This is a genomic window from Streptomyces sp. NPDC051183, from assembly GCF_040682455.1.
In the GTDB taxonomy this organism is placed as follows: domain Bacteria; phylum Actinomycetota; class Actinomycetes; order Streptomycetales; family Streptomycetaceae; genus Streptomyces.
This window is the reverse complement of record NZ_JBFBBA010000040.1, coordinates 1-57,498: the sequence shown is the minus strand read 5'-3', so window position 1 is coordinate 57,498 and position 57,498 is coordinate 1. Positions and strand designations below refer to the sequence as shown.

At 72.8% G+C, this 57,498-nt stretch carries 47 protein-coding genes and 2 pseudogenes (1 of these 49 only partly in view); 26 read left to right on the top strand and 23 right to left on the bottom strand.

From position 1 onward, the window contains the following. Nucleotides 1–208, bottom strand: the beginning of a protein-coding gene (locus tag AB0M99_RS29525) for a trypsin-like peptidase domain-containing protein (protein WP_365925740.1). 731 nt of this gene lie to the left of the window's left edge; 208 of the gene's 939 nt are visible here — the first part of the coding sequence; it begins with the start codon at nt 206–208; its stop codon lies off the left edge, out of view. A 262-nt stretch (nt 209–470) separates the two neighbouring features. Here AB0M99_RS29525 and AB0M99_RS29520 point away from each other — a divergent pair, with 262 nt between their 5' ends. Beyond that, nucleotides 471–1,490, top strand: coding sequence for a phosphatidylinositol-specific phospholipase C domain-containing protein (locus AB0M99_RS29520; RefSeq protein WP_365925738.1), 1,020 nt, complete (start codon nt 471–473; stop codon nt 1,488–1,490). A gap of 56 nt (nt 1,491–1,546) precedes the next feature. After that, on the top strand, nt 1,547–2,608 hold the full coding sequence (gene tsaD, locus AB0M99_RS29515; protein WP_365925736.1) for a tRNA (adenosine(37)-N6)-threonylcarbamoyltransferase complex transferase subunit TsaD: 1,062 nt from the start codon (nt 1,547–1,549) through the stop codon (nt 2,606–2,608). 38 nt (nt 2,609–2,646) lie between these two features. Here tsaD and AB0M99_RS29510 read toward each other — a convergent pair whose 3' ends face one another. Continuing rightward, nucleotides 2,647–4,968, bottom strand: coding sequence for an immune inhibitor A domain-containing protein (locus AB0M99_RS29510; RefSeq protein WP_365925734.1), 2,322 nt, complete (start codon nt 4,966–4,968; stop codon nt 2,647–2,649). Between the two features lie 264 nt (nt 4,969–5,232). Here AB0M99_RS29510 and AB0M99_RS29505 point away from each other — a divergent pair, with 264 nt between their 5' ends. From AB0M99_RS29505 to AB0M99_RS29475, 7 genes are read left to right on the top strand one after another with little or no spacing between them, the layout of a single operon-like run. After that, a complete protein-coding gene (locus AB0M99_RS29505) occupies nt 5,233–6,774 on the top strand; it encodes an aromatic amino acid ammonia-lyase (protein WP_365925732.1) in 1,542 nt (513 codons plus the stop codon). Beyond that, the gene (locus AB0M99_RS29500) at nt 6,771–7,070 is read left to right on the top strand and encodes a hypothetical protein (RefSeq protein WP_365925730.1); all 300 of its coding nucleotides are present in this window, start codon (nt 6,771–6,773) and stop codon (nt 7,068–7,070) included. The genes AB0M99_RS29505 and AB0M99_RS29500 overlap by 4 nt, the downstream gene beginning before the upstream one ends. Further along, nucleotides 7,067–8,278 (top strand): AMP-binding protein, encoded by a 1,212-nt coding sequence (locus AB0M99_RS29495; protein ID WP_365925728.1) that lies wholly within the window; start codon nt 7,067–7,069, stop codon nt 8,276–8,278. Before AB0M99_RS29500 ends, AB0M99_RS29495 begins: the two co-directional genes overlap by 4 nt. Beyond that, entirely contained in the window at nt 8,275–10,629 is a 2,355-nt protein-coding gene (locus tag AB0M99_RS29490) for a beta-ketoacyl synthase N-terminal-like domain-containing protein (RefSeq protein WP_365925726.1), read from the top strand. Before AB0M99_RS29495 ends, AB0M99_RS29490 begins: the two co-directional genes overlap by 4 nt. Beyond that, the gene (locus AB0M99_RS29485) at nt 10,626–11,891 is read left to right on the top strand and encodes a cytochrome P450 (protein ID WP_365925724.1); all 1,266 of its coding nucleotides are present in this window, start codon (nt 10,626–10,628) and stop codon (nt 11,889–11,891) included. Before AB0M99_RS29490 ends, AB0M99_RS29485 begins: the two co-directional genes overlap by 4 nt. Beyond that, on the top strand, nt 11,888–12,808 hold the full coding sequence (locus AB0M99_RS29480; RefSeq protein ID WP_365925722.1) for a hypothetical protein: 921 nt from the start codon (nt 11,888–11,890) through the stop codon (nt 12,806–12,808). Before AB0M99_RS29485 ends, AB0M99_RS29480 begins: the two co-directional genes overlap by 4 nt. After that, nucleotides 12,805–13,479: an O-methyltransferase gene (locus AB0M99_RS29475; RefSeq protein WP_365925720.1), complete on the top strand. Its 675-nt coding sequence runs from the start codon at nt 12,805–12,807 to the stop codon at nt 13,477–13,479. Before AB0M99_RS29480 ends, AB0M99_RS29475 begins: the two co-directional genes overlap by 4 nt. A 74-nt stretch (nt 13,480–13,553) precedes the next feature. On the opposite strand, the pseudogene AB0M99_RS29470 reads toward AB0M99_RS29475, so the two are convergent. Continuing rightward, a pseudogene (locus AB0M99_RS29470) lies at nt 13,554–14,487 on the bottom strand (transposase). A 29-nt stretch (nt 14,488–14,516) separates the two neighbouring features. Between AB0M99_RS29470 and tnpA the strand changes: the two are divergent. From tnpA to AB0M99_RS29440, 6 genes are all read left to right on the top strand, one after another. Beyond that, on the top strand, nt 14,517–14,876 hold the full coding sequence (tnpA, locus tag AB0M99_RS29465; RefSeq protein ID WP_365925774.1) for an IS200/IS605 family transposase: 360 nt from the start codon (nt 14,517–14,519) through the stop codon (nt 14,874–14,876). Nucleotides 14,877–15,065: 189 nt separating this feature from the next. Beyond that, entirely contained in the window at nt 15,066–16,331 is a 1,266-nt protein-coding gene (locus AB0M99_RS29460) for a hypothetical protein (protein ID WP_365925718.1), read from the top strand. Then, complete coding sequence (locus tag AB0M99_RS29455; RefSeq protein ID WP_365925715.1) at nt 16,328–18,385, top strand: hypothetical protein; 2,058 nt, start codon at nt 16,328–16,330, stop codon at nt 18,383–18,385. Before AB0M99_RS29460 ends, AB0M99_RS29455 begins: the two co-directional genes overlap by 4 nt. Before the next feature lie 84 nt (nt 18,386–18,469). Beyond that, nucleotides 18,470–19,642, top strand: coding sequence for a MoxR family ATPase (locus tag AB0M99_RS29450; protein ID WP_365925713.1), 1,173 nt, complete (start codon nt 18,470–18,472; stop codon nt 19,640–19,642). Next, complete coding sequence (locus AB0M99_RS29445) at nt 19,639–23,355, top strand: pentapeptide repeat-containing protein (protein ID WP_365925711.1); 3,717 nt, start codon at nt 19,639–19,641, stop codon at nt 23,353–23,355. Before AB0M99_RS29450 ends, AB0M99_RS29445 begins: the two co-directional genes overlap by 4 nt. Before the next feature lie 33 nt (nt 23,356–23,388). Further along, on the top strand, nt 23,389–24,126 hold the full coding sequence (locus AB0M99_RS29440) for a tyrosine-protein phosphatase (RefSeq protein ID WP_365925709.1): 738 nt from the start codon (nt 23,389–23,391) through the stop codon (nt 24,124–24,126). 21 nt (nt 24,127–24,147) lie between these two features. Here the strand turns inward: AB0M99_RS29440 and AB0M99_RS29435 are convergent, their stop codons facing one another. Then, a complete protein-coding gene (locus tag AB0M99_RS29435; protein WP_365925708.1) occupies nt 24,148–24,933 on the bottom strand; it encodes a serine/threonine protein kinase in 786 nt (261 codons plus the stop codon). Between the two features lie 13 nt (nt 24,934–24,946). Continuing rightward, nucleotides 24,947–26,155, bottom strand: coding sequence for a DUF4185 domain-containing protein (locus tag AB0M99_RS29430; RefSeq protein WP_365925706.1), 1,209 nt, complete (start codon nt 26,153–26,155; stop codon nt 24,947–24,949). Nucleotides 26,156–26,366: 211 nt separating this feature from the next. On the opposite strand from AB0M99_RS29430, the gene AB0M99_RS29425 reads away from it, so the two are divergent. After that, the gene (locus tag AB0M99_RS29425; RefSeq protein WP_365925704.1) at nt 26,367–27,548 is read left to right on the top strand and encodes a Shedu anti-phage system protein SduA domain-containing protein; all 1,182 of its coding nucleotides are present in this window, start codon (nt 26,367–26,369) and stop codon (nt 27,546–27,548) included. A 142-nt stretch (nt 27,549–27,690) separates the two neighbouring features. Here the strand turns inward: AB0M99_RS29425 and AB0M99_RS29420 are convergent, their stop codons facing one another. After that, nucleotides 27,691–27,975: a hypothetical protein gene (locus tag AB0M99_RS29420; RefSeq protein WP_365925702.1), complete on the bottom strand. Its 285-nt coding sequence runs from the start codon at nt 27,973–27,975 to the stop codon at nt 27,691–27,693. A 220-nt stretch (nt 27,976–28,195) separates the two neighbouring features. On the opposite strand from AB0M99_RS29420, the gene AB0M99_RS29415 reads away from it, so the two are divergent. The 4 genes from AB0M99_RS29415 to AB0M99_RS29400 are packed head-to-tail and all read left to right on the top strand — an operon-like array spanning nt 28,196 to nt 30,746. Continuing rightward, complete coding sequence (locus AB0M99_RS29415) at nt 28,196–28,423, top strand: hypothetical protein (RefSeq protein ID WP_365925700.1); 228 nt, start codon at nt 28,196–28,198, stop codon at nt 28,421–28,423. Nucleotides 28,424–28,463: 40 nt separating this feature from the next. Beyond that, nucleotides 28,464–29,474 (top strand): hypothetical protein, encoded by a 1,011-nt coding sequence (locus AB0M99_RS29410; protein WP_365925698.1) that lies wholly within the window; start codon nt 28,464–28,466, stop codon nt 29,472–29,474. A 55-nt stretch (nt 29,475–29,529) separates the two neighbouring features. Then, the gene (locus AB0M99_RS29405; RefSeq protein WP_365925696.1) at nt 29,530–29,787 is read left to right on the top strand and encodes a hypothetical protein; all 258 of its coding nucleotides are present in this window, start codon (nt 29,530–29,532) and stop codon (nt 29,785–29,787) included. A 38-nt stretch (nt 29,788–29,825) separates the two neighbouring features. Then, nucleotides 29,826–30,746: a S8 family serine peptidase gene (locus AB0M99_RS29400; RefSeq protein ID WP_365925694.1), complete on the top strand. Its 921-nt coding sequence runs from the start codon at nt 29,826–29,828 to the stop codon at nt 30,744–30,746. On the opposite strand, the gene AB0M99_RS29395 is transcribed toward AB0M99_RS29400, so the two are convergent. Further along, entirely contained in the window at nt 30,734–31,657 is a 924-nt protein-coding gene (locus AB0M99_RS29395; RefSeq protein ID WP_365925692.1) for a hypothetical protein, read from the bottom strand. The genes AB0M99_RS29400 and AB0M99_RS29395 overlap by 13 nt on opposite strands. After that, nucleotides 31,654–32,760, bottom strand: a complete 1,107-nt coding sequence (locus AB0M99_RS29390; RefSeq protein ID WP_365925690.1) for a macro domain-containing protein — start codon at nt 32,758–32,760, stop codon at nt 31,654–31,656. Before AB0M99_RS29390 ends, AB0M99_RS29395 begins: the two co-directional genes overlap by 4 nt. 618 nt (nt 32,761–33,378) lie before the next feature. Here AB0M99_RS29390 and AB0M99_RS29385 point away from each other — a divergent pair. Further along, complete coding sequence (locus tag AB0M99_RS29385) at nt 33,379–34,002, top strand: hypothetical protein (RefSeq protein WP_365925688.1); 624 nt, start codon at nt 33,379–33,381, stop codon at nt 34,000–34,002. 87 nt (nt 34,003–34,089) lie between these two features. Here the strand turns inward: AB0M99_RS29385 and AB0M99_RS29380 are convergent, their stop codons facing one another. The 3 genes from AB0M99_RS29380 to AB0M99_RS29370 all read right to left on the bottom strand — a co-directional run bounded on the left by AB0M99_RS29380 (nt 34,090) and on the right by AB0M99_RS29370 (nt 37,424). Further along, on the bottom strand, nt 34,090–34,755 hold the full coding sequence (locus AB0M99_RS29380; protein ID WP_365925686.1) for a response regulator transcription factor: 666 nt from the start codon (nt 34,753–34,755) through the stop codon (nt 34,090–34,092). After that, nucleotides 34,749–36,710, bottom strand: a complete 1,962-nt coding sequence (locus tag AB0M99_RS29375; protein ID WP_365925684.1) for a histidine kinase — start codon at nt 36,708–36,710, stop codon at nt 34,749–34,751. The genes AB0M99_RS29380 and AB0M99_RS29375 overlap by 7 nt, the downstream gene beginning before the upstream one ends. Before the next feature lie 108 nt (nt 36,711–36,818). Next, nucleotides 36,819–37,424 (bottom strand): hypothetical protein, encoded by a 606-nt coding sequence (locus AB0M99_RS29370; protein WP_365925683.1) that lies wholly within the window; start codon nt 37,422–37,424, stop codon nt 36,819–36,821. A 264-nt stretch (nt 37,425–37,688) separates the two neighbouring features. On the opposite strand from AB0M99_RS29370, the gene AB0M99_RS29365 reads away from it, so the two are divergent. Further along, nucleotides 37,689–38,138, top strand: coding sequence for a hypothetical protein (locus tag AB0M99_RS29365; RefSeq protein ID WP_365925681.1), 450 nt, complete (start codon nt 37,689–37,691; stop codon nt 38,136–38,138). Nucleotides 38,139–38,270: 132 nt separating this feature from the next. Here AB0M99_RS29365 and AB0M99_RS29360 read toward each other — a convergent pair whose 3' ends face one another. The 7 genes and pseudogenes from AB0M99_RS29360 to AB0M99_RS29330 form a co-directional block, all read right to left on the bottom strand. Next, a complete protein-coding gene (locus AB0M99_RS29360) occupies nt 38,271–39,152 on the bottom strand; it encodes a GNAT family N-acetyltransferase (protein ID WP_365925679.1) in 882 nt (293 codons plus the stop codon). Nucleotides 39,153–39,383: 231 nt separating this feature from the next. Beyond that, nucleotides 39,384–40,628, bottom strand: coding sequence for an SWIM zinc finger family protein (locus AB0M99_RS29355; RefSeq protein ID WP_365925677.1), 1,245 nt, complete (start codon nt 40,626–40,628; stop codon nt 39,384–39,386). Next, nucleotides 40,625–43,298, bottom strand: a pseudogene (locus AB0M99_RS29350) (DEAD/DEAH box helicase). Before AB0M99_RS29350 ends, AB0M99_RS29355 begins: the two are co-directional and overlap by 4 nt. Nucleotides 43,299–43,465: 167 nt before the next feature. Beyond that, entirely contained in the window at nt 43,466–45,697 is a 2,232-nt protein-coding gene (locus tag AB0M99_RS29345) for a plasmid pRiA4b ORF-3 family protein (RefSeq protein ID WP_365925675.1), read from the bottom strand. 271 nt (nt 45,698–45,968) lie between these two features. Beyond that, entirely contained in the window at nt 45,969–46,637 is a 669-nt protein-coding gene (locus AB0M99_RS29340; RefSeq protein WP_365925673.1) for a nucleotidyl transferase AbiEii/AbiGii toxin family protein, read from the bottom strand. Nucleotides 46,638–46,642: 5 nt separating this feature from the next. Beyond that, complete coding sequence (locus tag AB0M99_RS29335) at nt 46,643–47,035, bottom strand: hypothetical protein (RefSeq protein WP_365925671.1); 393 nt, start codon at nt 47,033–47,035, stop codon at nt 46,643–46,645. A gap of 402 nt (nt 47,036–47,437) precedes the next feature. Continuing rightward, nucleotides 47,438–48,601, bottom strand: coding sequence for a magnesium and cobalt transport protein CorA (locus AB0M99_RS29330; protein WP_365925669.1), 1,164 nt, complete (start codon nt 48,599–48,601; stop codon nt 47,438–47,440). A gap of 146 nt (nt 48,602–48,747) precedes the next feature. Between AB0M99_RS29330 and AB0M99_RS29325 the strand changes: the two genes are divergently transcribed. Next, nucleotides 48,748–49,884, top strand: coding sequence for a winged helix DNA-binding domain-containing protein (locus AB0M99_RS29325; RefSeq protein ID WP_365925667.1), 1,137 nt, complete (start codon nt 48,748–48,750; stop codon nt 49,882–49,884). A 63-nt stretch (nt 49,885–49,947) separates the two neighbouring features. Next, nucleotides 49,948–51,489, top strand: a complete 1,542-nt coding sequence (locus AB0M99_RS29320) for an AMP-binding protein (RefSeq protein WP_365925665.1) — start codon at nt 49,948–49,950, stop codon at nt 51,487–51,489. A gap of 95 nt (nt 51,490–51,584) precedes the next feature. On the opposite strand, the gene AB0M99_RS29315 is transcribed toward AB0M99_RS29320, so the two are convergent. From AB0M99_RS29315 to AB0M99_RS29295, 5 genes are all read right to left on the bottom strand, one after another. Then, a complete protein-coding gene (locus AB0M99_RS29315; protein WP_365925663.1) occupies nt 51,585–52,775 on the bottom strand; it encodes a 2-oxo acid dehydrogenase subunit E2 in 1,191 nt (396 codons plus the stop codon). Next, the gene (locus AB0M99_RS29310; protein ID WP_365925661.1) at nt 52,772–53,785 is read right to left on the bottom strand and encodes a transketolase C-terminal domain-containing protein; all 1,014 of its coding nucleotides are present in this window, start codon (nt 53,783–53,785) and stop codon (nt 52,772–52,774) included. Before AB0M99_RS29310 ends, AB0M99_RS29315 begins: the two co-directional genes overlap by 4 nt. Then, a complete protein-coding gene (locus tag AB0M99_RS29305) occupies nt 53,782–54,720 on the bottom strand; it encodes a thiamine pyrophosphate-dependent dehydrogenase E1 component subunit alpha (RefSeq protein WP_365925659.1) in 939 nt (312 codons plus the stop codon). Before AB0M99_RS29305 ends, AB0M99_RS29310 begins: the two co-directional genes overlap by 4 nt. After that, nucleotides 54,717–54,944, bottom strand: a complete 228-nt coding sequence (locus AB0M99_RS29300) for an acyl carrier protein (protein WP_365925657.1) — start codon at nt 54,942–54,944, stop codon at nt 54,717–54,719. Before AB0M99_RS29300 ends, AB0M99_RS29305 begins: the two co-directional genes overlap by 4 nt. 223 nt (nt 54,945–55,167) lie before the next feature. Further along, nucleotides 55,168–55,809 (bottom strand): ScbR family autoregulator-binding transcription factor, encoded by a 642-nt coding sequence (locus tag AB0M99_RS29295; protein ID WP_365925655.1) that lies wholly within the window; start codon nt 55,807–55,809, stop codon nt 55,168–55,170. A 162-nt stretch (nt 55,810–55,971) separates the two neighbouring features. Here AB0M99_RS29295 and AB0M99_RS29290 point away from each other — a divergent pair, with 162 nt between their 5' ends. Together AB0M99_RS29290 and AB0M99_RS29285 are read left to right on the top strand one after the other, a co-directional pair. After that, the gene (locus tag AB0M99_RS29290) at nt 55,972–57,129 is read left to right on the top strand and encodes a ScbA/BarX family gamma-butyrolactone biosynthesis protein (RefSeq protein WP_365925653.1); all 1,158 of its coding nucleotides are present in this window, start codon (nt 55,972–55,974) and stop codon (nt 57,127–57,129) included. After that, the gene (locus tag AB0M99_RS29285; RefSeq protein WP_365925651.1) at nt 57,093–57,413 is read left to right on the top strand and encodes a LysR family transcriptional regulator; all 321 of its coding nucleotides are present in this window, start codon (nt 57,093–57,095) and stop codon (nt 57,411–57,413) included. The genes AB0M99_RS29290 and AB0M99_RS29285 overlap by 37 nt, the downstream gene beginning before the upstream one ends. The last annotated feature ends 85 nt before the right edge of the window (nt 57,414–57,498 follow it).

Below are 57,498 nucleotides of genomic sequence, written 5' to 3'. Positions count from 1 at the left end.
GAGCCAGTCCGTCCAGGACGGCGGAAGCCGTGCCGTCGGCGGTGCCGGGGTCCTGCCGGTAGCTGCCCGTCGCGGGATCGCCGTCGTCGAGGAAGGCGGCGATGCTGCGCAGCTCCCACAGGTAGCCGGCGCCGCCGAGGAGCAGGACGCAGCAGATGCCGGCGAACAGGGAGGCCCGCACGGCCCGCCCGCGGGGCTTGGTGGACATGCGGCACTCCCGTTCCGACGACTGGTACTGGACGACTGGTACTGGTCCGGAGACGGATCCGACTCCGTGTTCGATCTTCCCGGATCGACGCGGTCGGTGCCGACATGGATTCCGGAAGCGGAACGTGTTCGTCCTCACAGTCGCGGGACCGCCATCCGCCGTCCTTCCGCGTGTCACCCAACTGGCTTACTCTCCTGGCGACTTGAGCCCGACCGGGGCAACGGGATCGACGGGAGCCGAAAGTATGAGATTGCGGAACCGGATGACGAGCGCGGTAACGGCGGGGCTGGCGATGGTGGCCCTCGCGCTGGGCGCCGCCCCGGCCGGGGCGGCGGACGGGCTCTCCTACGCGGGATCCACCGGCGTCGGCGTGCACAACGCCTACGAGAAGGCCAAGTACCCCTACTTCGCGGACGCGCTGGACTCCGGCGCGGCCATGCTCGAACTCGACGTGTGGACCAACTTCTTCGGCAGCTCCTGGCGGGTCTCCCACAACAACCCGTTCGGCAACGACAACAACTGCGAGAACGCCACCACCCCCGCCCAGCTGCGCACCAAGTCCCGCAACCAGAACCTCGCCGGATGCCTCTCCGACATCCGCAGCTGGCACGACGCCCACCCCGGCCACCGCCCGGTCGTCCTCAAGCTGGAGCTCAAGGACGGCTTCGCGGCCAACCTCGGGCGCGGCCCCGCCGACCTCGACGCACTGCTCGGCTCCAAGCTCGGCGACGCCCTCTACCGGCCCGGGCAACTGGCCGCCGGGCACCCCGACCTGGACACCGCCGCGCGCGCCGGCGCCTGGCCCGGCCGCGCCGACATGGCGGGGAAGTTCCTCGTGGAGCTGATCCCCGGCACCGTCGAGGAGGGCAACAGCGCCGACAAGCTGTGGACCGACCGGGAGTACGCCGAGCACCTGCGCTCCCTCGCCGGCTCGGGCCGCCTCGGCCAGGCCGCCGCCTTCCCGGCCGTGCACCGGGCCGAGGCGGGGGATCCGCGCGGGCGCTACGCCGACGCCTCGATCCGGCCCTGGTTCGTGGTCTTCGACGGGGACGCGAGTGCGTACGCGGGGGGCTCCATCGACACCGCCTGGTACGACCGCAACCACTACCTGCTGATCGCCACCGACGTCCACAACGTCGCCCCGGCCATCGACGGCACCCGGCCGACCGAGGCCCAGGCGCGCGAGCGCGTGGCCCTGATGGCGGGACGCCACGCGTCCATCGCCTCGGCCGACTGGTACCCCCTGCCGTCGGTCCTGGCCACCGTCCTGCCCCGCGGCTAGTACCCTTATTGCGCATAGGTCGCAATAAGGGTGAGGGTGCTGTGGTGGGATCTCCGGTGGTGCTCGGAATCGAGTCGTCCTGCGACGAGACCGGCGCGGGCATCGTGCGGGACGGCAAGCTCCTCGCGCACGTCGTCGCGTCGAGCATGGACGAACACGCCCGCTTCGGCGGGGTCGTCCCGGAGATCGCGGCCCGCGCACACCTGCACGCCTTCAACCCGGTCGTCCGTCAGGCCCTCGACCAGGCCGGGCTGCGGATGGACCAGCTCGACGCGGTTGCCGTCACCACCGGCCCCGGGCTCTCCGGCGCACTCCAGGTCGGACTGGCCGGGGCCAAGACCCTCGCCTACTCGCTGGACATCCCCCTCTACGGGGTCCACCACCTGGCCGGGCACGTCGCCGCCGACACCCTGGAGCACGGGCCGCTGCCCGAGCCCTGCATGGTGCTGATCGTCTCCGGCGGGCACACCTCCCTGCTGCTCGTGCGCGACCTGGTGCGCGAGCCGATCCTGCACCTCGGCGACACCCTGGACGACGCGGCCGGCGAGTGCTTCGACAAGGTGGCCCGCGTCCTCGGCCTGCCCTACCCCGGCGGCCCGGCCATCGACCGCGCCGCCCGGGACGGGAACCCCAAGGCCGTCACCTTCCCCCGGCCGCTGACCGGCGGGCCGCGCACGCAGGACCCGTACGCCTACTCCTTCTCCTTCTCCGGGCTCAAGACGGCCGCCGCCCGCTGGGCCGAGAGCTACCGGCTGCGCGGCGAGGAGCCGCCGGTCGCCGACGGCGCGGCCTCCCTCCAGGAGGCGGTGGCGGACGTGCTCACCCGCAAGGCGGTCGCCGCCTGCAAGGAGTACGAGGTCAGGACCCTGGTGGTGGTCGGCGGGGTCGCGGCCAACTCGCGCGTTCGGGAGCTGGCGGAACGGCGCTGCGCCTCGGCCGGGATCGAGCTGCGGGTGCCGCCCATGACCCTGTGCACCGACAACGGCGCGATGATCGCGGCCATCGGCGACCTGCTCGTGCGGGCCGGCGTGGAGCCGGCCCCGCACGCCCTGACCATCGACCCGTCCGCGCCGCTGGAGTTCGCCTCGCTCAACCCGGCGGCGCGGACGACACCCTGACCGCCACGTGACCGCAGCGGGCCGGGACGGTCACAGCATCAGGGGGACGGGCTCACCTGCACCGTGGTCAGGGCGCCGCCCGCGGCCTCCTTCAGAACCGTGATCCGGGTCCCCGTGTCCGGGACCTTGACCCCGACCTGCGGCAGCTCCGCGTTCCAGTACGAGCCGTGGCGGTCGTCGAAGACGGAGACCCCGGGCCGCGCCGGCACCACCTGCGGGACGCCGGCCTTGTGCAGGACGATCCGGTCGCTCCTGCGCAGCGAGAACGTGGCGTCGAAGGTCTGGGCGCGGGCGTTGAGCAGCGACCCGTCCGCGAACCTCAGCGGCTCGGGCCGGGCGTCGACCGGCAGCAGCATCCCGCCGCCCGGGTGCGCCTTGGTGGTGTTGTCGCTGTACGCCGTGTTCCAGAGCCAGATCAGCACGCCCTGCTGGTACGGGTAGAACTCCACCTTGTCCCCGGTGAAGCCGAAGTTGTACGGGCCGGTCCTGAGCTGCGTCCCGTAGCCGGTGTAGCGCCGGTTCTCCACGAAGTACGCCTGCGGGTGCTGCTCGCTGCCCGTACGGCCTTCCGTGCGCGACCACTTGACGGCCGTCCAGCCGTTCGCGCCCTGCTCCGCTCCGTCGCGCAGCAGCTCCCGGTCGCCCGCCGTGATCCGGATGTCGTCGAAGGTGACGCCCTTGCCGTGGGTGTTGCTGTCCGAGGTGACGCGCAGCCGCAGCTGGACGCCCGTACCGGCGAACCGGTCGAGCGGGACCGACAGTTGCGCCCAGCCGGCCGAGGTTCCGGTGACGCCCTTGGGGGCGACGGGCGTGCCGTTCACGGTGCCCGGCAGCGCCGTCCAGACGGTCCCGCCGTCGGTGGAGGCCTCCACCGTCAGGTAGTCGAAGTCCTGCTCGATGTCGTACCAGACCCGCGCGTCGAGCCGGGCCGCCCCGCCGCCCGGCGCCACCGCCGTGAGGTCCACCGTACGGCCGATGGTGTTGTCCATGAAATCGCCCGTGCCGCTCCACCACTGGGAGGAGCCCTCGTACGGGTCGGTCAGCTCGGTCCTTGTCACCGTGGGCGGCAGGTGTACCAACAGGGCCTGCGGATCCTCCGTGTTGTACGCGGACACCCCGAGCGTGGCGCGCGTCCTGCGGCCCGCGTCGGCCTCCGTGTACTCCAGCCAGCCCAGCTGCAGTTTGCTCCACGGGTCGAGGTCCCCCGGGAACTCGCCCGTCGTGCCCGGCCCCTTGGCCAGGTAGGAGCCGGAGGACATCAGGGACCAGTAGTTGACGCTGTTGTCCCCGTCCGAGCTGTACATGTCGGGCAGGCCCAGGTCGTGCCCGAACTCGTGGGCGAACAGGCCGGCACCGCTGTTCTCCCCGCCGGTCAGGTAGTCGCCCGCCCAGATGCCGGTGTCGCCCACCGGGGTGCCGCCCGCCTTGTTCCCCTCGGGGCCCGCGCTGCCGGCCTGGTTCCAGTAGGCGAACCAGCGGTGTGCCCAGACGGCGTCCTTGCCCTGCGTGCCGCCGCCCCAGGTCTGGTCCTTGCCCGCGTGGACGACCACCAGGTGGTCGAGATAGCCGTCGGGCTCGTCGAAGTTGCCGTCGTGGTCGGCGTCGTAGCGGTCCCACCCGTCGTACTCGGCGAGCTGCGCCCTGATCTGCTCGGGCGTACGGCCCTTCGCGCGCTCGGACTTGTACCAGGCGTCCGTGGCGTCCCGGATCATGTCCCAGTTGGTGCGGCACTGGCCGGGCTCGGAGCAGTTGTCCGTGCCGTAACGGGCCTCGTTCCAGGGGAGCTTGACCCAGTCGGTGACGGTGCCGTCCATGTCGTAGCGGCCGGACGACTGGAGCCGGTAGTAGGCCCGCAGCGATGCCGAACCCGGCTCGGTGGAGAAGAACTGCCGCTGGTAGTAGGACCGGTCGAAGTCCTTGCGCCACAGGGTGTGGTTGTCGTCCTTGGCGGGCTTGCCGATGGTGTTGTGCAGCGGCCCGGGCGTGCCGCCGAATCGGGGCTTGCCCTCGAACTCGGTGGTGGTGTCCACCTGGTCGCCGAACTCGGCGAGGATGACGAAGACCTTGTCCTTGCGTTCCTGGGCCAGTTCGACGTACCGCTTGCCGACCTTGGTCTGGCGCGGGAGCGTGCCGTCGGCCTCGGCCCGCAGGCCTTCGGGGCCGCCGGCCGCGACGGATTCGAGGGCCTGGCGGCGCAGGGCCTGGCGCTGGAGTTCCAGGGGTGCGGGCGGCGGGGCGGCCGCGTGCTCGGCCTGCTGCTGCCCGCCGGGGGGCGGGGTCGGGGGAGTGGTGGCGGCGAGCGCGGGGGCGGCGAGGAGGGCGAGGGATATCGCCGCGCCCACCGCAGCGAGTCTGCGCAAGGTGGCTGGCCTTTCCGGGAGTTCGGGTCGAAGCGTCGGTAATATTTCACATGTGACAGGTCATGGGTAGGGGCCCGGGTCGGACATCCCGCCCCGCCCGCGCGGACGCGCGTCACACCATCGCCACGGCGCCGTTTCCCCCCGGCCGCACCGTCGTTGATTCAGCCGGGTGATCCCGGACGCGGGCGACGGCAGTCCGCCCAGGCCAGGGGCCCCGCGGTGTGGGCCCCACACGCCGCTGCCTTCCGACCGCAGGGATGAGCGATGCTCCTCGACTCCGCCCGCCGGCCCGCGATCCCGCTCGCCGGCCGGCTCACCCCCGGCACGCTCGAACGGGCCGCCCGGCCCGTCGAGTTCGAGCTCGACGGCGAGGTCCGCCGACGTATCGCCGAATGCCGCGACTACACCGCCCGGACCATGGGCGACGGCCGCGAGGTGTACGGCGCCACCACCGGCTTCGGACCGCTCGTCGCCTTCCCCGGCCGCGCGGACCACGCCGGCCAGTGCGACAACGCGATCAACCACCTGCTGGCCGGACAGGGCCAGGACCTCCCGCCCGCCGTCGTCCGCGCCGCCCTCACCGTCCGCCTGTGGTCCCTGTGCCGGGGCCGCTCCGGGGTCTCGCCCCTGGTCGTGGACGCGCTCCGCGCCGCCCTGCGCACCTCCTTCGCGCCCGCCGTCCCCACCTACGGCTCGGTCGGCGCGAGCGGCGACCTCATCCCGCTCGCCCACGCCGCCCGCGCGCTGCGCGGCCACGGCCACGCCTACCTCGGCGGCGAACGCCTCCCGGCCGCCGAGGCGCTGCGCCGGGCCGGGCTCACCCCGCTGGAGCTCGACGGCCGCGACGCGCTCGCCCTGGTCAACGGCACCTCGGTGACCGCCGCCGCGGCCGCTCTGGCCACCGCCCGGCTGCACCGCTCGTACCGCACCGCCCTCACGCTGAGCGCCTGCCTCGCCGACCTGCTCGGCGCGGCCCCCGCCTTCCTCGCCCCGCAACTGCTGCGCGCCTTCGGCCACCCCGACGCGGTACGGGCGGCCGCGGACCTGCGCGAGCTCATGGCGGGCACCGTCCCGGCCCCCGGCAGGCCGCTGCAGGAGCCGTACAGCATCCGCTGCACCCCGCAACTGCTCGGCGCGGCCGCCGCCTCGCTCGGCCACGCCGGCCGGGTCATCGGCGACGACCTCGCGGGGATCAGCGACAACCCGCTGTTCTTCGCCGAGGACGACCTCGTCGCGCACGGCGGCAACTTCTTCGGGCAGCCCGTGGCCTTCGCCGCCGACCTGCTGTCCATGACCGCGACGCAGCTCGGCAACCTCGCCGAACGCCAGCTCGACCTCCTCGTCGACCCGCACCGCAACGGCGGACTCCCGCCCATGCTGGCCGCCGAACCGGGCCGCCAGCACGGGGTGCAGGGCGTACAGCTCGCCGCGACCGCCACCGTCGCCGCGATGCGCCGCGAGGCCGTCCCCGCGTCCGTGCAGAGCCTGCCGACCAACGGCCACAACCAGGACGTGGTCCCCTTCGGCACCCAGGCCGCCCTGACGGCGCTGGCCCAGGCGGAGCGGCTGCGCTGGCTGCACGGATCGCTGGCCGTCGCCCTGCGGCAGGCCGCTTTCCTCTCCGTACGGGGATCCGGGCGCGGGCCGAGCGCCCCGCGCTGCGCGGCCGTGCTGGAGCGGCTCGCCGCCGTGATCGCGCCCGTCGACCCGGACCGGGCGCTGGACGAGGAGGTCCGCCGGGCCGCCGACGTACTGGACGGCCTCGGCGACGAGTCCGCCGACGAGTTCGAGGAGCAGCAGCCATGACCGAAGCCGAAGCCGAAGCCGAAGCCGTCACCGAAGCCGTCGACCTGGCGCCGCGGGTGCGCCGCGTGCTGGAAGGGGCCCTGGGGCAGTCCCTCGCCGACTGGGCGGGAGGAGCCCCGCTCGCGGAGTTCCCCGCCGCGGCGTACGACAGCCTGATGCAGCTGGAGGCCGTGACCCGGCTGGAGAAGGAGTTCGGGCTGGAAGTCGGGGCGCTGGACACCGCCGACGTCACCACCCTGGACGCGGCGACGGCCCGCCTGGCCGAGCTGCTGGGCACGGGCGCGAGCGCGCAGTGAGCGGGGCGGGGCGGAGCGCGCAGGCGTACGAGACGCTCGCGTTCGACGCGCTGTGGGAGCGGCCGGGCATCGGCTCCCCGGTGGACGGGACCTCGGCGGACGGGACCCCGGTGGACGGGACCCCGGTGGACGGGACCCCGGCGCCGTCGGCCGGTGCGGCCGGGGCAGCCGGTGCGGCGGGCGCGGTCGGGCCGTTGCCGTGGCACCTGCCCTGGGACCGGCTCGGCCCCGCCGAGGCCGCCGCCGTGCGGGACGGGCTCGTCGCACGGGACTACGTCTTCCACACCTCCGGCTCCACCGGCGCCCCCGTGCGCCGGACCCTCACCGGGGCCCGGCTGCGGGCCGACAGCGAGCAACTCGCCCGCCTGATCGGCCCGTACGAGCCCGGGGCCATCGTGAGCTTCGCCCCGTCCCGGCACGCCTACGGAGCCTCGGCGACCATGCTGCTGCCCGCGGTCACCGGTCTGCCGGTGTGGTTCTGGCCCTCCTTCGACAGTCCGCCGCCGCCGACCGGCGCCCGCCGCATCGCGGTCGTCGCCATCCCGTGGACCTTCCGGATCCTGGCCCGCCACCCGCGCTGGCTCGCCTCCTTCGACCACGTCACCTTCCTGCACAGCTCGGCCGAACTCCCCCCGGAGGCATGGGCGTTGCAGGACGGTGCGCGCACCGCGATGGTCGAGGTGCTCGGTTCCACCGAGACCAGCGCCGTCGCCCACCGGGCCGGCTGGGATCCGGCCGGGCCGTGGACGCTGCTCGACGACGTCACCTTCGCGGGGGCGCGGGGCCGGGCGGAGGAGGTCCCGCTCACCGTGTCCGGGCCGCGGCTGTCCGCCCTCCCCGACGGCAGCCACCCCGCGAGCCACGAGATGGACGACCTGGTCCGGCTGCTGGACGAGCGGCGCTTCCTGCGCCTCGGCCGCCGCGCCCACCTGGTCAAGGTCAACGGGGTCCGGCACGACCTCAACGGCATCGCGGCCCGGCTGCGCGCGGCTCTGCCCGGCGCCGACGTGGCGTGCGTACGCGCGGCCGACCCGCTGCGCGGGGAGACGTACGACGTGCTCGTCGCCGGAGGCGGCCCGCTCACGGAGGGCGGCGTACGGGCCACCGCGCGCGGCCTGGGCGCCGCGCCCCGGCAGATCCGGTTCGTCGACCGGATCCCGCGCGGGCCGCTCGGCAAGCCGCTGGCCGGGTCGGGGGTGACGGCGTGAGCGCGGTGGCCGTGACCGGCATGCACCTGGCCTGCTCCCTCGGGGACACCCCCGAGGCCGTCTGGGCCGCCGTCGCGGCGGGGGCGCCCGGCCTCACCTCCCGCGGACCCCGCCACACCTGCGGCCTGCTGCCCGAACCGGCCCGCCGGGGCGGCCCCGATGCGACGGTCGGGCTGGCCGTCCACCACGCCACGGCCGCCTGGGCCTCGGCCGGCCCGCACCGGACGGGGCCCGCGGGCGAGCGGGTCGCCGTCGTGGTCGGCACCACCGACTGGGGGGCGCCCGACTTCGGGCACCACCTCGCCGCGCACCGCGACCGGGCCCTGGCCAGGCCGCACACCGCCGCCGACGCCATCGCCGAGGCGCTCGGCGCGACCGGGCCGCGGGAGGTGTTCGTCAACGGCTGCGTCGCCTCGGCCTGCGCGCTCGCGCACGGGGCCGAGCTGATCCGGACCGGCCGGGCCGACGCGGTGCTGGCGGGCGGGGTCAACCTGCTGGACGATTCCGTGCTCGCCGCCTTCGACAGCTGGCGGGCCCTGGACCGCGGGCCCTGCTCCCCGTACGGACGCAGCGCCGGGACCAGCCTCGGCGAAGGCGTGGCCTTCCTCGTACTGGAGCCCGCCGGACGTGCCGGGGCCGAACCGTTCGGGTACCTGCTGGGGCACGCCCTCACCGGCGACGCCCACCACATCACCGCCCCGCACCCGCAGGGCGAGGGCCTGCGCCGGGCGGTGACACTCGCCCTCGCCGACGCCGGGCTGGACCCGGCCCGGATCGACTACGTCAACGGGCACGGCACCGGCACCCGCGCCAACGACTGCGCCGAACTGCTGGCCCTGGAAGCGGTGTTCGAGGACCGCCGTCCCCCGGTCAGCAGCACCAAGTCGCAGACCGGCCACGCGCTGGGCGCCTCCGGAGCCCTGGAAGCGGCGATCACCCTCCTCGCACTCCGGCACGGCGCGCTTCCGCCGACGCTGAACGCCACGGCGCCGCAGGGCGGTTGGGACATCGTCCACGGCGCCACCCGCCCCGCCCCCGGCCTGCGGTACGCGGTGAGCACCTCGGCGGGCTTCGGCGGCCAGAACGCCGCCCTCGTCCTCGCGGCGGCCCACGCTCCCGCGGTTCCCCGGCCCGCGGCCACGGCCCCCGTGAGCGACGGCCCGGAGGCGGGCGTGGCGGGCGTGGCGGGCGTGGTCGTCACCGGGGCCGGAGTGGTGCATCCGGCGGGGTACGGGCGCGGCGGGTTCCTCGCGCACCTGCGCAGTGGAGCGGCCGTGCCGGCCGGAGCGGAGCTGGACGAGGGCGAGTTGGCGGCGGCCATCGATCCCGCCGACCGGCCGCGGCTCGACCCCTTCGGGCGGATCGTGCTCGCCGCCGCCCGGCAGGCCGAGACCGACGCGCGGTTCGCGCACCGCCCGGACCCCGATCGCACCGGGCTGGTCATCGCCACCGCCTCCGGCCCGGTCACCACGCACACCGCCATGGCCGAGCTGCACGCGCAGGGGCAGCCCCCGAGCCCCCTGCTCGCCCCCAACTCGGTGGCCGGCGTGCCCGCCGGGTACGCCGCCCTCGCGCTCGGCGCCCGCGGCCCGGGCGCCGTCCTCTCGGCCGGGGATGCCTCCGGGCTCCTCGCCCTCGGCCAGGCCGCCGACCTGATCCACGCCGGCCGCGCCGACACGGTGTACGTCATCGCCGCCGACGAGGCGGCCCCCGCCCTGCACGCCGCCTTCGCCGACCACGGGCTGCTCTCCAAGGACGCCGGCCGCCCCTACGACGTGGACGCCGACGGGGGAGTCCTCACCCCCGCCGGTGTCGCCCTGGTGCTGGAGTCCGCCGAACACGCCGCCCGCCGGGGCGCCCGCGTGCTGGGCCGGGTCCTCGGGCACTGCGGCGGCGGAGCCCCCGTGGGGCCCGGCGCCGTGGAGGCCTCCGGCGCGGCCCTGGCGCGCGTCCTCGCCGGCGCCGCCCGCCGCTCCGGGCTCGCTCCCGGCCGGCCGTGCCGGCTGTACGGCACCGCCTGGGGCCACCCCGCGGGCGACGCGGCCGAGGCCCGCGCGCTGGCCGGCTTCCCGGGACCCCCGGCCAACATCAGCGGCGCCACCGGGTACACCCAGGCGGCCGGCGCGCTGCTCGCCGTACTCGCGGCCCTGGAGGCGTGCGCGGACCCGGCCGTCGGGCACCGGCCGCTGACCGGGACCCGCCACCCGCTCCCCGAGTTCTCCCGTACCGACTCGACGACCCCTACCGAAGCCCCCGTGTCCGCGCTCGTCGTCGCCGGCAGCCGGGGCGGCACCTGCGCGGCCGTCGCCGTACGCGCCGCCACCGACCGAAAGGCACCGGCCCGCCCATGACCGCGTCACCCCCGGCCACGCCCCTCCTGGCCCCGCCGCCGGCCTTCTTCACCCCGGAGTTCTTCCACGATCCGCACCCCCGCTTCGACGCCCTGCGCGCCCGGGGCCCGGCCACCGCGGTGACCGGCTTCAGCGGGCACCGGATCTGGGTGGTCCCCGGCTACGAGGACGTCCGCACCGCCCTCACCCACCCCGGCGTCCGCAAGGACGAATGGCGGCGCCCGGAGCTGCGCGAGCGCCACCAGATCGACCCCGAGCGGCGCCGGGACGTGAACGTCCGGATCCGCAACAACATGATCAACTCCGATGGGCCCGAGCACCAACGGCTGCGGCAAGCAACCCAGCAGGCCCTCAGCCCCGCGCGCACCGAACTCCTGCGGCCGCGCCTCGCCGAACTCACCGACCGCCGGCTCGACGCGCTGTGCGCCGCCGGCCCCGGCCCGCTCGACCTGCGCGCGGACTTCACCTACCCCTGCGCCATCGACGCCATCGCCCACGTCCTCGGCCTCGGACAGGAGGAACGGACGGACTTCCGCACCTGGTTCGACATCCTGATGATCCAGGGCAGCTCCCAGTCGGTACGGGACGTCTCCGCGACCATCGCGGACTACGCCGAAGCCGTCGTGGACCGCCGGATCGCCCAACAGGACGCCCGCAGCCCGGCCCCGTCGGACTCCGAGGGCCTGATCTTCACGCTCGTGGCCGGACGCGCCGGACCGTGTCCCCTCAACAGGCACGAACTGGCCTCCACCGTCTTCTTGTTGCTCATCGCCGGAATGGAGAGCGCCAACGCCCTCGCCAACGGGATGCTCGCGCTGCTCAGCCACCCCGAACAGCTCGCCGCGCTGCGCGCCGACCGCTCCCTGCTGCCCGGCGCCATCGAGGAGACCCTGCGCTACGACGGCTCCTTCCGGGCGGTGGGCCCCCGCTACACCGACCGGCCCGTGCGGCTCGGCGAAACCACCGTCCCCGAGGGCGAGTTCCTGCTCCTCGCGCTCCAGGCCGCCCACCGCGACCCGCGCCGCTACCCCGACCCGCACCGCTTCGACATCACCCGCACCGACCACCAGCACCTCGGCATGGGCCACGGCGCCCACCGCTGCGTCGGCTCGAAGGTCGGCCACGCCCAGCTGGAGATCGGGTACGGCAAGCTCCTGGACCGGTTCCCCGACATGCGCCTCGCCGTACCGGCCGAGGACATCCGGCACCGCCCCAGCATGACCATGAACTGGCTCGAATCCCTGCCGGTCACGCTGTGGTGACGCCGTCCACCGAGGCCGTCCGCGCCGCCCTGCCGCACTCCCGCTGCGCGGGGGGCGGGACCGTGCCGCTGATCCTGCCCCTGCCGGGGGAGCCCCCGGCCCCCTGCGGCCGCACCTCGTGCCAGGAGCGGCTGGACGCCGAGCTCGACGCCCTGCGCGCGATCCTCTCGGGCAGCCCGCCCGACGCCTGCCTGCCCCCCGCCGACGAGGCCGACCGGGTCCGCCACCGCTGGCTCACCGGACACCACGCCGCCTTCTGCGTATGGCAGTTGCTCCCCCCGGGGCTGCACGCGCTGGCCGCCGCACCGGAGCGGGCGACGACCCGGCTGCTCGCCTGGACCACGGCCCTGTACGACGTCTACTCCGTGCTGTTCCTGTACTCCGGCAGCTGCACCCCCGAGCAGTACGCCACCCTGGTCCGCCCCGGGATGGCCGCCGCCCACCCCGCCTTCAGCGGCGAATGGGCCCGCGACCACGCCCCCGTCTCCGCCGCCCTGCGCGCCGTCCGCGACCGCCACCCGGCCCCGCTGCTCACCCTGCTGGGCGGCGCGGTCCGCGACAACCAGCGGGTGCACATGGCGGTGGCCCGCCGCCTGGTGCCCGAGGGCGCCTCCCTCCTCCAGCAGGCCGGCCGCAGCGCCGGACACGGTCCGACCGAAGCCGAACAGGCCCTGTACGACGCGCACTTCCAGGTGGAACGGGGGCCCGTGTGCCGTCCGGCCCACCGGGCGCAACTGGTCCGCCTGCTGGCCGACTGCGTCGCCGACATCGGCGCGCACGGCCTGGGTACCCTCCCGGACGGCTGCCCCGAGCGCTTCGGACGCGAAGCGCTCGCCCGCCTGGTGGCGGTGGCGGTCTGCGAGGAACCGCCCCAGATCTCCCGGATTCCCGAGCCCCCGAAGGGACGCAACACATGAGCAGGTCCGCGGACGAGGTCAAGACAGTGCCCCTCACCCCCGAGGTGTACTCCTACCTGGTCGCCCAGGCGGAGCCGCCGAGCGAGGTGCAGGCGGAGCTGATCCGGCGCACCCGCGCGCTGGGCGGCCCCGCCGAGATGCAGATCCCGCACGAACAGGGCGTACTCCTCACCCTGCTGGCCCGGCTCACCGGCGCCCGCCGGATCGTGGAGATCGGCACCTTCACCGGCTACTCCACCCTCGCGCTCGCCGAGGGACTGGCCCCCGGCGGCCAGGTCCTCACCTGCGACGTCTCCGAGGAGTGGACCTCCATCGCCCAGGAGGCCTGGAAGGCCGCGGGGGTCGCCGACCGGATCGACCTGCGGATCGCCCCCGCCCTGGAGACCGTCACCGCGCTCCCGGCCGAGCCGGTGGTCGACCTGGTCTTCCTGGACGCCGACAAGACCGGGTACCGGGCCTACTGGGACCAGCTCGTACCGCGCGTGCGGCCCGGCGGGCTGCTCCTCGCCGACAACGTCCTGTACGGGGGCGAGGCGGTGCGCACGGACGCCACCGGGAACGGCCTGGCCATCCGGGAGTTCAACGCGCACGTCCGGGCCGACGACCGCGTCGAGTCCGTCATGCTCCCGATCGCCGACGGCCTCACCATCGCCCGCAGGATGTCAACTTGACCCGGCTCTAAAGGACCGGGCTTGGAGGTAGCGCCCAGCTGGCTGCTGGGTTGGCTCCTCCGTTCAGACACCCCTTACGGGGTGGCAGGGGCGCGTGACTCACGCCCCGCGGTCCACACGGTCTCGCCCTTGCGGCCGATGTTGTGGGACGCGTTGTCGTCCGCGTGCATGAGGGCCCCGCAGGACCGGCACGCGAACGTCGCTTGATCGACGCGGCTCTTCCAGTCGGTGTGGCCGCACTGGGAGCATTGCTGGCTGGTGTACGCCGGATCGACGTACACCAGCGGCACCCCCGCCCGCTTCGCCTTGTACGCGATGTACCGGCCGAGCTGGTGGAAGCCCCACGAGTGCGGAGAGGTCCGCTGGTCCTTGCGGTGCCGTACCCGGTCGCGGATGCCCGTGAGATCTTCCAGGGCGATACCGGAGCCGGTGCGTTCAGCGGTGGTGACGATGGTCTTGGAGATGATGTGGTTGACGTCGGCGGTGTGCCGGGCTTCCTTGCGGGAGCGCTTCTTGAGCAGGCGCTTCGCGGACTTGGTGCCCTTGGCCTGCAACTTCTTCCGCAGTTCCAGGTGCCGCTTGCGGTGCCTCGTCCGGCGAGCACGCGAAGCGCACGTTCTTGAGTCGACCGGCCGTGGTCCAGATCGAAACGGTCTGCTGATCGTACTGCCAGGAGAGGCACCGGTCGTCGTACGGCTGCTCGGCATCGGGCCGGAACGCGATCGGTTTCGACTCGGCCTTGGTCCGGCGTTTCGAGCCCGGCTTGCCGAGATTCCCGGCCTTGATGTTGGCCTTGAGCGTCGTGTACGCGTCGCGGGTCTTCTTGATGACGTGCTGCGCGGCCTGCGCCCCGAGCCCCCGGGTCTTCAGCTCGGCATACGTGTGCTCGCGAAGTTCGTACTCACGCGGGACACCGTGCTCGAACGCCACCCCCGACACCCAGCACGCGGCCTCGTTGGCCGTGCGCAGGGTGGAGCGGAGCGCGGCGGCCTGGTCGGCCTCCGGCATCAGCTTCACCTGCGTCACGATCTTCACATCTGGATCGTACTACCCCGAAGTACCGGCGTGGCCCGTTCACGGACGAGATCCTGCGGCGCTGCGAAGAGATCATGCGGGCCGTCTGCGCCGACTTCGAGACCGAGCTGGTCGAGTTCAACGGCGAGGCCGACCACGTCCATCTGCTCGTGCACTACCCGCCGAAGGTCGCCCTGTCCCGGCTCGTCGGCTCCCTCAAGGGCGTCTCCGCCCGCAGGCTCCGCCAGGAGTTCCCCACCCACATCCGCAAGTACCTGTGGGGCGAACACTTCTGGTCGCCGTCCTACTTCGCCGCCTCCGCAGGCGGCGCCCCGCTGGCCGTCATCAAGGAGTACATCGAGAACCAGAAGCGGCCCGACTGACCGTCACCGACAGATGCGAAGAGAACCCCGGCGCTGCGCGCCTCCGGATCAAGGATGCGATTCCTCCCGGGCGTAAACGCCGGGGGTTCCTCGCAAGATCATGCTGAACTCGCCGATACCCGCCCCCCATTCACCGTCCGGCGCTATCGTGCCGAGCGGGGGAAAAGAGTACGAGGGGGCGGGGCCGCCATGCGTTTTCTGTTCGTTCACGGTACGGGGGTGCGGCGCGAGCGGCACGAAACGCTGTTCGCGCTGGTCAAGGCGGGCCTGACCGCCCGCTTCCCCGGCGCGGCCGTGGACTCCTGCTTCTGGGGCGACCGGTTCGGGGCCACCCTGAGCGCCGGCGGCCGCTCCGTACCCGGCATGGGCGCCCCCGAGCATCCGGGTGCGCCCGATCCGGCGGACGCCGAGACCGCCGAATGGGCGCTGCTGCTCACCGACCCGCTGTGCGAGGTACGGGTGCTGGCCGAGGCGGGCTGGGACGACGGGCCGGCCGACGGCGACGGCTTCGGGATGCCCGGTGTCCGGCCGCCCGGCATCCAGGTCCTCCAACTGCTGGACCGGCTCGCGGAGTTACCGGGCGGCGCGGGGGATCCGGGTACGCCCGAGGGCGGCGAGCTGGCCGCGCTGCTGCACGGCACCGGCCTCGCCGCCGGATTCCCCGCCGCCCTGGAGGCCACCGCCGCCTCGGCCGAGGCGGCCCGGGCCGGGGAGCGCGCCACCGGGCAGCCGCAGGCCCGGGAACTGGCCACCGCCCTCGCCCGCGCCGTGACCGCGGCCGCGCTCGCCTCCGCGGGGGCCGAGGCCGACTGCACCGGCGTGGAGCGCGACCGGCTCGTCGAACTGCTCACCACCCGCCTCGGCGGTGACGCCCGGGTGCCCGGCGCCCGCGCCGCTGCGGTGCTGGGCCGGCTCGCCATGCGGGTCACCACCCAGCCGCTCCTCAACGCCTGGCGGCCCTCCCTCACCGCCGACGCCACCCCCGCGCTCGGCGACATCCTGCGCTACCAGGCGCGGGGCGCGGAGCTCCGGGAGTTCCTGCACGAGCGGATCACCGCCGAGCCGGGGCCGACCGTACTCATCGGCCACAGCCTCGGCGGCATCGCCCTCGTGGACCTGCTCGCCCTCGCCGCCGCCCGCGGCGAGCCCGTCCCCGGAGTCGGGCTCCTCGTCACCGTCGGCTCGCAGGCCCCCTTCCTCTATGAGCTCGGCGCCCTCACCGGGATCTCGCCGGGCACCAAACTCCCGTACGCCTTCCCGCACTGGCTCAACGTCTACGACCGCCACGACCTGCTCTCGTACCTCGCGAGCCCGGTCTTCCCGGGCGACCCCCGCGTCAGCGACCACCGGATCGCGAGCCGGCAGCCGTTTCCCGCCTGCCACAGCGCCTACTGGAAACAGGCAGCCCTCTACGAGCGGATCGAACAGGCGGTGGCCGAGGCGGAGATCGGGTGAGCCCGGCCGACTTCCTGCCCCCGAACCTGGGGCCCGGGCGCACCTTCGCGCTCGTCGCCGGGGTCGAGAGCTATGACATCAGCCACGGCTGGAACCTGCGCGGCCCGGCGCGCGACGCCCTGCGCTTCGCCCAGTGGCTGACCGGGCCCGGCGAGGTGCCGCCTGACCACGTCCGGCTGCTGCTGTCCCCGCTCGGCGACCCCGACGCACTCGACTGGGCGGCCTCGCCGGGCCTGGCCGCGCTGAAGGACACGTACCGTCCGGCGACCGAGGCGAACGTGAAGTCGGTGCTCCTCGACGAACTTCCCAAGTGCGACGGCGACTTGCTGTGGATCTTCTGGGCCGGCCACGGCTACCTGGGCCGGAGCCGGGAGCTCATGCTGCCCTGCGCCGACGCGCTGCCCGGCCAGATCCGCCACCTCAACCTCGACTCAGCGCTGCGCTGGTGGCGCACCGACCTGGTCACCCATCGCCGGTTCCCGCTCCAGGCCGCCCTGGTGGACGCCTGCCGCGTCGACGCGCCCCACGCCACCCGGTTGAACTTCGGCAGCACCGACTACGGGGGCGGGGCCACCGTCCCGGGGCGCCGGCAGTTCCGCCTCTACGCCTCCCGTGAGGGCGAGGCCGCGCAGAACGACTCCGAGCGGGCCGCGGGCCGGTTCACCGAGGCGCTGCTCGGCGAACTCGGGCAGCGGTCCGTCCGCGAGGGCGTCACCGGGCTGGCCGGCGCCGCCCGGTCCATCCACCGCAGCTTCCAGGAGCTGCGCGAGCGCGGCGAGGGCTGGCAGCTGCCGCAGTTCCTCGTGGACCGGGACTGGGACGCCTGCTCCTTCCTCGACGAGGACCTGCCCGGGGTCGCGCTGCCGCGTGCGGCCCGGCTGGACCAGCGGGCCTGGGACGAGCTCGGCGACCTCTTCGAAGGCCGTGACCTGCCCCGATGTGCGTACGAGGCCTATGCGTGGGCCTTCAAGGTGGCCGGCTGTACGACGCCGGTGCGCGGCGGCCTGCCGGGGGAGACCCTGCTGGAGGTGGCCCAGGACCTCGACGAGCGGCAGGGCGGCCGCGACGGGCTGCCGCTCGCGGTGCCCTTCGTGCGCTTCCTCGGTGCGCGGGCCGGGGCGGCCGACACCGTCTGGGCGGACCGGCTGGGCGGCTGGGTGAACGCGACCCGCGAGCGGCTCGCCCTGCCCGCGCTGCCGCCGCCGCCCCCGCCGCCGCGCCGGACCGCCCTGCACGTCAGGCTGGAGGCCCCGCCGGGCGGTGAGGACGGCTTCCTGGCGCGGATGTGGCTGCGGCGCGAGGCCACCGAGCACATCTGGGAGTCGGAGGGCGAGCCGGTCCGGCTGGAGTCCGTACGGGCGGAGCTCGTACGCCAACTCGCCTGCGTCGGACGGGCCCTGGGCGGCGAGGCCGAGGCCGGGCGGCCGTACGACGCGGTGGAGCGGATCGAGTTCCACGTGCCGTACGAGCTGCTGGAGCTGGACTTCGACCTGTGGCCGGTCCCGCGCGGCCGCGGCCCCGGGCGGACCCGGGCCCTCGGCCAGCTCTACCAGGTGGTCGTGCGCTGCCCGCAGGAGCGCGAGGACAGCGCCGCCGAGTGGCGGACCAAGTGGCGCTGGCTGTGCGCGCAGGGCGGCCGGCACGCCGAAGCCGTCCGGGTGGTGGCCGACGCGGAGGTCACCGACGCGCTGGGGATGGAGCTCGGCGCCGGGGCGGCACCCGCCTGCGTCCTCGCGCACACCTCGACCGCCGTGCGGACCGGCGCGGTGGTGGAGGCCGTACTCGAAGGCGGGGTGCCGGTGGCGGTGTGGCGGCCCGGTGGGGGCGCGGTCCCGGACGGCGGGCTGGCGGAGCTGCTCGCGCCGGACGGCCGCCCCGAACCGGGCGCGCTGGACGTGCTCGCGCTGCCCGGCAGGGTGCGGGAGGTGCGCCGGGCGGTCGCGGGAGCGGTCGCGGGCGCCGATGACAACCGTCAACAGGCGCCAGGGGCAGACCGGTTGGTCCTCTTGTGGGACGATCCCGACGACAGGCTCACCCTCCGGTCCCTGTCCTGACACCGATCCCGGCCCCGATCCCCGTCCGGACCACGACCATGACCCCGATCCCGACCGCTACACCCGACGATGGAGGAAGAGGCAGTGGCGAAGGACTGGTGGCTGTACCACGGGACCGGCGAGGCCGCCGAGCGCCGCACCAGGCTGGAGGCCGGACCGCCGCCGCCCTGGCGGGACTTCACCGGCGTCCCCGACCCGGGCTACGCGCCGCCCGGGTGCGAGGGGCCGGCCTGGGAGCGCACCCGGCGGCGCGGGGAGGGATACGTACCGGACGACCCGGAGAAGGACGTCGTCAACACCGCCCTGCACCTGCGCAGGCCGCTGCTCATCACCGGCAAACCGGGCGTCGGCAAGTCCACGCTCGCGTACAGCATCGCCGCCGACCTCGGCCTCGGCCCGGTCCTGCACTGGCCCATCACCAGCCGGACCGTCCTGCGCGACGGCCTGTACCTGTACGACGCCATCGGGCGGCTCCAGGAGGCGGGGCTGGAGCAGCTGCGCACGCCGGGGGCGGCCGCCGGCGGTGCGCCGGCGGCCGGCCCCGCCGTCAGCGCCGTGACCGCCGTCGCCGCGGCCGTCGATCCGGCGGCCGTCGGTCCGGCTGCTGTCGGTCCGGCTGCCGTCGGTCCGGCTGCCGTCCCGGACCGGGTCCCGGCCGGGGGCGGCCCCTCGATCTCCCGCTACCTGCGCCTGGGCCCGCTCGGCACCGCCCTGCTGGCGCAGGACCGGCCGCGCGTCCTCCTCGTCGACGAGATCGACAAGAGCGACATCGACCTGCCCGGGGACCTCCTCACCGTCTTCGAGGACGGCGGATTCGTGATCCCCGAACTGGCCCGCCTTGCCAAGGAGGACCCCACCGTCGCCATCGGCACCGACGACGACCCCGACGCCGCAGTCCGGATCACCCAAGGGCGCGTCCAGTGCGGGTACTTCCCCGTCATCGTCCTCACCAGCAACGGCGAACGCGACTTCCCGCCCGCCTTCCTGCGCCGCTGCGTCCGCCTGCACCTGGACCCGCCGGGACCGGACAAGCTGGCCCGGATCGTGCGCGGCCGGCTCGGCGTGGACATCGAGGGCAACGAGGAGTACCAGGAGCTCGTCCAGAGCTTCCTCGAACGCGCGGACGACGGCGACCTGGCCACCGACCAGCTCCTCAACGCCATCCAACTCCGCCTGGCCGGCGCCTGGTCGGCCCCTGGGGACCGGGAACGCTTTCTCGCCACCGTCATGCACCACCTCACCGGACCCTCCGCGTGATCGAGAAGTTGCTCGCGGCGTTCGCCGAGGACGCCCGGGAGGGGGGCCGCCGGCCCGGCATCGGCGCGGAGGAGATCGCCGACATCCTGTGGCTGGCGGCCAGGGTGGATCCCCTTGCCGCCGGGCCCGAGCCGCCGACGGCCGACGACCCCTCCCTCGACCGGCAACAGGGTCGGGATTCCGGTGACTTGCCCGTGGGCGTCGCCGAGGGCGACCCGCTCGTCCAGCTCTTCCCGGGACCCGGAGTCGACCCTGCCGGCAACGGCACGGCCGACACCGCCGACACCGCGGCCGGGACGGCAGGGGCGCGCCGGGGTTCGCCCCTGCGCCTGCCCCGCGCCGCCTCCCTCGACGACCCCCTCGGCCTGATGCGCTCGCTTCGCCCCGTCGGCCGACGCTCCATCGGCGGCCCGGGGGAGGAGCTGGACGAGCAGCTCACCGTGGAACGCAGCATCGAGCGGATGGTGCCCACCCCGGTCCTGCGCCCGGCCGAGAGCCGCTGGCTGGACCTGGCCCTGGTCGTCGACACCCACCACTCGATGCTGCTCTGGGCCGACCTGGTCGATGAGCTGCGCGGGGTCTTCACCCGCAGCGGCGTCTTCCGCGACGTGCGCACCTGGCAGCTCACGGGCACCGCCCCCGGCGGTACCCCGATGGTCGCCCGCGGCCGCGGCGGCCCGCCCCGCAACCCCCTGGAGCTGTCCGACCCGGCGGGGCGCCGGCTGATCCTCGTGCTCTCCGACACCGTGGCGGGCGGCTGGCGCCAGGCGCCGCTGCAGGGCGTGCTCCGGCACTGGTGCGCGCACAACGCCGTGGCCGTGCTGAACGTGCTGCCCGAGCGGCTCTGGACGCGCGGCGCGGTCCGGCCCGTGCCGTTCGCCGTACGGGCGGACCGGCCCGCCGCCGCCACCCGCTCCTGGCAGCGGGTCCCGGTGGCCCGCCGCGCACGCCGGCGCGGGCCCGTGGTGCCGGTGGTGGGGATCGCCTCGGGGAGCCTGGCCCGGCTGGTACGGGTGGTCTCCGGGGACGGGCGGTGGCGGCGGCTGGCCTGCCTGCGGCTGGACGCGCAACCGGCGCAGGCGTCGGCGTACGGGAACCCGCCGGGCGACCCGGATCCGGCACAGGACCGCGCAAGCCCCCTGGAGCTGGTGGAACGCTTCCGGGAGGGCGCCTCCCCGACGGCGCAGCAACTCGCCGCGCACCTGGCCGCGGTACCGCTGACCCTGCCGGTGATGACCCTCGTACGCCGCTCCCTGCTGCGGGAGTCGGAGCACGGGCACCTCGCGGAGGTCGCCCTCGGCGGGCTGTTCGCCCCGTGGGGCGCCGAGCAGGCGGTGGAGGACGCCGAGTTCGAGTTCCTACCGGGCGTACGGGAGGCCCTGCTCGGCTCCCAGCTGCGCGGGGACGTGGCCGCCGTACGGGAGTTGGTCAGGCGCCGGGTGTGGGAGTTCATGTCCCGCAACCGGGACACCGTCCGGGACTTCCGCGGGATCCGGGTCACCGACGGCGTCGGGGGCAGGCGGGAAGTGCCCGCCGGGACCCAGCCGTTCGCGGTGGCGGGCGGCCCGGCCGATACGGACCCGGCTCCCCGGGACCGCGTGGTGCGGGTCCGCTTCGAGCCGGCGCCCGAGCCGCAGGAGGTCGGGGTGCTGCTCTCGCCCCGCATGGTCCTGACGGTCGGCGACGCCCGGCTGGGCAGGGGCGCCGTCGCATGGGTCCGCTCGGGCGACCGGGAGACCGCATGCCGCGCCGTGTGGTGGGACGAGGCGACACCCCGGGTGTTCCTGCTGCTGGCCTCGGAGGACCTGGCGGACCCGGGGACCTGGTCGGAGCCGGTGTGGGCGGCGGAGCCGGAGGCGACGCAAGAGCCGGACCGGCTCGTGCGGCTGCGCGTCGACGGATGGACGGACCACGGGGATCCCGTCACCCTGTTCGGCGTGGCGGTCCCGCACGCGGGCGAGCGCAACGGCGAGCTCATCCGCCTCTCGGCCGAACCGGACACCTGGACCCACTACGCGGGCGCGCCGGTCTCCCTGGGCGGGGAACTCGTCGGCATCGTGCACAGCGTCCTGCCCGACCGCATGGTCTACCTCACCGGGCGGGCGCTGCTGGAACGGGAGGACTTCCGCGCGGCCGTGGCCCGCGAACGGGCGGGCGGCGACGAGGGCACCGGGCCGGGAGACCCGGGCACGGGGGTGTGCCTGGTCCTGCGCCCCGAGGTCGCGATGGGGCCGATCGGAGGCCGGGCGGCGACGCACATTGGCGATGCGCTGATGAGGGTGATGGGTGAGACCGCGGTGTCCGGCCAACTGGTCACCCTGGACCAAGGGATCCTGATGGTCTCGGTGGACGGACCGCGCGCACTCGGCAAGGCGGGCCGGGTGCTGTCCGAACTGCCCGCGGCAGTGGGGCGCTTGCGGGGCGGCTTCGCCGAATGGGAGCTCGTCCTGGGCGTGTCCGTCGCCACGGGTGACGTCCGGGTCGACGCGGAGGGGGCGATGGGGCAGGCGGCGGCGGACGCGCGCCGTATGGTCGGGCACCCGCATTTCACGGACCGACTGCAGGCGTCGACCGAGCCGGGGGGCCGGGCGGGCGCCGTGCACCTCGTGCTGTGCGAGCCCCTGCGCGGGCTGGGGAACCTCAGCCCGAACCTGATGCGCCGGCTGGCACCGGACGGGGGCGGGCCGGCCGGGTGGCTGTGGCTCGGCAGCCCCGCCGAGGTGGCGCGGGTCATGGTGGATTCCGACGCGGTTGACGGCGCGACGACGATCGGTGAGGTCCCCGGCTGGCGCCACTGCGGTGCGGGGGCCTCGGCGACCGACCCGACGGGGTGCATCGGGATCCGGGCACCGGGACGTGAAAAGTGCCTCGCCCACCTGACGCCGGAGGAACAGGAGGCGTACTTCGGGGCGCTCGGGCCGGGTGCGCCGGTGGACCTGCGGGGCACCACCTTGGCGGACGGGCTGCTCGGGCGCCTGTTGGAGGCCCTGCTCGACCCGGTGGCCGGCGGCGCCCGACTGGGTACGGCGCAGTTCGACCGGGCCCGTTTCACCGACGACTGGATCACGGTGAAGGCCGTCTTCAGTGACCGAGCCTCGTTCGACCGGGCCGAGTTCGGGGGTCGTGCGGTCTTCGTCGCGACCACGTTCGAGGGTCCGGCCACCTTCAACTCGGCAGTGTTCCACGGCGAATGCGTCTTCGACCGCAGTCGTTTCACGCGCGCTGCCGGATTCCGCCGCGCGGCGTTCCACGGTCCGGCCGACCTGCGCGGCACCTTCTTCGAGGGCGATGTCTCCTTCACGTACGCCCGCTGGGAACGTCCGCTGACATCGACGGCCGCCGGGTTCCGGGGGCATGTGAACTTCGACTTCGCCGTCTTCGCCGACCGGATGGGGTGGCGCGATGCGAGCTTCGACGGGCGGGTCGGCTTCACCCGCGCGGTGTTCAACGGTGAAGTGCACTTCGACCATGCTCAGTTCATGCGCAGGGTGACCTTCGAGCACGCCGCGTTCGCCGGCCCCGTCACCTTCGCGGACACCGACTTCGGAGGCGAGGCGAGCTTCCGCGAGGCCCGGTTCGCAGGCTCCGCCGAGTTCGCCGACGCCACGTTCCTGCGGATCCCCGAACTTCCCGGGGCCTGGGACCCCTTCGAGTCGCGCACCGGCACCAGCAGCCTGCGCCTGAGGCCCGAACCGGCATTGCCCGAGGCGTGAGATACGGTGACGGCCGATACCCGGGGAGGGCACATGTCGGCCGGTCAGCGCCACGTCGAGTTCGAGTACCTGCACAACTTCCGGGACCTGGGCGGCTACCGGGCCGTCGACGGCCGGACCGTGGCGTGGGGGACGCTGTACCGGGCCGACTCGCTGGGCAAGCTGCGCGGCGCCGACTGGGAGCGCTTCCTCGCGCTGGGCATCCGTACCGTCATCGACCTGCGCTACCCCTGGGAGATCGAGGCCAAGGGCCGGGTCCCGGAGGCGGAGCGGTTCACGTACGCCAACCACAGCATCGAGCACCGGCCGTACGACCAGGCCGCCATCGACCCGGACGTCGACCCCTGGCGCTACCTCGCCGACCGGTTCGCCGAGGTCGTCGAGGACGGCGTGGTGGAGATCCGCGAGACCATCGAACTGATCGCCTCCGACGCGGGCCCCACCGTGTTCCACTGCACCTCCGGCAAGGACCGCACCGGGCTGATCGCCGCCTTCGTCCTGACGCTGCTCGGCGTACCCGAGGAGCAGATCCTCGCCGACTTCGCGCTGACCGAGCTCGCGACCGCCCGGCTTCGGGCCGACTGGGAGGCGGCCAACCCCGACCGCACGCTGGGGTGGCCCGCCTACGGCCGCGCGCCGCAGACCGTACTCTCCCTCGTCCTCGCGGACCTCACCGCACGCTACGGGTCCCCGGCGCGGTACCTCACCGAGCGCGTGGGCATTACCCCCGGGACGACGGCACGGCTCAGGGCCCGGCTGCTGCTCGCGTAGCCCGCCCGGCGGCCGGGCAGGTCACGACCGGGCCCCGGACAGGACCGGCGCGCCCCCGCGGGGGCGGGGCGGCAGCAGGGCCAGGTGCTCCTCGCCGACCAGGCCGAAGCGGAGCGCGAGGGCGACGAGAGCCTCCCGTTTGCCGTTGCGGCGGCTGCCGCGCCCCGGGTCGGCCGGCTCGGCGAGCCGGAGTTTGTCGCCGGCGAGGTAGTCGATGTGCGAGCTGACCGCGCGGGCCGTGAGCTGCCCGAACTCCGGGTGACTGCGCAGGCGTTCGACGACCTGGGGCGTCGTCGGGAGGGCGATGGCCGATTCGTCGCGCAGCCGCGGCTCGCACAGCGCGACGAGCACCAGGAAGTAGGCGGCGGTCTCGTCGAGGGAGTAGGCCGTGAGGGTGCGGGTGCCCCACGGGCCGTCCACGCCGGGGCGGTCGAGGTAGAGGTGTCCGGGCGCGAACACCTGGAAGGCCACCGCGCGGCCGCGCCCGGGCAGCACGACCCGGGCGAACTCGAAGGGGATCGGTGCCGCCGCCCGGCGCGGCGGCACCCGAAGGTACTCCCCGGCCCCCTCCGGGTTCTCCACCAGATAGCTCTGGGTCGGGCTGTGGTTGGTGAGCTGCCAGTGGTCCTGGGTCACCCGGATCTCCCCGGCGAGCCGGGAGACCGCCGGGTCGTGGAGCAGCAGCTCGACCGGGACCGCGGCCGAGCCCCGGCCGAACCGGGCGACTTCCCCCGGCCCGAGCCGCATGGTCACCCCGTCACCGCCGGTCCCGGTGTCCGCCGGGAGGTGGATCACGATCCCGCTCACGCCGCCGCCTCCCTTACGGCCTGATGCCGTCGTACTGCAGGACCCGGTAGGCAGACTTGCCCGCCACGTCCCACTGCGAGGCGATCAGGGTCAGGGACGTCGGGCTCGCGCTGCCGGGGTGGATGTACCCGCCGTAGAGGAAGGGGAGCTGCGGCCGGCCCCAGTGGTGCGGCGGCCGGGCGTCGCCGACGATCTGCGGGGTGGGCGCGCTCCACGCGGCGTCCGGCCGGGCGGCGGTGCGCGTGCAGATCGAGTAGTCGTCGACGTCGAAGTAGCTCATGCAGTACCTGTTGCCGATGCGCTTGACGGAGAACTCCCCGATGTTGTGCCCGGAGAGGATGACCGACGGGCCGACGGCGGTGGTCCACTGCCAACGCCCGTCGAGGAAAGCCCAGTTCTGCTGCGCGCCGAAGTTCCCGGCGCGGAAGTCGTCGGGCCAGATCCGGAACAGCTGGATTGCGCCGCCGTCGCCCCAGTTGCGGTGGCTGCCGTTCCAGCGCTTGGAGAAGATGTACAGCCAGCCGTCGGGGTCGATGCCGGCGAACGACCACATGCCGTACATCGACTGGTTGGCGCCCTGTACGTCGCCGGGCCAGTGGTACGCGTAGTCGTGCCACGTGATGCCGAAGTCGTCGGAGTATGCGACGCCCGACATGAGGGAGCCGTCGTACCCGTGGGGCGGTTCCCAGGTGGTCACGGACGTGTACTGGATGTAGGTGCGACCGCCGAACTCGATGCAGTCGTTGGGGATGCGGCTGGTCTCGTAGCCGTACCCGTTGTCCTGGTTGTGCTGGTAGTCGAAGAGCTGCCTGGCGTCGCCGCCGGTGGGCATGGCCCAGGTGAAGGAGATCGGGGTCCGGCCGGAGGCGTCGAAGCGGTCCTGGTTCAGCATCACGGGACACCCGAGGGTGGGCCCGCCCAGCGCGGGCTCCGGCCAGGCGTCACCGAAGACGTAGCCCCAGGTGTTGTCGTGTTCCCGGTAGTACGGGATGGCCAGGTCCCCGGAGCCCAGCCCCTGCCTGCTCGCCGAGTCACCGGGCTGCTCGCACAGCGGTGTGCCGGTCTGGAGCAGCCGGGCCGCCGGGGCCCGCCCGCCGTCGGCGGCGGCGGCCGTGCCGGGAGCGGCGCCGAGCAGCCCGGCTCCCAGGGCGAAGCCCATGCCGGCCTTGAGCGCTCCCCGCCGGGTGGTTCCGTGGGGTTCCGGCTGCGGTGGGATGGACATGGATTGATCCTCCGTGTGTATCGGGGCCGGAACCCGGCGCAGGGTTGAAGCGTGGCCCCCACACGGACTGTTTGTAGAGTAGGTTTCTAGACAATAATTCTAGTTACTCGGAGTGGAGGCATCGGTCGGCCCACCCGCTGTCAGTGGCGGCAGCGATGATCACCGCAGGAGGTGATCCGGTGAACTACCGATCGAGTGCACCCTGCTCCGGTTGCTGGAGGAGGCGCTGGAGCTGACCACGTCCCCCGAAGTCGGCCGGTCCATAGATCGAGCGGCCGCGTACATCAGCGGCCCGCGGCGGCACGGGAAGTACGGCAAGGGCGCCGAGCTGGTACGCCACCTGGAGGCCGGCGCGCAGGCGGCCGTCCTCGCCCAGGACTGGGACATGGCCCAGCGGCTCCAGCGGTGCGCGGCCTGCGCATCGGGCCAACTGCCGCTCGAAGTGCTGGAGGTGCAGTACGACGCGAGGGCCAAGCGCAGGGGCGACGCCTACGTGCGACGCATGGCGGAAATGGGCAGTCGGCAGGCGGTCCTCGCGATCGACCAGATGCTCAGGGAGAACCCGCAGGCCACCACTGCCGACGTGCGCGACTTCTTCCAAGGAGTGGCCCGGGCATCCCAGTACGTGGAGATCGGCGGGACGGACGGCGGCGTGGACCTCTCGCCGAAGGACGCGGACCGGCTGATGTTCCTGGGCCGGATGGAGCTCGCGGTACGACGGCTGCCCCGGGACGCCACCCCCGAGGCGGCCGCCTTCCTGGACGACCTGATCGGCGCGCCCGACGCGAGCGTCCTGGTTCAGCTGGTCGCGATGAAGGCCCGCAGGGAGAGCCTCGCCGCGCTGCGCGCCGCGGTGGACGACCCGGACAGCTCGGAGGCGGATCTGCACGCCTGCCTCAAGAACCAGGAGTGGATCTTCGGCGGCGCCTACGCGGGCGAGCTGGTGCGCAGACAGTACGCCGCCGGCACCATCCTCGACATCCCCCTGCTGCGCGGCGACGGCTCCCTGCACGTGGTCGAGCTGAAACGGGCCGTCATCCCCCGCCTCGTCGTACGGCGCAGCGGCCACGTCATGCTGGGCACGCACGTGCACAGGGCCGTCTCGCAGGCCCAGAACTACCTTCGCTCGCTCGACGAGAACCGCGAGGCGATCCGTACGGCCCACGGCATCGACTGCCGCCGTGCCTCCGCGACCGTCGTCATCGGCCATTCGCGCTACCTCGGTGGAACGTTCACCGCCCCCGAGGTCGCCGAGGTGCTGCGCACCTACAACACCCACCTGTCGCGCATCGAAGTGATCACATACGAGATGCTGTTGGAATCCGCGGAGCGGGTGCTCGCACTCACCGCCGCTCCACCCGAGGACCCGGCCACCCCGGAGGAGGCACCGTGAGCGGCCAGTCGATCCGCAAGACCCTCGGCGATCTGTGCGGCGTGACGATCGATGCGAAGACGTACGTGGGGTTCTTCATCAACGAGCACGGCGAATACCTGGTGCTCACCCAGAAGCCCGGTGTGAAGACCGCGACGCGCGGTTATCGGCCGAAGACCGGGGCGACGCAGACGTCGTACTGGTCGTTGCAGATGGTGATGCACGGAAGGTACACGTCGTAGTTCTCGATGAGGGGCTCGCACTCCTGGAAGCAGCGGTTCAGGGAGTCGTTGCACCGGATCAGGATTTCGCGCTCCTCGTCGGTGAACATGGGCACGATCCGCTCGTCGGCGGTGCGGGCGCGGGGGTCCGGGGGCGGTCGACCCGGTGCGTAACGGCCGCGGTGCCCTCGGACGGAGGCCTCGGCGTGGAATCCGGGGATGGCCATGGTGGTGCTCCCGTCAGTGCGGTCCGGACGGTGCGGGCGGTGCGGGCGGCGCCGGGCCGGCCACCCCCGGTCGGCCGGCTCCCCGAGTGGGCAGCCCTCACGTCCAGGCTACGCGCCGAGGTGCACACCGGGCCGGGCGGGAGCAGTCTGGAAACAGCGCGAGTGCGTGGACCCTCGTGCCCGAGCCCGTGACCGTCGCCGCCCGAAGGGGTGAGAAGTGATGACCGAGGGCGAGAAGCGGGACGACGGACCCCGTGGTGGCGAGCAGCGCCCGCGCCGGGTCCGCATGCCGGGGTTCGTCACGGACGAGGACATCGGCCTCGGGGACGCCGTCAAGCGTGTGACGAGCACGATGGGGATCAGCAGGCCCTGCGGCGGCTGTGATCGGCGGGCGGCCGCGCTCAACCGTTGGGTGGTGTTGTCGACGGGGCGTGGCCACCAGGGGTGACCGGGCCCCGGAGCGTGAGGAGTCACCCATGGACCTACCCATGGACCAATCGATGGAGCAGGAGCAGGAGCAGGAGCAGGAGCAGGAGCAGGAGCGGGAGCGGGAGCAGGAGCAGCGCGAGCAGCAGGAACGCCCCGGGCCGGTGGACGAGCGGCTGCCGGGAGAGGTCGAACGGGGCGCATGGCCCGACCGGCTCGAACCTGCCGCCCCGACCGGCCCCGCGCCGGGCTGCGGCTGCGGAGTCCAGCCGGGTGGTCCCGCGGACGGCGGTGGCGGGTCCGCCAACAACTACGTGTACGTCCTCGGCCAGATCGACTTCCGGATCCCGAGCCTCGCGGTCGAGAAGGAGATCGCCCAGGCGGTGGCCCGGTTCGAGAGTACGGACATGACGGACCGCCAAGTCGTCCGGGCGGTGATCGCACAGCCGGAGAACCGCTATCTCGCACGTCAGTTGTGCTACGTACTGAGTGTCCAGGGGCTGGAGACCTACATCCTCCGGCCGCGGGACCCGGTGGAGTTCGACCGGCTGATCGAGGCCGTCCGCCCGGAGCCCAAGGCCACGGACATGGACGTGGTCATCGGACGCCGGGGGACCCTCGCCCCGCCCGCCCTCTGCAACGGCCTGACCATCCCGGTCGTGAGCTACGAGCAGGTCTACTCCTTCGGCGCCGAGGAACTGGTGGCGGCGATCGACAAGCCCAAGAGGATGAGCGACAAGCAGTTCGAGGCCGCCTCCAACGAACTGCTGCGCAGGATCATGCAGTTGGGGGACAACGCGGGTGACACCGACGAGCACCGCGCCATCAACTACCTCGCGGTCCGCTATCCGCGCATCTACGAGAAGACCGTGGAGGCCTTCGCCGCGGACTCCGCGCTGACGGGAGTCAGCTTCCGCAACTCCCGGCTGAGCGGCGCCCGCAGGATCATCGACGTCGTGTTCTCCTTCACGGGCCGCCAGACGGACATGACCGAGAAGTTCTTCGTCCGGGTGGACGTGACCGAACCGTTCCCGTTCCTGGCGACCAAGCTCTCCCCCTACTACGACCGTTGACCCGCGCCGGTCCGGCGCGGAACGAAGGAGCGAAGGAACGAAGGAGGTGTGTGAGATGGGTGTTCCGGGTTTCACCGCCGAATCGGCGGTCTACCGGACGAGCGGGCACTACCGGGTGCGGCGCAGTGGCGGCGCGACCGGCCGCCGGCAGTCCATCACGCCGCAGGACGATTCCCACGGGTACTGCAGCATGGTCGAATGCCCGGCCATTTGCTCCAGGTACTGCAATGCCAACCCGTACGGCTTCGCGTGCAAGAAGTGCCTGAAGGACTGCCGGGCGGGCTGCATCCCCGATTCCGACGGCTACCGCTGACGACGCCCCGCGGCTGACGACACGACGAGGACGGCACCATGGCGGCACCGCTGGAGCAGGTCGGGCTCGCGCCCCTGATGGCGCGCACCGCCGGCCGGCCGGAGGTCGTCGTCGGGCTGATCGACGGCTTCGTCGCCCTCGACCACCCGGAACTCGCCGGCAGGCGCCTGTGGCTCCTGCCCGGAGGCGTCCGGGGCGGGTGCAGCCGTACGGCCGGCGACGCGTCCTGCCGCCACGGCACCTTCGTCGCCGGACTCCTCGGCGCCGGCCGGGCGTCCGTGCCGCCCGGCATCTGCCCGGACTGCACGTTCCTGGTACGCCCGCTGTTCACGGCCGACCACCCCGCCGCCCGCCTCGCGCCGGCCGCGCGCCCCGAGGACCTGGCGGCCGCCATCGTGGAGACCGTCGACGCGGGCGCCCGGGTGCTGAACCTGAGCGTCGCGCCGGAGCGGCCTTCGAGTACGGGACACCGGGAGCTGGAGTGGGCCCTCGACCACGCGGCGAACCGCGGCGTGATCACGGTCGTGGCCGCCGGGAACCAGGGCGCGGTCGGGACCTCCGTCATCACCCGGCACCCGTGGACCGTCCCGGTGGTCGCGTACGACGGGCGGGGGCTGCCGATGGAGCTGTCCAACCTGGGGGGATCGATCGGCCTACGAGGAATCGGCGCGCCGGGCGAACGCATCGCGGGCCTCGGCGTCGGCGGCCGCCCGCTGGTGCTCACGGGTACGAGCGCGGCCGCCCCGTTCGTGGCGGGCGCCGTCGCCCTCCTGCTGTCCGAGTTCCCCGCGGCCTCACCGGCCGAGGTGCGCTCGGCCGTCCTGCGCACCGGCTCAGTGAAGCGCCGGACGGTGGTTCCGCCCCTGCTGGACGCCTGGGGCGCGTACACCACGCTCGTCCGGAGCGGCCGGACCGCCCGTCAAGCCGTGCGCCCGGAGGTGGGGCGTCACTCCCAATAGCCGCTCCCCGGCGCGGCCGCGGGCGCGGTCCCGCCGCCGGGCCCAGGAACAGGCCCAGGTCCGGGCTCGGGCTCGGGCCCGGTGCGGGGCCTCGGTGCGGGCTCGGGCGGGTCCTGTGTCAGGCCCAGGCCGCGCCTGCGCAGCAGGACCAGGTCGGCCGCGCTCAGCCCGATCACCGTCACGAGGCCGGCGATGGCCAGCGGGTCGCCGAGGTTGTCCGGGGTGGCGATGACACCGCCGACGAACCGGTCGGTCACGACCGCCGCCACCGCCACGAACGGGGCCGCCAGCGCGGGGAGCGCGGGATGCGCGTTGGCCGCGTTGAAGACCGTACCGGCGACGCGCCACCACTCGGCCGCGCCCCAGGGATCGGAGCCCGCCTCCAGCAGGAGGTTGACGTCGTGGACCGCCCGGTAGGGCATGCCCGCGGCCTCGAACTGGAAGGCGGGGTAGCGTGCGGCGCCCGCGAGGTCCGTCAGCCGGATCAGCCGTTCGTCGTCGGGCTCCCCGCCGAGGTCCATCAGCCGGTCCGCGTCCAGGGACGGCTCGCGCAGCAGCCGGTCGCGTACGGGGCCGAGGACCGGGCCGACCATGGGGTTGCGGTCGACGACGAGCAGACACAGGTCGGACCAGCCGAACCCCGGAGGGCCGGGCGGCTCCTGGGGGCCGTCCCAGAAGCGCCCGCCTTCGCCGTACCGGCCGCGCAGCTGCGCGGCCTCGTCCTCCGGCAGGCTCAACAGTACGGTTTTCACGACGTGCCGGGCGAGCTCGTCGGCGGCCCGCGTCCCGGGGTCGAGGGCGCGCAGCGCGGCCAGTTCGGCGCCCAGCAGGGCGGTGGCCGCCTGATCGAGCAGCGGAGCCAGGCGCTGCCAGGCGGCGGCGAAAACGGACAGGGCCACGAACGGGTTCACAGGGACCCTCCGGGCAGGCGCAGGCGGTCTCCGGTGAGCGCTTCGGCGATGCTGTGGGCCACGCTGATCCGGCGCGTCACCAGGTGCACGGCGACGTCCCGCCGCGGGTGCGCGCAGAGCGCCGCGCCGAGCGCGCTCGCGGCGGCCGCGGGAGGCAGCCCGCCCCGGCCGGCTCCGATCAGCGGGAAGCACACGGAGCGCAGCGGGCGGACGCCCGACGCGGACCGCCCGGCCTCCCCTTCCTCCCCGGATCCGGCGGACTCCTCGGCCATCAGGTCGAGGACGCGCCTCGCGGCGGTGGCGATGTCCTGGGCCTGTACGCCGTAGTCGTTGGTGCCGGCGCGCGGTACGGCGACGGCCGCGTGGTAAATGCGCCGGATGCCGCGCGCGATCAGGGCTCCGGAGCCGGTGGCGGCGACGGTTCCGGGGTGCACCGGCCGGCGGATCGCCCCGTACCGCTCGCGCCAGGCCCGGAGTTCGTCGTACAGCGGGTCCTCCACGACGTCACCCGCGGCGTCCCGGCGGGCGGCCGCGCGGCGCAGGGCGGCCGCCACGGATCCCTTGTGCATGGGCGGCAGTTCCAGATGGACGTTGGACGGGGAGACGACGACGTCCACACCGGTCAGCTCCGCGACGGACCGGATGTGCAGCGTGACGTCCAGCGGCCGGCCCTGGTCGCGGCAGTGCAGGACGTGCTGCCGCAGCCGGGGCGGGAGCGCCGCTTCCGGCTCGCGGACGGCCGGCCCCGCCGGCTCCTTCGACGCGGCCAGCCGGCAGATCTGCTGGGCAACCTGCTTGAGCACCTCGATCTCCTGCTTCTTGCGGAAACGCTCGTTGCTGAGGCGGTACACCTCGGCGGCCCGCCGCCGCCGTTCGTACGGGGGCGCGTCGCGCAGGTCCGGGGTGAGGCCCAGGGTGAGCGTCGCGGCCGCGTACAGGTCCCCGTCGAGCCCGGACACGGCACGCAGCAGCAGTTGCTCGACCGCGAGCGGCACCGGACCGGGCGCGAGGCCGGGCTGGGCGACGGTTACGGAGGTCAACAGCGGGAACTGCGCCTCGTCGAGCCCGACTACTCCGACCCGCCGTACCGCACGTAACTCCACTGTGATTGACGGGACGTCATATTCTTGGATCTCCTGTGCCATGGCCCAAGAATCGGGCCGCGTGATCACGCCCGCAAGCGTTCTGACGCCCGTGGCCATGCGCACACACTAAGCCCGCCGGTCAGGTGCCCCCAGGGTCCCGCCCGGTCGCTTCCCGGTCGGATTCCGGTCGCTCCCACGGCGCTTGGTGCGCCTGCTCCCGACGGCGCCCCGGCCCCGGCGGCCCCGCCGGGCAGACATCCCGAGTCCGCATTCAGTAGCATCGCCGTGAACGCGGGTGTGCGGGTGGACGGCCCGTCTCCCGGCGGCGGTGCAGTCGTGACCCCGAGACCCGCATGCGTCCGCAGCCCGGCTCCTGGGGTCCCGGCCCTCGTTGCAATCCCGGGCCGGGGTCCTGGCATCCCGATCTCACGGCCAGCATGTGGCACCGGATCCTGGACGCCCAGGAGTTCCGCTTCGCCACCGAGCGCCTCATCGCCATCGCGATGGCACCCGTAGTGCCGCAGTCCGTCCCGGGCGGTCGGGACGGACGCCCCATGCGTGCGGGACGGGTGAAGGGCGAGGGTGGGGCAACAGCGCGGATACGCCGCGCTCCATCAGACGGTGAGGCATCAACGCATGTCCGGATTACGCACCTCCGCTCTGGCCGGGACAGTTGCCGCGGCGGCCCTGTTGACCCTGGTGGCGCCTTCGGGGGCCGCCGTCGCCGCGACCGGCCGCAGCAGCAGCGGTGAGAAGCACTGCACGGTACGGCCGAACCAGCGGGAGGCCGCATGCTTCGACACCTTCCCGCAGGCGATAGCGCACGCGACGAACGGTGCCGTACGCCTCCCGGCCGGAGCGAGGACGGTGACGCAGCAGCAGCTCGACGCGGGGATGGCCGCCACCGGCTTCCGGGTGAACGGGGCGAACGGGGCGAACGGGGCGAACGGGGCGACGGTCATCGCCGTCATCTACAACGACTCGAACTTCGGGGGACACTCGTTCACCTTCGTCAAGGACCACGGCTGCGACGGTGACTGGGGGACCGTCGAGTTCGAGGAGGGCAACCTCCGGTACTTCAACGACAACACCGGCTTCAACTGGGGCGACGAGATCGGCTCGGCCCAGGAGTACGCGGGCTGCCACGGCATCTACTACGAGCACAGCTGGTTCAACACGCGAAAGTCCGGCCGCACCGTCGAAGGCGTGTGGAGCGGAGGCTGGATGGACGACGAGGCGTCCTCCATCCGCTGGGTCTGATTCCCGGGCGGCGGGCTGCCGGATCAGGCGGCCCGCCGCAGTGGGTGGCCGCAGTGGGTGGCCGCGTTCCACACCCCCTGCGCGTGGTCAGGGTCCGCCGCCCAGGCCCGACTGGCGGGCCCGCACGATGGCCTCCGCCCGCGTCGCCGCCTGAAGCTTCGCCAGGATGTTGGACAGGTGGTTGCGGACCGTCTTCGGGCTCAGTGTCAGACGGCGCGAGATCGCGAGGTTGTCCAGCCCGCGGGCCACCAGGTCCAGCACCTCCCGCTCCCGCGAGGTCAGCTCCGGCAGCGGCACCGGCCCGCCCCCCGCCGCCGCGTGGCCCAGCAGGTACTCCATCGCCCGGCTCGCCACCGCGGGGCCCAGGATCACCTCCCCGTTGGCGACGGCCCGCACCGCCCGCTCGATCTCTTCCGGTGCCGCGCCCTTCAGGAGGTACCCCCGCGCTCCCGCCCGCATGGACGCGAAGACCGAATCGTCGTCGTCCAGCATCGTCACCACCAGAACCGCCGCCGACGGGCACAGCCGCAGGATCTCGCGTGTCGCGTCCACCCCCGACAAGGCCGCGTCGCCCAGGTGCAGGTCCATCACCACCACGTCCGGGGCAAGGGCGACGGCGGCCGCCACCGCCGCCTCCACCGAGGGCGCCTCCCCCACGACCTCCACCCCCGCCAGCGAACCCAGCAGCGCCGACATCCCCATCCGGAAGACGGGGTGGTCGTCCACGACCAGCACCCTGAGCACGTTCAGCACGGGAGCCTCAGTTCGAGGCGGGTGCCCCGGCCGGACTCGCCAGGGGACCAGGTGGCCGTGCCGCCGACGCCCTCGGCCCGTTCGCGGATCGAGACTGTGCCGACCCCGCGCGGGACATCCGCGGCGATGCCCCGTCCGTCGTCCTGCACCGATACGGTCAACAGCTGGTCTATGGTGGACAGTTCGACCGCGCACAGGCGGGCCTGTGCGTGCCGGGACACATTGCGGATGGCCTCCGCCACGATCGCGTACACCGCCCCCGCGACTTCCGGCGGCGTGCCGTCGACCCCGTCGCCCTCCGCCCGTACTACCACCGTCAGCCCGTCGGCCTCGTACCGCATCACCAGTTCCCGCAGTGCTGGTACGAGGCCCAGCTCGGCCAACACCGGCGGGACCAGCCCCCGTGCGAGCACCCGGACCTCCTCCACTCGCGCGTCGACCTCGCCCCGCAACCGGCCCAGCAGCTCCTCCGCCCGGTCCGCGCTCTCCGGCAGCAGATTGCGGGCGGCGGACAGCCCGAGCCCTATGCCGGCCAGAGCCGGGCCGATCTCGTCGTGCAACTCCCGCCGCAGCACCCGCCGTTCGTCGTCCCGGGCCGCCGCCAGCCGCCCGCGCGACTCCCGCAGCGCCCGCGTGACGGCGGCCAGCTGTACGGCGGTGGCCACCAGAGGCGCCATCTCGGCGAGGGCCGCGCGGGCCCGCCGGTCGAGGCGCTCACCGGGGCGCGGGGTCACCAGCAGCACCCCGACGGGTTCCCCCCGTACGACCAGCGGCACCTCCGCGGCATCCGTCGCCGAGGCCTCCCGTGCCTCGCTCGCGTCGAGGATCCGTACGGATCCCAGGTTGAAGGAGGCCGCGATGGAGTCCGCCATCCCCGCGAGCGATTGCTCCGGGGTTCCCGCGCTCCCGAGATGTCGCCCGACACGGCTGAGCGCGGGCGCGGAGGCCTCCCCGTACACGAGCCGGTCCACGCGCCGCTGCAGCCAGCTGCGGGCGGGCTGGATCCCGGCGGCGGTGGCGGCGGTGGCCAGCACCCGCGCCAGGGCGTCGTCGCCAGGGAGTGCGAGCCCGAGGAGCGCGACGGTGGCGAAGTAGCCCGCCACCAGCATTCCCGTGAGGAGTGTCCACACCAGGGTCCGGCTGACGGCCAGGTCGATGCCGAACATGCGCCGGCGCAACACCGTGACCAGGATGGCGGCCGGGAAGAAGGCCTGCGAGGCCAGGTGCAGGAACGGGACGAAGAGGGTGGTGACATGGTTGGGTCCGTCCTCGGCCCATATGAGCAGGGGGACGAACGTCGAGGAGATCAGCGCGACACCGATGGCGAGCCAGCCGAGGCCGCGCGCGGCCGGGTCCCGGTACCGGCGCCAAGCCGCCTGCCCGGCGGCGGCGAAGCCGAGCACCACGACCACCAGCTCGATCCACCGGGCGACCGGCTCCGCGAGGCGCGCCCAGGCCTCGCTGCGGATCCCGAACGGCGAGAACGACTCGCCCGAGGCGGGCCACGGCCAGGGATCGGCGAGCCGGACGGCGAGGGTGGCGGCGATGGCGGCCACTCCGGCTCCGATGGCGGCGCGGGCGGACCGCGGTGGGCTCTCCGCGGTAAGCAGATACGGTACGACGAGCATCAGGGCCAGGGTGCCGGGCACCCAGGCCGTGCCCTGCAGAATCGCCCAGCCGGGCGGCACGTCGTCCGGCGACGGCGCGGCCAGGACGCTCAGTTGCGCGACGACGGCGGCGACGCCGGTGCCCACCGCCGTCAGCGCGACGAGCCAGCCCACCGGATGCAGGCGGCGGCTCAGGACGACGGCCGCGACGAGCCCGTACACGAGTGCGTTGGCGGTGTCGACGATGAAGAACCCCTGGTCGCTGTTCCAGGGCGCCCCCGCCACGACGGCGAGGGCGATCCCGGCGACCGCGAGCCCCCAGGTCGACACGAGTACGGCGGCGGCCACCCCCCGATGGCCGCCGCCGCTTCTCCGTTGCTTGTGATCCGCTACCTCAAGATCCCCCAAGTCCCCCATGCCATAAGGGTCTCAAGGCGGCGCGCCCCTGTCACAGGGTCAGGCCGGGACACGCCGACCAAACGCGAACGCGGCACCGAGGACGAGCAGGTACGGTACGCCGACCATCAGTGCCATGTACTGGAACGGGGTCAGCTGCGTGACGGCGAGCAGCAGTCCGAAGACCACGCTCACCACACCGATCCAGCGCCCGACGGCCCCCTGCCGGAAGGCGGCCACGGCCAGGGCCGCGGCGGTGAGCAGCAGCCCGGACCAGAGCCAGCCGTAGGTGCCGAGCTGCCCCAGCGAGGACATGATGGTGTCCGGATCGCCCTTGGCCCGCATCCGGATCTGGTGGAAGGCCTCGGTTCCCATCCCGCAGCCGGCCAGGCTCATCACGCCGGTGAGCAGCATCCCGGTGAACGCGGTCATCGGCACCAGGCTCCCGGCCGGGCACTGCCGCTCCAGCCGCCGTTTGAGCCCGGCCCCGAAGACGACCGCTCCGAAGGCGGCCAGTGTGAACGCCAGTTGCGTGGCGAAAGCCCACCACATGGTCGTGTCGTCCAACCGGGCCACCATCGTGGCGTTGTCGCTGAGATCCGTCTCCTCGAAGGGCCACAGCGGCCCCGATGCGACGATCACCCCGAGCCCGGCGAGGGCGGTCACGATCCCGCCCCACCCCCAAACGCGTCCGTCTTCCCCCGTACCGGCCATGCCGTCCCCCTGCAGTGCTGAGCGGGAGCCCTTCCCCCGCCCCACCACAGTTCCGCGCCCGCTGTCCCGAACGCATGGGCCCGGCGTCCCGATGCCTCGGGATCTTCGTCCCGCCACGTCGCGATGAGAACCCCGCCCTGAGGCCCCGCCGATCGGCGAATGTTGGCCGATTCGCGCTCTGTTTGGCGCCTGCTGCCAGATGATGGGCTATGCGTTGTGTCGGGGATCATCGCGGCGGCTGTCGCCGTCCTGGGAACGCTGCTCGGTGCGGTCATCGCGCACCGCTACCAGCTGAAGACGGTTACCCTGTCCGCAGCCCACGCCGACCGCGAGCGAAACCACCAGCGCCTCCTTGACGCGTGCGCCGGCTTCATCGGCCTCGCGGAGGACTACCGGCGCGCACAGTACGACCGATGGACAAGCCAGCACACGGCAGCCGAATCAGAGGCGGCCCTCGCGGCACGGGCCGAGTCGTACCGGCTCTACGTCGAGGTCCGCAGTAGCGCCTTCCGGCTCCGCCTCGTCGCCCTCGCCCGCATGCGCAACACCTCGCCGAGCAGGCTGCTGAGATCCAGGCGAAGACCCGGGAGATCTTCTTCGCTGCCGATAAAGCCGACATGCTCCTCCGAGGCGAGACAGCGGAGCATGCCTGCGAAGCCTTCGTGATTCGTGCTAGAGAGGTGCTTTACGGCCCTCCCCGCTAGGGCTTGTCTTTGGTTGGGATCACGAAGGAGGAGCGGAGGCTGCGGATCCAGAAGACCGCTGCACGTAAACGCCCTGGTGGTGGGTACGGACGTTCTAGCACTGCTCGAATCGGGCGCGGCGTGCGATGGGGGTGAATCCGAGGCTCTGGAAGAGTGCGGTGGACGCCGGGTTGTTGACGTTGACGTCCAGGAAGACCTCGGTGTCGCCGTACCCTCGCAGGTGGTTGAGGGCGGTGGTGGCGAGTGCTCGTGCGAGGCCGCGTCGGCGCCATTGCGGTACGGCGCCGACCTGGATCAGGAAGCCTTCTTCACAGGTCACGAAACCTATGGGTGCGCCGTTGGCCGTGCGGGCCACGAGGGAGCACTGGGGCAGGAAGGTGTCGCCCACCGTCCAGTCGACCCACTGGTCTCGTGTCCAGTCGGGGAAGCCGGGGCGGTCCGCGAAGGATGCGCGGTAGGCCTGGTGGAAGGCGCCCTGCGTGGCGTCCGTCCATTGCTCTGCGTGAACGGTTGCGGGAAGGGGGCTTGGCGGAAGGGGAGCCGTCATGTCGCGGCGGTGGATGTCCTCGGCGAACGCCTGCCGGAATCCTCGCGAGCGGAAGAGTGCGGAGGCCTGCGGGGTCAGCGACTCGGTCTCCAACTGCACGCGTCCCGAGCAGCTGTAGGTCTCAGCTGCCAGGTCGAGGAGGTCGTCGAGGAGTCGGGCCCCGAGGCCGCGTCCACGGTGGGCGGGATCGACGAGCCCCGTCACCACGCAGGCGTCCGGCGAGGTGCGCAGTGCTCCGCAGGCGAGAAGGCGGCGGTCGGTGAAGGCGCCGACGGCTGTCACGCCGGTACCGGTGTATCGGCGTTCCAGGAAGGATGGGTTTGTGGTGGCTTGGAGGCCGCCGTCGGATCCCAGGCACCTCTTGGCGAGGTCGACGATCTCGGGCATGTCCCGCTGGGACAGCGGGGTCCAGTCAGTCCGTTGAGCCACCACCATCGCCTCCTCCACGTTGAGGGGATCGTACGTGCGTGGAGACCGCGCGGCCGCACTTTCGCAGCGCGCCGTACGACGAGCGGGCCGCCGAAGTAGCCACGGACGATGTGCGGTTGTCGCTGGCGTCTGCGGAAGAAGCGGCGTGTCTCGGCGGCGAGTTCGGCAGAGCCCGGGGCCGAGGCGGCTGCGTGTGGGTTGAGGAGGCGATTCACGGGCCTGTCCTACGTGTCACCTCTGGGTCTGCTGCCAGACGGAGGTGAGTGCCGCGACGGGGTCGCCGTCGGCCGGTGCCGCCGGCCACCAGTCGCCGTCGTCATCCTGGAGGTAGGGGTACCAGCGGGTGTCGGGGCCCAGGCGCAGCTGGATGCCGTGGCCGGTGAGCGTGAGGCGGTTGCGCCAGGCCCTGAGGGCGACCGGGGTGGTGGTCATTTCGGTGAGGGCCTCGGTCAGGGCGCTGCGGGCGGCTGTCATCGCCGTCGGGTCAGGGGCGTGGGGCTGTTCGGCGACGGTGATGCCTGGCGGGCCGCCATACCGCCAGGCGCGGGCGAGGCGGGCGAACGCGGTTGGTCTGGCACCGGTGTTCTGGATGAGGTGGTGGAACCACTCGGGTCCGCAGTCGCTCGCGGCGATCCGTGCCGCGTCCTCGCGCTGGGTCAGGTACAGGCTGGTGGTGTCGCCCGTGAGTAGCCGGGCAGCGCGTGCGGCGGTGTCCGTCATGAGGCGTTCGAGGTCCGCGGTGGACAGACCGGTGCTGGGTGGCGGGGTGGTGGGCAGCGCGGCGGTGTGGGAGGCCGGTTCGGGGGGTTCTGGAAGGGGTGGAGTGTCTTTGGCCAGGGCGGCCCAGGCCGCGTAGGCGCCGGCGGCCGGGAGGCCGGCTGGCGCAGGTGGCATGGAAGCCGCCTGGGTGGCCGTACGACGGGCCCGCAGCTGGGCGAGGACTTCCTCCCGTCCGCGGCCGCGCAGGGCGAACACGACGAAGGGGTCGGCGTCGATGGTGGAGGCGATGGCGTAGCAGAGCGCGGCGGCGTGTTTGCAGGGGTAGCCCCAGTCGGGGCAGGAGCATTCGGGGTCGAGTTCGGTGGGCTGCGGGAGCAGGGGGACGCCGGCGTGGCGGGCGTCGTCGACGAGTTCGGCGGGCATTTCGCCGTCGAGGAGTGCGGCGAGATGCCCGGCCCGGGCCGCGATGGTGTCGAGGAGGGTGTCCCACTGGGCGTCGGTGAGGACGGGCACGTGGACCGCGGAGCGGTAGGGGCGGGGTCTGCTGCCCTGGACGGCGGCTTTGACCTGGCCGGGGGCGACGGTGACGGGGCCGACCATGCCCTGGCGGGCGTAGGTGCGTCCGCGGGACAGGCGTCCCGAGTCCAGGGTGGAGTCCTCCAGGGCCGTTACCCATGCCTGGCCCCACCAGGTTGCGGCGAAGGCATGCCTGCCGCGGCCGGGCGTGCGGCGTGGGCCGGGGATCGAGGGGGTCATGACTGCCTTCCCAGGGCGACGAGTTCGGCGAGGTCGGCGTCGGATAGTTCGGTGAGTGCGGTCTCGCCGGAGCCGACCACGGCGTCGGCGAGCGCGCGCTTGGATTCCAGCAGCTTCGCCACCTTGTCCTCCACGGTTCCCTCCGAGAGGAGTTTGTGCACCTGTACGGGCTTGTCCTGGCCGATGCGGTAGGCACGGTCGGTGGCCTGGTCCTCGACCGCCGGGTTCCACCAGCGGTCGTAGTGCACGACGTGGGTTGCGCGGGTGAGGTTGAGGCCGGTGCCCGCGGCCTTCAGGGAGAGCAGGAACACCGGCGCCTCGCCGCGCTGGAAACGATCGACCATCTCCTCGCGCGCGGTGACGGGGGTGCCGCCGTGCAGGAAGAGGGTGGGGACGCCTCGTTCTGCGAGGTGCTTCCCCAGCAATGTCGCCATCTGCCGGTACTGGGTGAAGACCAGCACCGACTCGCCTTCGGCGGTGATCGTGTCGACCAGCTCGTCGAGCAGGTCGAGCTTGCCGGAACGGCCGTGCAACGGTGTGGATTGGCGCAGGTACTGGGCTGGGTGGTTGCAGATCTGCTTCAGCGCGGTGAGGAGCTTCAGGATCAGGCCGCGGCGGGCGATGCCGTCCGCTTCGGCGATGTCCGCCATGGCTTCGCGGACCACCGCCTCGTACAGACTCGCCTGCTCGGCGGTCAGTGGTACCACGCGGTCGGTTTCGGTCTTGGCGGGCAGTTCGGGCGCGATGCCCGGGTCGCACTTCCTGCGGCGCAGCAGGAAGGGACGCACGAGACGGGACAAGCGCTCAGCGGCCTGTGGGTCCTCACCCGACTCGATCGCGCGGGCGTGGCGGTCGCGGAAGACGGCGAGCGGTCCGAGGAGTCCGGGGGTGGTCCAGTCGAGGAGCGCCCACAGTTCGGAGAGGTTGTTCTCCACGGGGGTGCCGGTGAGGGCGACGCGGGCGCGGGCGGGTAGGGCACGCAGTTCGCGGGCGGTGACGGCGTAGGGGTTCTTGACGTGCTGGGCCTCGTCGGCGGCGATCAGCGACCAGGCGTTCTCGGCGAGGGTCTCCCGGTCGCGGCGCAGCACGCCGTAGGTGACCAGGACGATCTCGTCGTCGGCCAGGTCCTTGAGGTGGCGGTCGCCGCCGTGGTAGCGGCGCACCGGCGTGGTCGGCGCGAATCGGGCCGCCTCGCGCTGCCAGTTGCCCAGCAGGGAGGCGGGGCAGACGACGAGCGTGGGGCCCGCGGTGGCGGGGTCGGTCTGGCGGTGCAGGTGCAGAGCGAGCAGGGTGATGGTCTTGCCCAGGCCCATGTCGTCGGCGAGACAGCCGCCGAGACCGAGCTCGCACATCTCGGCCAGCCAGGCGAGGCCCCGTTTCTGGTAGTCGCGCAAGGTGGCTTTGAGCGCGGCAGGCTGGGCGGCGGGGGTGCGGGATCCGGGGTCGTGGATACGGGCGACGAGGTCTCCGAGCGCACCGACTGCCGTGCAGCGAAAAGTCTCTCCGTCCCGCTCTGCTTCGCCGGTCAGCGCGGCGCCCAGTGCCTCCATGGGAGTGAGCGGTTCCATCCGGCGGCGCTTGGCGCGGGCCACCAGCTTCGGGTCGGCGATCACCCACTGGTCGCGCAGCCGGACGAGGGGGCGGCGCGTCTCTGCGAGGGCGTCCATCTCGGCCTCGGTGAGCGGGTCTCCGCCGAGTGAGAGCTGCCAGCGGAAGTCGAGGAGGGTGTCGGCGTCGAGCATGCCGCCCGCGCTGGAGCCGGGCGCGGTGCGTTGCCCGATCTCCGCGGTCGCGGTAAGTGCCTTGACGAGCTCGCGCGGCCAGTGCACGTCGACACCGGCGGCGCGCAGCGTGTCGGTGGCGTCGCCCAGCAGGTCAAAGGCTTCGTCGTCGGTCAGCCGCAGCTGGTCGGGAGCGGGGTCCTTCAGCAGCCGGTCGAGCGGTGGCCAGACGTGGGCGCCGCGGCGCAGTGCGAGCAGCGTCTCGGTTTCGGCGCGCGGGCCGAGCAGGCGCTCGGTCTCGGTCGGCTCGCTCCACAGCTGTGCGGCCTCCACGACGAGCGCCGGATCCGCAGCGGTGTGCAGCTGGAGGACGGCCCGGAACTGCCGGCGGCGTCCCTCGGGTACGTCGTCCCACGGCGAGCGGAGCGGCCGGGGTACGGACCAGGGCGTCGGCGACCGCGTCGCAGAACCGGCGTACCAGCGGGGCCGGTTCGGCGATCCGCAGCGGGGCGGGACCCGGCTCCGGCAGGCAGTGGCCGTGGGGCGGGAAGGCGGCGGCGAGGGCGTCCAGCGTCCGACGCTGGGCGGCGGTGAAGGGGCCCGCCTGCCAGGTGTCGTAGCCGCCGGGGGTGAGGGCCGGGTAGAGACGGCCGTCGGCGAGCAGCCGGAGCGCGAATCGGGCGGCGGCCTGCCAGGCGGCGGCGGACGGGTGTGGCGGCTGTGCCCCGGACAGCGCGGCAACAGCAAGGGCGACGGGCAGCGCGTAACCCACCACCCTGCGCCGTCTGACCGAGCGGCCGTGCGGCAGCACGAGCTCCGCGGCCTCGGTCTCGACGCTTGCGGGTGCCGTGCCCTCGGCGGCTGCCCCGGCGGGCTGCCAGAGCAGCAACCGGCCGAGGCGGGCAGGCTCGCCGGGCAGGAATACCGCCGCCCAGCCGCCGTCGAGCAGACCCCGCGCCCAGGCAGCCGACTCCGGTGCGGCCAATGGCGGCACGCTCCTCGTGCCCGTGGCCGCGCCCTGCTCGTGTACGAGGACTCGTGCCACTCTCTTTCGCCTCACCGTCGTCCAGGCGGTCTTCACCGCGTCTTCGTCCACCAGCAGGTTCCGACCTGCCGTCACCTGCGGGAGTGGGCCTTGTTCGCCGCGGTGCGCATGCGCTTGGCCAGCCGCTTGTCGACGCCGCGCAGGCCCTCGCCCAGTTCGGCGAGCACGTGGGCGGTGGCTGGGTGCTCCACTCGCCACAGCTCGTCCACCCGCTGTTCCAGCGCCTCCGGCCCCGCGTTCCAGTTCTCCAGGAAGCCCCGGGTCAGTTCCTCACTCTCCTGAGCACCGGCGAGGATCGACAGTCCGTCGATGAGCAGCCACAGTCCGGCCTCCTCCGCCCGAGCCGGGTCCACGAGTGCTTCCGCCCCATGGCGTGCGCCCAGGGCCGTGGTGGCCACCTGGCGGCACCCCTCGGCGTCGGAGTCCGCTGCCTTGCGCAGCACGCGCAGTGCCCGGGGGTCGTCGAGGCCGGCCAGCACCAGTTGGGCCACGGCGCGCTTCGCCGCCGCCTCGGAACCGTCTCCCGCGCATGCGTCGAGCAGCCCTACGGCGGCATCCGTCGCCGAACGGTGTGCCAGCCACCCGTCGACCTCCCGGCGCATCTCCTCGGGGGAGTAGCCGAGGAGCCCTTGGAGCAGAGTTTCGGCGTCCGCTTCGGCGTACTCACCGAGCAGCGGCGCGGGCACACCGCACTCCATCAGGTACGCGCGGAGCCCGTAGCGGCCGAGTGGGGTGAGCCGCATGCGGTGCCCGTACTTGTCGTCCGACGACCGGTCCGACGCCGCCGTCGAGGTTCCCGAACGGCCGCCCGGCTCCTCTCCGGCCATGGCGTAGAGGAGTGTGCGCAGAGTCTCCTCGGCCGAATCGCCGCCGTCACCGGGCTCGTACTCCACCACGCCAAGCGGGGCGAGCCCTTCCCCGAGCTCCCGGAAGGACGCCGCGAACAGCGCCTGGAAGAGATCGAACTCCCGCCCGCTCTCACCCGCCTCGCGGGCCTTCGCACGCAGGCCGTCGACATCCACCCAGGCATCGTCCGGGGCTTCGTACAGCAGGCCGACCAGTCCGTCTGCAATCTCGGCCGTCAGCTCGCCCAGCTCACCGTGCCACCCGTCCAGCACCCCCGTCTCGCCGATCTCCTCCAGCAGGTCGCCCGTCGTGGCGGTCCAGAACTCCAGGAGGCCCTCACCGGTGAAGTCGGTTGCCGCGCCACCCCACGCGCGGCCCCCACTGATCGTGATCAACCCGCCGTCCACGGCGAGCCACCACGGATCATCGAGAACGGCCACGTCCTTGGCGCTGCGCAGCGACTTCAACGCACGAGCCCGCGCGACGGCATCGGCATACGGCGAGTCACCGCCGGCCAGCTTCCACAGCTGGAGCTCCTCGACCGCCTCACGGGCGAGCGCGGGCCGCAGCACCCGGCCGGCGGTGACCTGCCGTCCCTCGCGGCACCAAGCGGCGAGCCGCAGCGCAGCGTCGAAGAGCGGAACACCCCGCACGGCAGCGACAAGGTCCTCCCGCGGAGCCAGGACCACCGGGCGCAGCACAGGCACATCCTCGGCCGGTCCGTCGGCTCCGGCATCGACCGGATCGCCCACCCCGCAGTGCCCGCACGTACACAACGCCACGTCCTCGGCAGTCAGCCGACGGACACTGCTGTGCCCGGGCCGGTCACCGGTCGGCGGCTTCGCCTTGCCGGACACCGTGTCCGGCGTCAGCTGGGCCAGCCGCGCGGTGATCCCGTCCCGGTCGAAGGCCGCCGGGTCGTAACCGGCCGCCCGCAGCTCGGCGACAAGCTCGCCGTACGAGCCATCCCCGGCCCCGTCCGGGGTCTCGAGGAACTCCAGCACCTCGACCAGACCCCACACGCCGCCGATGTCCTCGGCCGGAACATCGGCACGACGCCCGCCGACGCAGCGCACCGTCCGCTCCGCGCCGGCCTGGCGCGGCAGCGTCTTCTCCAGCGTGATCCCGTGCTCCCAGTTGTCGCCGAAGTCGTAGACGTAGCGCAGCCGTACTCCCTCCTCGGCCAGCACGTCGCCGAGCGCGGTAGCGTCCTCGTCGCCGAAGCCGGGATCGATACCGGTGAGTCGGGCCGCGTCGCCGTACCCCCGGCCGAACTCGTCGGTGAAGAGGTGCAGATGGCCACCGTGCCATCCGAAGGAGGCCTGGATCGCGTCGTGCAGCGTCCCGAGCGAGGTGTCGGACGGCAGCACGAGGCGCCGCCACAGGGGCGGTCTCGTGCCGTGCAGCACGATCTTCAGCTGGAGATCGGACGGGGCCGTCTTCCCGTCTCGCCGCATCTGCTGCTCCTACCGCACCGGGGCCACTCGAACGGCTCCATCATGGCGCTGCCCGTCTGCCCGGCTCAAACCAGGTCGTGGCGGCCAGCGTCCTTCTGGGCATACACGGCCCTGATGCCGCCCGAGGCGGATATTCTCTGCCCTCGCGACCTCTCGCGGGGCGGCACAGGCGCTCGGGAGCGCATGGCCCTGCCGGCAACGGCCGTCGCAGCCCTCGACATGTGCGGACGCGGCGTGATGGTGCCGGGGTTCGTAGCCCGTCCGGATTCGATCAGTCGATGTCCGGATCACCGGACTCTTCGAGGAGTCGGGCCGCGAGGTCGTCGGCCCACTCCACGGCCCAGGAGCGGAGAGCCGTGATGGTGGCATCGTCGAGGCCGTAGGCGGCGAAGGCTTCGTCATCGGTCCACTCGGCGCCGGTGAGGTTCGCCTGGAGGTCCTCGCGTTCGAAGCGGCCGCGGGCGTGGCGGCGGCCGAACTCCTCGAGCTCGGAGTTTGCCCAGCGGCGGGAGGCGGCGAACACGTCGATCAGGTCGCGGGGCGCCCCGCGGTCGGCAAGGGCTCGGACCTTGGTCCCGATCACGTCCTCCTCCGCGAGGACGGGCCCGTACGGGCTCTGGGCGACGGGCCGCCAGAAGATCTCCTTGAGGATGTCGACTTCGCAGTCCTGCCCGGTGACTGGGTCGGTCACGGTGAAGCGGGCGGACAACGGGGCAGTCTCCAGCGCCTGCACTTTCCAGCCCCGCGCCTCCAGGCCGTGGCAGAGTGCGGTCGCGATGTCGGCCATGGGCGCCGGGTTCTCGGTGGCGACATCGAGGTCCTGGCTGGGACGGTTCACGAGGCGGTGCGCCCTCACGGCATACCCGCCGGTGAGGACCAAGGGATACGGTGAGCCGAGGGCCATCACATCCGCCAGGAGCCGCCTGTGCAGCTCCGGCATGTCTGTCACGCGGCTGCCCGGGTGCGAGCGGCGAGCTGGGGGAAGGCGTCCTCCCACACGGTGCGCACGGTGCGCCCGACGAGGGTACGCAGCACGGGCCACAGCTGGAGGAGCAGATCCCGGTTGAGATACCGGGGCAGGTCGTCGTGCAGGCCCTCGTGCAGGACGGTGCGGTAAAGGCCCATGCGCTGGCGAGGTTTGCCCAGGTCGTATGAGGTCATCCCGGACCAGGCCAGGTGCAGCGGCAGCTCTACGACACCGCGCGTCGGCCCGTGCAGCTCGTCCAGCGACTCCGGCAGACGGTTCCGAAACTTCTCCCGGTACAGCGCGAGGTCCTCGGCGTCCGCGCCCGAGAGGTCCTTCGGCGCGGGTGCGAGGTGCTGCGGGCTGGAAGACATGCCTCCATTATGGCGTCCGCAGTAGCGGTGCGGGCCATGATGCGCGAGACCGCGCCCGGAGTGAGCAGCGCAGGACCGGCGGCAGTGGCTCTGCTACGGAGGCGATGTCACTCTCTGTGATTCACGGCTGGGGCGGCAAGAGCGACCAGCGAGCTGCTGGGCAGCAGGCGGGAAAGGGACGGAACCGGAGGCGTTGGAGCTATGTCGTCAGCCGATTCTCCCCGGATCCTCCCCAGCGTTCGAGAACCTTCAAAAGGCCAGGTCAGAGGCCTTCCGGCGCGAGGGTGAGGAGATCACCCGCATCACTTCTCCCCGGGCACTCCCCAGAGTCCTGGATGGGCGGTTCGTCCGGGAGGTGCAGGTGTAATCCGTGTGCGCTGCACGAGTGGGGCCGGTCGCCTCCTAGAGCCAGTCCCGTCGCTTGAAGACTACGTACAAACTGACGCAAACGATCCCCATCAAGCCGACCGCGAAGGGGTATCCGAAGCTCCAACCCAGCTCCGGCATGGAGTCGAAGTTCATGCCGTAGATGGTTCCGACGAGTGTGGGTGCAAACAGGATGGCGGCCCACGAGGAGATCTTCTTGATCTCCTCGTTCTGTTCGAAGCCCGCTTCGGCCAGGGCGCGCATTTCTGCGTTCTGTTGTTGGGAGACCAGGGTGGCGTTGACCGTCAGGATTTCCGTCAGGGCCTGGCGGAAGCCGTCTACGCGTTCGCTGGTGTGGGTTACGTGGTCGGCCACGTCGCGGAGGTAGCGCTGGAGTTCCTCGTCCGTGCCGTACTTGGCGAAGCCGGCCATCAGGGCGTGGAGCATGCCGACCAGGGGGCGGGTGGCGCGCTGGAACTCGACCATTTCGCGGGAGAGTTCGTAGATGCGGCGGGAGACCTCCGGGTCGCCGCGGAAGACCTCCGTCTCGATCTCGTCCATGTCGTTCTGGACGCCCTCGACGACCGGGGCGTAGCCGTCGACCACCGCGTCGAGGATCGCGTAGAGGGCGGCCTCCGGGCCGAGGGAGAGCAGTTCCGGGGTTTCCTCCATGCGGCGGCGGACCGCCGAGAGGTCCGGGGCGGCGCCGTGGCGGACCGTGATCAGGAAGTCCGGGCCCACGAAGACGTGGAGTTCGCCGAAGTCGACCTCCTCCAGCGCGTCGAGGTAGCGGGCCGCGCGCAGTACGACGAAGAGGGTGTCGCCGTAGCGCTCCAGCTTGGGGCGCTGGTGGGCCTCCAGGGCGTCCTCTACGGCGAGTTCGTGGAGGTTGAACTCGGCTGCCAGGGAGAGCAGTTCGGACTCCGTGGGGCGGTGCAGCCCGATCCAGGCCATGCCGTCGGGCTGTTCGCGCAGCTGCCGGAAGGTGTCGGCGAGGGTCGCGGGGGAGGCGATGCGGCGGCCGTCGCGGTAGACGGCTGAGTCGATCACGCTGCGGTGGTTCGCGGGGGCGGGGGCCTGCGGCGCGGACTGTGCGGCCCTCGGGGGCGCGGCCGGGGGCTTCGCGGGCGGGGCGGCGGGGCGGCGCCATCCCGTGCGCTTCTCGGGCGGCGGGGGACGGCGGTCTGGACGCTCCGACATCGCAGGTCAGCTCCCGGGCGGGCGAACGTATGTTTACGGGCAAGGTGCAGGATATATGGATGAAAGCATCGGTACGGCAGCTCTCCGTCCCGGGGGCTTTCGAGTTGCGGACAGCGGGTGTCCGCAAGGGCGGATAGTTTGCTGTCATGGCCTCCAGGACGACGCACCCCGTACTCGACACCCGCTCGCTGAACCGTGCCACGCTCGCCCGCCAGCTGCTCCTCAGCCGCGCCGAGCTCTCCGCGCGGGACGCCGTCGAGCACCTCCTCGGCCTCCAGGCGCAGAACGTGAAGCCGCCCTATTTCCAGTTGCACGCCCGCCTCGCCGGATTCCGCCCGGCCGAGCTGGCCGGACTGATGGAGTCCCGCCAGGTGGTCCGCATGGTCACCATGCGCTCCACCATCCACACGCACACCGCCGAGGACGCGCTCACGCTGCGCCCGCTCGTACAGCCCGCCCGCGACCGGGAGGTCAACTACTTCCGCAAGGGCCTCGTCGGAGTGGACCTGGGCCGGCTCGCCAAGACCGCGCGGGCCTTCGTCGAGGCCGAGCCGCGCACCATGGGGGAGATCCGCGAGGAGCTCCTCAAGCAGTGGCCCGACGCGGACCCGCAGTCGCTGGCCGTCGCCGCGCGCTGCCGGCTCCCGCTCGTCCAGGTCACGCCCCGCGGAGTGTGGGGGCGCAGCGGGCAGGTCCGGCTCACCACCCTCGACACCTGGCTGGGCGAGGCGGGCGCCGGGCGCGACGCCCCTACCGGCTCCGGCGTCGACGAGGTCGTCCTGCGCTACCTCGGCGCTTTCGGCCCCGCCTCCGTCAAGGACATGCAGACCTGGGCCGGGCTGACCAGGCTCCGCGAGGCCTTCGAGCGGCTGCGCCCCCGGCTCGCGGTCTTCCAGGACGAGAACGGGGTCGAGCTCTTCGACCTGCCCGACGCGCCCCGCCCCGACGCCGACACGCCCGCGCCGCCGCGCTTCCTCCCGGAGTTCGACAACCTGCTGCTCTCGCACACCGACCGCACCCGGGTGCTCGCCCCCGAGCACAAGGGCCGTAGCTGGCGCGGCAACCAGGCCTTCTGCACCCTGCTCGTCGACGGGTTCCTCGCCGGGCTGTGGAAGCCGGACGGGTCAGGCCTCACCGTGGAGCTGTTCGGTACGGCCTCCAAGGCGCAGCGGGACGAGATCGTCGCGGAAGGGGAGTCGCTGCTCGCCGCGATGACCGAGGCGGGAGCCGAAGGCGGACCTGGCAACCCCGCCTCCGTGCGCTTCGGGTCAATCCACGACTGACCCCCGCGCCGCGTGCCAGACTCCCCACCACGTGATGTAGTCGTCCCGATACAGGAGAGAGCTATGCGGGTTCCCATGACTGTCGCGGACTTCCTCGACCGGGCGGAGCTGGGGTTCTCCTCCGCCGCCGGCGTGGTCGACGAGCCGGATCAGCCGGGCCCGCCCGTGCCCGTGTCGACGTACGGGCGACTCGGCGAGCGGGTACGGGCCTGGCAGGCGGGGTTCGATGCGCTCGGTGTCGGTGAGGGCGAGCGGGTGGCGGTGGTCAGCCACAACTCGGCGCGTCTGCTGGAGCTGTTGTTCGCGGTCCCGATGAGCGGCCGCATCTGCGTACCCGTCAACTTCCGCCTCAAGCCGGAGGAGATCGACTACGTCGTCCGGCAGAGCGGGGCATCGGTGCTGCTGGTCGACACGGAGCTGAACGAGGCTCTGGCCGGGGTGAAGGCACGCCACCGGTTCGTGCTCGGCGAGCAGACCGACGCCGAGCTGATGCGGTTCGGCGTCGAGCCGCGCCCGTGGTCGAACCCGGACGAGGACGCCACCGCGACCGTCAACTACACGTCGGGCACCACCGCCAGGCCCAAGGGGGTGCAGTTGACCCACCGCAACATCTGGGTCAACGGGCTGACCTTCGGGCTGCACACCCGCGTGTGGGAACGCGACGTCTACATGCACACGCTGCCGATGTTCCACTGCAACGGCTGGGGGATGCCGTACGTGATGGCCGGACTCGGCGTGAAGCAGGTGGTGTTGCGCAAGGTCGACGGCGCCGAGATCCTGCGCCGGGTCGAGGAACACGGTGTCACGCTCATGTGCGGCGCGCCCGCCGTGTGGAACGCGGTCCTCGACGCGGCGGCGACCTGGGAGGGCGAGATCCCGGGCCGCGACCGCGTACGGGTCGTCTGCGCCGGGGCGCCCCCGCCGACCAGGATGATCCAGCGGATGGACGAGGAACTGGGCTGGGAGTTCACCCAGATCTACGGCCTGACCGAGACCTCGCCGCTGCTCACCTTCAACCGCTGCCGGGCCGAGGACGCACGGCTGCCGGCCGCGGAGCGGGCGCGCAAGCTGTCCCGGGCGGGGCTGCCCGCGCTCGGTGTGAAGCTGCGCGTATCCGGCTCCGGCGAGGTCCTGGCCAGGTCGAACGTCGTGCTCGACGGATACTGGGACAAGCCGGAGGAGACGGAGGCAGCGTTGGCGGAGGGCTGGTTCCACACCGGCGACGGCGGCACCGTCGACGAGGCCGACGGGCACCTGACGATCTCCGACCGGAAGAAGGACGTGATCATCACCGGGGGCGAGAACGTCTCGTCGATCGAGGTGGAGGACACGATCTTCAGCCACCCGGCTGTCGCCGAGGTCGCGGTGATCGGCGTGCCGCACGAGAAGTGGGGCGAGACGATCAAGGCCCTCGTGGTCCTCGCCGAAGGGGCGACGGCGCAGGAGGCCGACATCATCGCCCACTGCAAGCAGCGGATGGCCGGCTACAAGGCGCCCACGACCGTCGAGTTCCGCGACGCCATCCCGCGCACGGCCACGGGCAAGATCCAGAAGTTCAAGCTCCGGCAGCCGTACTGGGCCGGCCTGGAGCGCGAGATCAACTGATCGGCCGACGGAATGGAACGGCGGTCCACCGAGTGGTGGTGGCCCGCCGTTCCCGTCATGCCGTTCCCGTCCTGCCGTTCCCGTCCCGCGCCCGGTCAGCCGGCTGTCGTGGCCGTCTCGCGCTGCGCCGCCGGCGCCTGGAGCGCGCCCTTGATCGCCTGGAGGAACTGCACGGCCTCCCGGCCGTTGACGACCCGGTGGTCGAAGGCGAGCCCCACGTGCACGTACCGGGCGGCGAAGACGCTGCCGTCCGCGGCCAGTTCGAGGCCGGTCTGTACGCCGCCCAGCGAGACCATGCACGTCTGGCCGGGGAAGACGATGGGCTGGGTCAGCAGCACGTCCTCGTCGTTGTTGAGCGACAAGGTGATGGCCGCGCCCATGAGTTCGCTGCCGCGGAAGTCCCCGCGCAGCGCCGAGAAGCGGAAGTCCTCCAGCTGCTCGGCGACTTCGACCTCGGAGAGCCGGTCCGCATCCCGTACGACCGGAATGTAGAGCCCCTTGCCCAGGTCGACCGTCACCCCCACGTGGGACTGCTCCGCGAGCAGTACGTACCCGTCCTCGTGGTAGGTGGCGAAGAAGGCCGGGAAGGACTCGCGCAGGGAGGCGAGCCGGTTGATCAGCAGTGCGGGCAGGCCGACCATCGTCCCCGAGGCGGCCGAGAGCTCCCTGGCCGCGGCCTCGGCGGCGTCGACCCTGATCCGTACGACGGTGAAGGACGCGGGGACGGTACGGTGCGACTCCGTGACCACCGCGCCGATGGCCCGCTGGTGCTGGCTCAACTCAAGCCGGTTGCCCGGGACTTCAGTGGCCGATACCGCCGCCGCGCGCCGCTCCGCGAGGGCCTCGATGTCCGAGCCCTTGATGATCCGCTTGCCGAGGGAGCGCAGCTCCTCCTCCGTGATGCCGGACTCGGCGGCCCGGGCGCGTGCCGACGCGGTGAGCACGAAGTCCGTGCCCTCGCCGAGAGCCTCGGCACGGGCCCCGGAGCCGGCCCCGGAGCCGGAGTCGCCGCCGGAGCCGCTGCCCGCGGCCAGGAAGGCGTCGCGGGCCGCCGCATCGGCGAAGATCCGGCCGATCACGGCGCCCGGCGCCACCTGCTCCCCGGCCCCGACCGCGTGGTGCAGCACCCCGTCGTGCTCGCTGACCAGGTCCTCGGCGGCCTTGGAGGTCTCCAGCGTGACGAGGTCCTCGTCCTTCGCCACGGTGGCGCCGTCCTCGGCGAGCCACTCCACCAGGTCGTACTGGGCGTCGTTGTTGTTCAGCTTGGGAACGGTGATCTCGATCATTGAGCCAGCTCTTTCAGGGCCACACCCAGGGACTCGCTGCTCACCAGGACGTCGCGCTCCAGGTGGAGCGCCGTCGGGATGACCGAATCCGCGGAATGGACAAGACGGACGGGGGCGCGGAGGCTGTCCCAGAGGTGCGAGTACAGCTGGTGGGCGACTTCGGCGCCCCAACTGCCGCCGGGCGGGGCGTCCTCCACCACGCAGACGCGGCCGGCACGCGCGACGGGCTCCGCCAACAGCCGTGCGTCGAAGGGGTACAGCGCCGAAGGTACGTAGATCTCGCAGGCGATCTCGTGCTCCAGGAACAGCTCGCGTGCCGCCTCGACGGCCCGGTGCGCGAGACCGCCCGGCGCCACGACGACGAGTTCCGGGTCGGTGTCCTCGATGAACAGCCGCGCCACGGGGAAGGGGTCCTCGCCGGTGAACTCCAGTGAGAACAGGTCCCCGACGGGGCCGCCCTGGTGCCGGCGCTCGGTGTAGAGCACCTTGTCCTCGAAGAAGATGCAGGGCTTGCCCAGTTCGACCATTCCCCGCATGACCGTCGCGTTGTCATGGAAGGGCGACAGCTCGAACAGGTGCAGGTCCGGCACGCCGAGGAAGTGCTTCTGGGGGCTCTGGCTGTGCGTCGGGCCGTATCCGCGCCGGCCGCCGACCGGGCAGCGTACGACCAGGTGCATCGGGTGGGCCGCGCCGTACATGGAGACGGACTTGGCGGAGAAGTTCACGATCTGGTCGAACGCCAGCGTGATGAAGTCACCGAACATCATCTCGGCGATCGGCTTGTTCCCCGTGAGGGCAAGGCCGTTGGCGATGCCGAGGATGGCGTTCTCGCTGATGGGCGTGGTCAGCACCCGGTCCTGGAAGCGGTCCGAGAGCCCCTTGGTGATGTTGAAGGCGCCGCCGTACGGGTCGAGGACGTCCTCGCCGATCAGGTAGACGTCCTCGTGGGACGCCATCACCTGGTGCAGGGCCTGGTTCAGGTTCTCGCCCACGCGCTCGTTGCGCTTCATGCGGTCTCTCCAGCCACCAGCGGACGCGCCAGGACATCGGCGGCCACCCGGGCGATCAGTTCTCGTTGCTCTCGGTCGTGGCGGTCGAAGCGCTCGGGGTCCTCCGCGCGCAGCGCGCCGTACCAGTCGCGCGCCCGTGCCGACTCGATGTCCCGCTCGGGGCGGGTGTCGTCGCCCTTGCTGTGCGGGCCGAGCCGTACCGTGTCGAACTCGACGACGAGCGGCTGGTGTTGGTGGCGCACCCGGTCGATGAGGGGAGCCAGCTCGGCGCGGATGCGGCGTACGTCGTTGCCCGTCACCCGGTGGTGGTCGACGTCGAAGGCGCGGGCACGGCCCGCGATCGTGCCGGCCATGTTGACGCTGTTCGGCGTGGTCTGGGAGATGCCGTTGTTCTCGACCACCACGAGCAGGGGGAGCTCCCACAGCCGCGCGATGTTCAGGGCCTCGTACACCGAGCCCTCGCCCCAGGTCCCGTCACCGATGTAGACGACGGCGATGTGGGGCAGGCCGGCCCGCTTGAAGTGCAGTGCCGCTCCGGCGGCGACCGGCAGGCTCTCGCCCTGGATGCCGGTGGACAGGTAGCTGTCGCGGAAGATGTGCTGGCTGCCGCCGACTCCTCCGCAGACGGCGCCCTCGCGCCCGGTGATCTCGGCGAGCAGCCCGGCGGGGTCGGCGAAGCGGGCGAGGTAGTGGCCGTGCCCGCGGTGGTTGCTGAAGACGAAGTCGCCGGCGGCCAGCATCGGGTCGAGGGAGACCGGTACGTACTCCTGGCCGAGGCAGGTGTGGGTCGTACCGTTGAGCTTCCCTTCCGCGAACAGGTCGAGCAGCTTCCACTCGAAGTGCCGGATCATCAGCAGGGAGGCGAGGTCGCCGTCCCCGAGGGGATCCGGCGCCACACCCGGGGGGGCCATGGGGGCCGGCTCGGTGAGCGTCACGCCGCCACTCCCTTGCTCAGCAGCACCTCGCGCACGGCGCCCACCGACTTCATGGCACGAAGGTCCTGGCGCGTGAAGTTGACCTTGTACTGATCTTCGAGGGTGACGATCAGCTGCATCTGCTTCAGGCTGTCCCAGCGGTCGTCGCGCGCGGGGCCAAGGCTGTCGTCGACCTCCCCCAGGGGTATGGCGAGCACATCCGAGATGACCGCTTCAAGCTTCATATGGCAAGCACTCCAGAGATTGCGATGGCAACCGAGTCTCTCGGGCCGACCACCACTAAATCCAACCTTCGCGAAGGTTTCAAATGAGATCGGGAATCTCGATGGAAGGCTCTCCGGCCACCCGCCGTGCGGTCCTCGGCGGGTGGGTCGGGTCGTCGGGCCGTGTGCCAGGTAGGCCGTACGCCGGGTAGTGCGTCAGGCCGTACGCAGGGTAGGCCGTGCGTCAGGCCGTGACTCCGGCGAAGACGATGTCCCGGAGCTCGGCGTAGCGCTCCATCAGGTCGGCCCGGCCGGTGAGCACGTCGGAGATGTGCTGGGTGCCGAAGAAGGCGGCGACGATCACGCGGGCGAGCGCGGCGGGGGAGGTGCCCGGGCGGAGCTGGCCGGCGTCGAGCGCCGCTGAGGCCAGCGTGGTCATCAGCTCCTGCCAGCCCACGTACGGCTGGGGGAGGTCCGCCTTGATGAGCGAACGCTCGATCTGCAGCCGGGCGCCGGCCTGGACCATCGTGTCGTCGCGGAAGAGCTCGGCGGTGCGGTCGAGCACGGTCAGCATGATGTCCAGCGGCGAGCGCTCGGACTCCTGCACTTCGGTCACCAGGGGTGCCCAGCGGGCGTAGTGCTCCTCGACCACGGCGACGGCGAGGGCCTCCTTGTTGGCGAAGTGGAAGTAGACGGCGCCCTTGGTCAGCCCCGTCCGGGTGGCGACGTGCTGCAGCGTCACCACCGGGTAGCCCTTCTCCTTGAACTCCTCGGCGGCGGCCCACAGGATCTGCTCCCTGGTCCGTCGGGCGCGCTCTTGCTTCAGCTCGCGCCCCGCGTGCTGCCGGGTCGAGCCGATGCTGGTCGTGGTGTCGCTGGTGCTCATGGCATGTCCCCGCTGATCTCTGGTGTCCCTGCTGCCGACCCCCCGGTATGGCAGTTTCCGGAAACTTTCAAGGGTTGCAATATACCTTCCGGCAGGTTTATTTTCGATCCGATAATCGGACGCACGTTGCCGAGGATCGATCTATCGGGGGGTTCTGTCTTGTTGTCCAGTCCTTCACTCGCGCCCGGCCCGGTCTCCCGCGCCGACGTGCCGCGCATGCCCCGGCAGTTGTCGTCGGGGTCCGCGGCCCGCGACGGCGCCCTGTCCTTCGACCGGACGGTCCCGCGTTCCCTGGTCCACCGCGCCTCGGTGGCCGAGGTCTTCCTCACCGACGGACGCCGTGGCGAGGACAACCGGGTGCGCATCGCCGCGCAGTGGCCCCGTCAGCACGCGCTCTACCAGCCGGACGCCGAGGGCAGCAGCGATCCGCTGCTGCTGGTGGAGACCGTGCGGCAGGCGGCGATCTACACCGCGCACCGCTTCTACGAGGTCCCGCTGACGCACAGCTTCATCTTCCGCGACCTGGACTTCCACATCGTGGACCCCGGCGCGCTGGTGGTGGGCGGCGAGCCCCTCCAGCTCGTGCTCGACGGCCGGTTCGTCCCGGACGCCCACCCGTCCGGGAACCGGATCGGGGCGCGCTTCGAAGCGTGGGTGGAGTCGGGCGGCCGCCGCTGCGCCCGGGTGTCGGTACGCCTGCTGGCGGTCGGCGCCGAGTTGTACGGGCTGCTGCGCAACCGTCGTGCCCCGGCGCCCGCCGGGGCGGGGGTGGTGGTCGGCCCGTTCGATGGGGAGCCCCGCATGCTCGACGCCGCCGAGGCCGGGCGGCAGCGGCAGGAGAACGTCCTGCTGTCCGTCGACCGGACGGGGACGGCCGCTCCGGGGCGGTACCTGATGCACGTGGACGGCGACCACCCGGGCTACTTCGAGCATTCCTGCGATCACGTTCCCGGCATGGCGCTCGTCGAGGCGTTCCGCCAGGCGGGCTGCCACCAGGTCGGTCACGTCGGCCGGGTCGGGCGGGATGCGGCGGAGGGAGGGTCCGGTCAGCGGCCCGCGGCCTGGTCGCTCGCCTTCTCGGAGGTGCGTTTCGACACGTTCGGCGAGCTGCGCGAGCCTACCATGATCAAGGTCGTCGACGGCGTGTCGGCCCTGCCGACCACGGGGCGGCACGGGCTGCGCCGCATCCAACTGGCGGCCGTTCAGGGGGAGCGCACGATCGCGCGCTGCACGGCCCTCTACCGTCCCCGTGTTCCCGTGGCGCCGGTGGGGGAGGGGAACTCGTGGAACTCCAGCATCTCCGGGCCTTCCGCGAAGTAGCGCGGGAGCTGAGCTTCACCCAGGCGGCGAAGAACCTGCACTGCGCGCAGTCCACGGTCACCGGCCAGATCAAGCTCCTGGAGCAGGCCCTCGGCGTGGAGCTCTTCCACCGGCGGGGCCGGCTCCCGGTCGAACTCACCGCGGCGGGAGCGCTGTTGCAGCCCCGCGCGGAGCAGATCCTGTGTGCCGTGGAAACCGCGGTCAGCGAGGTCCGTTCGAGCCGGCCGCCGACGCGGCAGGGCCGGACGGCCGGGACCCGGCTCCGCCCGCTGATGCGGGTCTAGGGGGTGTCTGGCGGATCAGGGCCGGGCCCGGCCCCGATCCGCCCCACACCCCCAGGGCCGGCGTCCCCGCACCCCGCCCCGCCAG

Bases quoted from the DNA above. Each gene is read 5' to 3' on its own strand.
- AB0M99_RS29520 (WP_365925738.1), top strand. From the start codon at position 471: ATGACGAGCGCGGTAACGGCGGGGCTGGCGATGGTGGCCCTCGCGCTG.
- AB0M99_RS29505 (WP_365925732.1), top strand. From the start codon at position 5,233: ATGCTCCTCGACTCCGCCCGCCGGCCCGCGATCCCGCTCGCCGGCCGG.
- AB0M99_RS29500 (WP_365925730.1), top strand. From the start codon at position 6,771: ATGACCGAAGCCGAAGCCGAAGCCGAAGCCGTCACCGAAGCCGTCGAC.
- AB0M99_RS29485 (WP_365925724.1), top strand. From the start codon at position 10,626: ATGACCGCGTCACCCCCGGCCACGCCCCTCCTGGCCCCGCCGCCGGCC.
- AB0M99_RS29475 (WP_365925720.1), top strand. From the start codon at position 12,805: ATGAGCAGGTCCGCGGACGAGGTCAAGACAGTGCCCCTCACCCCCGAG.
- AB0M99_RS29460 (WP_365925718.1), top strand. From the start codon at position 15,066: ATGCGTTTTCTGTTCGTTCACGGTACGGGGGTGCGGCGCGAGCGGCAC.
- AB0M99_RS29440 (WP_365925709.1), top strand. From the start codon at position 23,389: ATGTCGGCCGGTCAGCGCCACGTCGAGTTCGAGTACCTGCACAACTTC.
- AB0M99_RS29430 (WP_365925706.1), bottom strand. From the start codon at position 26,155: ATGTCCATCCCACCGCAGCCGGAACCCCACGGAACCACCCGGCGGGGA.
- AB0M99_RS29420 (WP_365925702.1), bottom strand. From the start codon at position 27,975: ATGGCCATCCCCGGATTCCACGCCGAGGCCTCCGTCCGAGGGCACCGC.
- AB0M99_RS29415 (WP_365925700.1), top strand. From the start codon at position 28,196: ATGACCGAGGGCGAGAAGCGGGACGACGGACCCCGTGGTGGCGAGCAG.
- AB0M99_RS29410 (WP_365925698.1), top strand. From the start codon at position 28,464: ATGGACCAATCGATGGAGCAGGAGCAGGAGCAGGAGCAGGAGCAGGAG.
- AB0M99_RS29405 (WP_365925696.1), top strand. From the start codon at position 29,530: ATGGGTGTTCCGGGTTTCACCGCCGAATCGGCGGTCTACCGGACGAGC.
- AB0M99_RS29400 (WP_365925694.1), top strand. From the start codon at position 29,826: ATGGCGGCACCGCTGGAGCAGGTCGGGCTCGCGCCCCTGATGGCGCGC.
- AB0M99_RS29385 (WP_365925688.1), top strand. From the start codon at position 33,379: ATGTCCGGATTACGCACCTCCGCTCTGGCCGGGACAGTTGCCGCGGCG.
- AB0M99_RS29355 (WP_365925677.1), bottom strand. From the start codon at position 40,628: ATGACCCCCTCGATCCCCGGCCCACGCCGCACGCCCGGCCGCGGCAGG.
- AB0M99_RS29345 (WP_365925675.1), bottom strand. From the start codon at position 45,697: ATGCGGCGAGACGGGAAGACGGCCCCGTCCGATCTCCAGCTGAAGATC.
- AB0M99_RS29340 (WP_365925673.1), bottom strand. From the start codon at position 46,637: ATGCCGGAGCTGCACAGGCGGCTCCTGGCGGATGTGATGGCCCTCGGC.
- AB0M99_RS29335 (WP_365925671.1), bottom strand. From the start codon at position 47,035: ATGTCTTCCAGCCCGCAGCACCTCGCACCCGCGCCGAAGGACCTCTCG.
- AB0M99_RS29330 (WP_365925669.1), bottom strand. From the start codon at position 48,601: ATGTCGGAGCGTCCAGACCGCCGTCCCCCGCCGCCCGAGAAGCGCACG.
- AB0M99_RS29325 (WP_365925667.1), top strand. From the start codon at position 48,748: ATGGCCTCCAGGACGACGCACCCCGTACTCGACACCCGCTCGCTGAAC.
- AB0M99_RS29320 (WP_365925665.1), top strand. From the start codon at position 49,948: ATGCGGGTTCCCATGACTGTCGCGGACTTCCTCGACCGGGCGGAGCTG.
- AB0M99_RS29315 (WP_365925663.1), bottom strand. From the start codon at position 52,775: ATGATCGAGATCACCGTTCCCAAGCTGAACAACAACGACGCCCAGTAC.
- AB0M99_RS29310 (WP_365925661.1), bottom strand. From the start codon at position 53,785: ATGAAGCGCAACGAGCGCGTGGGCGAGAACCTGAACCAGGCCCTGCAC.
- AB0M99_RS29300 (WP_365925657.1), bottom strand. From the start codon at position 54,944: ATGAAGCTTGAAGCGGTCATCTCGGATGTGCTCGCCATACCCCTGGGG.
- AB0M99_RS29295 (WP_365925655.1), bottom strand. From the start codon at position 55,809: ATGAGCACCAGCGACACCACGACCAGCATCGGCTCGACCCGGCAGCAC.